Raw genomic sequence first — 49693 nt, forward strand, 5'->3', positions numbered from 1 at the left:
ATCAAAGTATAATTTTTTAATAGACTCCGTGCCAAGATCACCATACGCCATGATTTCAGCAGATTTAATGCGAGATGCATTAATAGCACTAGCACCACCTACACCAAGTAAAGATACAGCACCATATTGTTTGCAAAGATCTGCTACATACGGAGCGCGTACGCCTTTACCAAGCATAGCTGTAGCCCCTAATTTCAACATCATTTCCACATATGGGTCCATACGAACGGCAGTAGTAGGACCATTAGAATTAAAGATTTTTCCTGGAGGCGCTGGGCATGGGCCAGCGTAGTACACGAGTTGATCAGTCCAATCTACAGGGGATTCTTCACCTCGTTCAAGCGCTTCTGCAATTAATTTATGTGCTGCATCACGACAAGTGTATACATAACCAGTTAAGTATAATACATCGCCTACTTTCAACGTTTTGGCGAACTCTTTTGTGATTGGTAATTGAACTTCTATACTCATAGAAACCTCCTATAGCACTGCTGTCGCTTGACGTGCTGCATTACATTGGAAATTGATAGCTACTGGCAAGGCAGTGATGTGAACACCATAGTATTCAACATGGACATCAAGGGCTGTACTGCGGCCACCATAACCGATAGGTCCAATACCAGTATTATTAATAGCAGTTAGCAAATCTTCTTCTAATTTTGCATATCGAGGGTTGGGATTACGTTTGCCAATATCGCGAAGCAATGCTTTTTTAGCCATCCAAGCGCATTGGTCCATCGTGCCCCCTACGCCGACCCCTACGATGTATGGAGGACATGGATTACCACCTGCTTTAGCTACTGTTTCAAGAACGAATTCAATGATTCCTTCTTCGCCAGCACCAGGTAGTAATACGCGGAATGCGCCCATATTTTCACTGCCACCACCTTTTGGCATAACTGTAATTTTAACAGTATCACCAGGTACGATGGATGGATGGAATACAACAGGTGTATTGTCATTTGTATTCAAACGTTCCAATGGATCTGCTACAACAGATTTACGTAAATACCCATTTGTATATCCACGACGAATACCTTCTTCCACTTGGTCATATAAAGGTTTACCTTCCCAGCAAACCTCTTGGCCAATTTCCATAACTACAACGGCCATTCCCGTATCATGGCAACAAGGCATCATATTATCTCGTGCAAACTCGCTATTTTCAATTATAATTTCAAGAGACTCTTTACCAATAGGAGATTCTTCTTTTATTAATGCTTCTTTGAAAGCATCAATGACATTATCACTTAAACAGCAGCACGCTTGAATTGCTAATTTCTCAATAATAGGTACTATTTCATCGGTATTGATAACACGCATAACCATAACCTCTTTCACTTGAATTAACTATACGCTTTACCACTATGCGGGCACACAAGAATCACAGGCAACTTCTCTAATAGATATTGTATACTACTAAAGTATGCTGCTTATGACTATAAGCAACTATACTGAAGTTATTCCCGAACCTTATGGATTCATTATAGAAAACTCTTTACAATGCGTAAAATATAGGATATGCTTTTTGTAATAAATAGTATTTATCGCAACATGTACTAGTATGCCTCTTACTACATTGAAAACATATCGCTAATAGGTCCTATTAGTTATTGATGAAATATGTTATTACTCCATCGAGCATAGGTAATCTATATGAAGCTAAAATATTTAGAATATTTCCTCACCATTGCTAAATTAGGCAATGTGACCCATGCAGCACAACAATTATATCTTTCACAACCAAACCTAACAGTAGCTATCAAACGATTAGAAGAAGAGTTAAATATTACCTTGTTTGAACGCCATCATAAATCGGTTTCCCTTACACCGGAAGGGGAGAAATTCTACAAACAATTGTGTCCAATTATCCACGACTTACAAGCCTTATTACAAGAAACGAAATCGACTAATGCCGATGAATCAACACCTATATCCATCGGCATACCTCCAATGATTGGATCCTTTGTAATGAGACCATTATTAAACTTTTTCAAACAAACGTATCCTATGAAAGAACTGACCATTGTAGAGGACGGGTCCATTGGATTGCAGCAAAAACTTTCACAAGGAGACCTAGATATAGCCATCATCATCGCCAACGAATTGCCAAAAAATCTAGCATCAATTCCCTTACGAAGCGTGGAATACAAAGCGTGCGTCCCAAAATCGCATACCTTGGCAAATCACACTACCATCACCTACGACGAACTGCAATCAGAATCCCTCATCATGATGCAATTAGACTCATTTCATCGCCAACATATCATGAAACATTTAGCCGCATCACATGTAACACCACACATCGCCATGTCATCGAATCACATCGAACGCAATCTGGACATGACAGTCGCTAACAACCACATCTCGTTCCTACTCACACCATCTCCATTTCACCGAGAAGATATCAACCTCATCTCCTTAAAACCGCCTATTGTAGCGACTGTGGCTATTGTATATAAAAACAATAAATCTATGGATACATTGGCTAAACAAATCCTCATGGCAATAGGCTCTAATGAAAATACTTAAAAAATTTTCCGCATCAAGATATGAGGACACCCCTCATCAAGGTACTCCTCTCCTTCTGCTACATAACCAAGTGTTTCATAAAATGGACGTGCCTGTACTTGTGCAGAGAGGGAACAAGATGTAAACCCATCACGACGAATACCATTCTCAGCAGCCAACATGATTTTCGCCCCCAAGCCTTGTCCACGGTATAGTTTACGAACTGCCATACGTCCAATATGTGCATCACCAGACGACTCTCCTGGGAAATAGCGGCACGTACCAACGGCTTTACCATCTATAGACAGCAAGACGAATTTTGCCGTCTCATCTATGGCATCAAACTCATCCTTAAACCCTTGCTCATTCATAAATACGTCTTCACGAATCTGCTTAATCTCATCAATTATATGATCTAAAATTTGGATAACCATACCAGAACTCCTTCAAAAGCGGATTCAAATCCGCCAAACGATAAATATAAAATTAAATGTATGTCCATTATACCAAACCATAAAAACACCAACACAAGAATTTTTACACAACTAGAAAAAAAGTGCTTGCATAAATTTCTCAAATGGGTTTATACTGTACCTATCAAATTTTTAAGAAAGGAGTCCCCATATGAACACGCAAATTAGCACAGCAGCAAAGCAATACTTTTATTGGTTCTTTATCCAACGTACGGGTAAAGAACTATTTGAGCTACGCTAATTTAGGTAATATCTATGGTGGCTTAGAATAGTGAAAGGGCTACCCGTATTAAAATACGGGTAGCCCTTTTTTATTTGCTATCCGTATGGTTGGCCCCGCTATTCGCATTGTGTATCCGAGGAGGACTTATTATGATTATCACTTTAAAACCAAACGCACCGGAATCTAACGTAACAAAATTATGTAAAGAGTTAGAGGAAAAAGGCTTCGTTATCAATCCAAGCCAAGGGGCTCACTACAGACTCTTAGGTCTTATCGGCGATACTGCATCTCTTGATTCCAGACAAATCGAATCTCTCGACTTCGTAGATAAAGTAACTCGTATCCAAGAACCATACAAAAAAGCAAATCGTAAGTTCCATCCCGATGATTCCATTATCAACGTAGGTGGCGCTCTCATTGGTGGCGGCCACTTCGCAGTAATGGCAGGTCCTTGCTCCGTTGAAACACCAGAACAAGTATTAGCTACTGCACGTGCATGTAAAGAAGCAGGCGCTACAATCCTCCGTGGCGGTGCATTCAAACCTCGTACATCCCCTTACTCTTTCCAAGGTATGGGCCCAGAAGGTTTAGAATTATTGGAATTAGCAAAAAAAGAAACAGGCCTTCCTATCGTGTCCGAAGTTATGGATATTTCTCAATTACAATACTTCGACAACGTAGATATGCTCCAAATCGGTGCTCGTAATATGCAAAATTTCACATTATTAAAAGAAGTAGGCAAAATGAATAAACCGATATTATTAAAACGCGGTTTATGCGCTACTTACGAAGAATGGTTAATGGCTGCCGAATACATTATGTCCGAAGGTAACGAACAAATTGTATTATGCGAACGCGGTATCCGCACCTTCGAACCTAAAACACGCAACACGCTAGATGTAACTGCTATCCCTATGATGCATGAATTATCCCACTTGCCAATTATCATGGACCCTAGCCATGCTGCAGGCATGAGCCGCATGGTTCGCCCATTATCCCTTGCTTCCGTTGGTGGTGGAGCGGACGGCCTTATGATTGAGGTTCACAACGATCCATCAAAAGCATTATGCGATGGACCTCAAGCATTACGTCCAGATCAATTCACTAGCCTTATGAAAGAAGTTAATGCATTGCGTACCGCTTTAGTAGAATGCACTAAATAATTGACTTTCATAATACAATATATGCATGTATGTTTAAGCGTGTAAGAATCTGTTTATATCACATCTAGCTAATCGCTAGCATATAGTACAAATAGGCTAGTATCTGATACAATAGGTACTAGCTTATTTTATTAGGAAAGGAATATCCTATGCCCCGCATCCATATCAACGCATCTGAATCGTATGACGTAATCATAGAATCCGACGCCATTCATCGCGTCACCGACTATGTACAGCCATTGAAACCGACCTGTCAGGTCATTATCGTTACTGATACAAATGTGGCAGCTCATTATTTACCTACTGTAAAAGCCCAGTTTGAGTCCGCTGGTTACACGGTCTACGATTATGTATTCCCTGCTGGTGAAAGTTCTAAAAACGCTCATCAACTCATCGATTTAATCGAATATATGGCCTCTCAATCGTTAACGCGTAAAGATTTACTCGTCGCCCTCGGTGGCGGCGTTGTAGGCGATATGGCTGGGTTTGCAGCAGCCACCTATTTACGAGGCATCGACTATGTGCAAATTCCTACATCGTTGCTCGCTGCAGTGGACTCCTCAGTAGGTGGCAAAACAGCAGTCAATTTAGAATCTGGTAAAAATCTATGGGGTGCTTTCAAACAACCCATTCTTGTTCTCTGCGATCCAACTACACTAAATACATTGCCAGATGTAGAATGGATTAATGGATGTGGTGAAATCATAAAATATGGATTCCTCGATGTACCAGGTCTATTGACTCAATTAGAAAACAAACCGCTCATTACCCATCGTGATACTGTTGGCGATGTCATTGCTCGTTGCGTACAAGCAAAAGCGGATATCGTAGAACAAGATGAACGCGAATCCGGTGTTAGAGCCCTACTCAATTTAGGTCACACCTTTGGTCATGGTATCGAAAATGCCAGCCACTTTGAAGTACACCACGGCTACGCCGTAGCTATTGGCATGATGTTAATGGCCCAAGGGGCGGTCAAAAATGATAATCTCGACCCAGTAGTAGTAGATAAATTAAAAGCCCTCTTAGAAGCTCACAATCTACCTACATCTACAAGCATTACAAAAGAAGAGATGCTCATCGCCGCAAAACATGACAAAAAAAGCGAAGGTGCCACTATCAAAATCGTCATCCCTACTAGCTATGGTTCTAGTGCACTGAAAAAGGTAACACACGAACAATTAGCTGAGTATCTAGTATAATTACTATATTTATCTATCATCTTCACTACACATCCTATATATCATCTTCACTGCATATTTTAGCAAGTCTCAATGTATAACACTGAAGATTTGAGATTGCTCTCTATTCAATTAAGGAGTTCCCTATGCATTCCGTTACGAACGCTATTCCTACAGGTACTATTGCATCGATTCCAGCAAAGGCCCACGCTCACCGCGCTCTTATTTGTGCTGCCTTAGCTACGTCGCCATCCACTATTATATTGAGCCGTACATCAAAAGATATTGATGCTACTATGGATTCTCTCCGCTGTCTTGGTGCTACTATAAACTATGAAAACAAAATTGTTACGGTTACACCAGGCCCTGCTCCCCAAAAAGGCTCTGTTGTACCTCATGAATCTGGTACAACCTTACGTTTACTATTACCAGTGTCAGCTTCTCTATGTGACACCGTAGAAGTAGATGCAAAAGGGCGTTTACCAGAACGACCATTAGAACCGATGTTAGGAGAAATGAAGTCTCACGGTGTTACATTTTCTCAAGACAAACCACCATTTACCATAACAGGAAAATTACAAGGTGGTAATTTTGCAATGGTAGGCGATGTAAGTAGTCAATTTTTCTCTGGTCTCCTCCTTGCAGCGCCACAACTCGATACAAATACGACTATTACTTGTACTACGCCATTACAATCTAGCGATTATGTAACATTAACAACAGAAACAATGAAGGATTTCGGTGTCACTGTAGATCACAATGTACCTAGTCCTACAGAAAACGAAACATTTACAGTTCCCGCTAATGCAACTTTTACAGGCAAAAAAGAGTACCAAATCGAAGGTGATTGGTCTAATACTGCCATCTGGATGGTAGCAGCAGCTATGAGTGGTCAGCCTATAACGATTACAGGAATGAATGAGAATTCCGTTCAAGCAGATCGCCGCATCATGCAGGTTATTATTGATTCTGGTTGCCATATCACATGGGCTAATATGAATATTACCGTATCTGGACGTGCAACAAAACCGATTCATGTAGATCTTGAGCAAATGCCTGATATGCTACCTGTTATGGCGGCTCTCGCTTGCTCTGTAAATGGTGAAAGCTCTTTTATAAACGGTGCCCGCCTTCGTTTAAAAGAATCAGATCGCCTCATAGCAGTAGCCAATTTAGTACGCGATTTGGGTGGTACGGTGCGCGAAGAGGGTGATAATCTATTTATCATCGGAAACGGTACCCTTACAGGTGGCCACGGCGACTGCGTCAACGATCATCGTTTAGTTATGGCAGGTACCTTGATGGCATTGATTAGTGAACAACCAGTCACATTAAAAGACAGCGAAGCTATTACTAAGTCCTATCCAGATTTTTTTGAAGATTGGAATCAATTAGGTGGTAACGCTACAGAAATCTAAGCCTGCCTATCATCATGATAATAAGGCTATGTATTTAGTATAATAGTACTATTAATAAACACTCTCCCATTTAAAGAAATACATCTATAAGGAGTTACACCATATGGCATCTAATTTCGGTAAAACTATACAAGTATCGACCTTTGGCGCGTCTCATGGATATGCCATTGGTGGCGTTGTAGAAGGTCTACCTTGTGGTCACACCATCGATATCGACGAATTACAACAATTTTTAAAACGCCGTGCACCAGGTCAAAATCAATTACAAACACAACGCAAAGAAGCAGATGTGCCTGAATTTTTATCGGGCATTGTAGACGGCATGCTCAGCGGTTCTCCATTGGCATTTATGATTCGCAACACATCACAACATTCTAGTGATTACAATAATTTACGAGATATTCCTCGTCCTTCTCATGCGGATTTTACAGCCCGCATGCGCTACGGTGACAAAGTCGATATGCGCGGTGGCGGTCATTTCTCGGCACGCCTTACTGCTCCACTTTGCGTAGCTGGCGGTATTGCTATCCAATTATTGCGTGAGAAGGGCATTGAAATCCACGGTCATTTAAAACAAGTAGGTTCCATTCAAGACAGTCCTATCGATATGGTACATCCAGATATGAATGCCTTAGCAAGCATAGCAACAGAGCCTATAGCTATGCTCGATCATAGCAAACGCTCAGAAGTAGAAGAGTTAGTACTGCAGCTCAAAAAAGATGGTGATTCCACAGGCGGCATTGTAGAGGTAATCGCTACAGGCATCCCTGTAGGCCTTGGAAATCCAAATTTCGATGGCATTGAAAACCGTTTAGCCCGCACTATTTTTGGTGTGCCAGCCATCAAAGGCGTGTCCTTTGGGGGTGGTTTCGACATGTGTAGCGCCCTTGGTTCTGACGTAAATGATGCTTTCACCATAAAAGACGGCCATATTACGACTACCACTAATCATAGCGGCGGCATCCAAGGTGGCATCACCAATGGTTTACCGCTAATCATGCAAGTAGGTATTAAACCGACGCCATCGATTTATAAAGAACAGCATTCCGTGTCCTTATCGCAACAAGAGGATACATTGCTCGTTATCAAAGGGCGCCACGATCCATGTGTAGCACTCCGTGCCGTACCGGTTATCGAAGCCATAACCGCCCTCGTTATTCTTGATTTCCTAGGAGATATTGACCATGAACTTAGATGAAGTACGCCTTAAAATTAATTCCATAAACGACCAAATGTTGGCGCTATTTAAAGAGCGCATGGCCCTCTCCAAAGACGTGGCAGCGGCAAAAAAAGAAATGAACAAAGCCGTTTACGATCCTAAACGGGAACGAGATATTCTGGACAAAGTAACTCTCGCAGCAGGTCCAGATATGGATTTATACGCCCGTCGCTTTTTTGAAGCATTGTTCAGCTTGAGTCGCACGTACCAAGCGGAACAATTATTCCAAAATACGGAATTTACACAAAAAATGAAAAAAGCCGTTGCAGAATCTCCACAACTACCACCTCAACGCGGCAGTGTTGCTTGTGCTGGCGTATTCGGTAGCAATGCACAAATGGCATGCGACCGCCTATTGCCACTTAGCCAAATCCACTATGTTACAGGATTCCGTGCTGTATTTGATGCAGTAGAATCTGGGGAATGTGAGTTCGGTGTATTGCCTATTGAAAATAGTTCCAATGGTTCGGTCAAAGAAGTATACGATTTATTAGAAGAAAAAAAATGTTATATCGTACGCAGTACACGATTATGGGTTTCCCATGATTTACTAGTCAAAAAAGGGGCAAAATTAGAAGATATTCACACCATTATTTCCCACCCACAAGCTCTTGGTCAATGTAGCCATTACCTTGAATCATTGAAAGACGTCACATTACGTTCCTTCGACAATACAGCACGAGCAGCACAAATGGTAGCAGCCAGCGATGATCCAGGCGTAGCTGCTATTGCAGCACCACAATGTGCAGAACTATATAATTTAACACCTATTGTTCGCAATATTCAAAATAGCGACAATAACTATACCCGATTTATTTGCATTAGCAAAAACTTTCACGTTTACCCAGGAGCCAATAAAATTTCTGTAGTCACTACTGCTACCCATGCACCAGGTGGTCTTGGTACACTGCTTACTAAGTTCGCTAATATTGGAGTAAACCTTACGAAATTAGAGTCAAGGCCAATTGTAGGCCACAATTTCGAGTTCCTCTTCTACCTTGATTTAGAAGCATCCTTAGCAGATCCTAAGGTATTATCTGTCTTAGCAGAATTACACACGTCACAAGATAAATTCCGATTGTTAGGGAACTATCCAGAAAATTAATCGCCTACTAGTTGCGATGAATCCCATCTTTATAATAAATATACAGGTATATATGCGCTCCTATAGAGGATATCTCTATAGAAGCTAACACAGGAAATTAGGAGGTCCTATGAAATTTGGTTTACTAGGCAGAAAACTAGGTCATAGTTACTCACCGCGCATTCATAGCGCCTTGGGAAATACGAATTACGATTTATTTGAAAAAGAACCGAGCGAATTAGCTAACTACTTTAACGATTCTGATTTACAAGGTACTAATATCACCATTCCTTACAAAATCCACGCCATGGATTATTGTGAAGTGATAGATGACCGTGCCCGACGAATTGGCTGCGTTAACACTATGGTGCGCAAAGATGACAAATGGCATGGTTACAATACAGATTACGACGGATTCCTATTCACTTTGGAACATGCAGGTATTTCTGTAAAAGGAAAACAATGCATCATTTTAGGCGACGGGGCTTCATCTCAAACAGTTCATATCGCCCTTGAGGATTTAGAGGCAAGCGAGATCATCCACCTCTCTCGCCATAATCCACCATTCTATAACGATGTGGAACAGTATTATAATACGGCGCAGGTTATCATCAACTGTACACCAGTAGGCATGTATCCCCATGGTCCAGCAAATCTCATCAATGTAACACAGTTTACAAATCTCCAAGGCGTAGTGGACCTCATTTACAATCCACGTCGATCCGTGCTCTTATTACAGGCTGAAATGATGGATATACCTCACATGGACGGTCTCCCTTTCCTCGTTGCCCAAGGTGTTGTGGCTGCTAACCATTTCCAGAGTGAAAGTTTTGGCACTGCTGAAATCGAATCTATATTGCGAGATATTCGCGAAGAAAAGGAAAATATTATTCTTATCGGCATGCCAGGTGTTGGTAAAACAACGGTGGGCGAAGCCTTAGGTAAAAAATTAAACCGTCCATGGATTGACATTGATAAAGAACTAGAAAAAGAAATTGGCAATGTATCTGACTATATATCGGAGCACGGCGAAGCAACTTTTCGGGAAAAAGAAACGGAAATGCTCGCCAAAGTAGGAAAAGAAACAGGCCAAGTTATCTCTACGGGCGGTGGTTGTGTAACAGTACCGAAAAACTTTGTTCACCTTCGCCAAAACGGCCGTATTTACCAGCTCAAAACGTCCATTGAAAACCTCGATACCAAAGGACGCGTTCTCTCCAATGGGGGGCTTGATAGACTACGCGAACTAGAGGCTATCCGCACTCCAATGTATGAATCCTTTGCACAAACTATCTTGAACTATGAACGAAATTTACCTCAAACAATGGAGGAAATTATTACAGATTTTAAATCTAATATTCTGTGAAATTGAATATAAAAAAGTCGGCTCTTGCCGACTTTTTGGGCTCTATAATACATGTTTGGTTATTGCCTCTCATGTATTATAGAGCCCCTTTTTAATGCACTCGTTCCCGATTATGTTGTTTTTCATCAAAGACACCATCCATATCGACAGCATCTAAAATTGTTTTAAGAGTATGTACTTCGATTTGTCCTGGTGCCGATGCTTTGCCAGCAGCACCAAAGGTCATAGCATTGCCAAATACAGCGCCAGCTGCACGTGTAATAGCACCTAATGGCCCCATAGCCATAGTAATAATTGGATCCGCAGGATATAAGGATCTCACCTCTGCCGTGGCTTCTAATAATGTTAGTACATCACCACTAGTGTGTGGCATAACAGCAATTTTAGGCACATCTGCTTTGAATTCTTTCATTTGTAGCAATCGATTCACGATAACTCCCCGTTCAGGTGTACCATTAAAATCATGATTGCTCATCACAACAGTAACATTGTGCATTTTCGCAAATTCAATGGTTTTCACCATGCGTTCTTGATTGAAGAATAGCTCAATATCTATAGCATCTACAAGTCCAGTCGGAATCAATCGTTCTAACATGGTGAAATATGCATCGCTAGTGATTGATTTCTCCCCACCTTCGTTTTTTGTACGCCAAGTGAATAATAAACCGCGGCCTCTTAACTGTGGCTTAATGAGCATCAATAGTTCAAAAATAGCATCTATAGAATGAGCCCTTTCAAAATAATCAATGCGTAATTCCACTACATCACATTCCGAATGACAAGCCACTCGTGTTGCATCCAATATCTCTTTTTCAGTAGTGCCCACAATCGGCACGCAAATCTTCGTACCCTTTTCACCAAGTACGACTTGACCGATACGGATCATAATGACTCCTTTCTACCCTTTCTGAATAGATACATAAAATCGGCGTACATTCCAACCTAAATATAATAATAACGCACCAGCTAGGCCAAACACATAAGGATACCCCAACCAAGTAGACACCATGCTAGCAAACATAGGACCGACCATAGATCCAAATTGTTGCGCCGTAGTAGTCATACCAAACATACGCCCTCTAAAAGTAGGTTCCGTATTCATTGTCACCGCGGCACTCAACGATGGATTAATTCCAACGATAAAACAACCTACAAGAATTTGCAATACTCCAAACCACCATACACCAACAGGTAAACTTTGTAATAGCAAAACAACACCAGAACCTACCATACAATATGAAATGGTATTAAAATACCCTTGTTTCTCACCAATTCGTACCCAAATATTGGTAGTCAATGCACCAGCAAGTCCACCGATACTAAGAATCGTACCGGAAATAATGGCAGCCCCCTCCATAGTTCCTTGCATATGGCCTACATAAAGCGCCAGAATAGGTTGCAACATGAGGATAGCACATTGCATAAAAAAATAAATCCACAATAATCGAATGAGAACAGGATTATTACGAACTAGTTTAAAGTCATCCCATATAGATGTGTGCTCCTTATCATATTTCAACTCTTGTCGTTCTTCCTCACTAGGAACAACATGGTGATCATGCTGTGATACTGTTTGATGATTAGCATTAGCTGGTAAATCCTTAGTATATGCCTTGGTTCTATCTACACCTTCCACCGGTGCCATTTGCGGTTCTTTTACAAAAGCCCACACAGCGAGAGTAGCGACGAATACGGCAACGCCAGAAATAAGGAATACTGGACGCATGCCCACTAAACTTTCAACAGCACCTCCGAGAAAAGGTCCTATCACATTACCTAGAATAAGACCTACCTGGAAAATACCAAGGGCGCGACCTACTCGTTTTTCATCTACGCTAAGAGATACCATAGTCATCGCCGCTGGATAGAATCCATTGGCAAACCCTTGAAATGCACGGCCCAACAATAATTGCCATTGGTCGGTAACAAAAGCGATAATAATATATGATACGGCGATGGCAAATCCTGCGCGAAGGGCCATCATTTTTTTACCCCTATTATCCGCAATTTTTCCCCATATAGGTGCCATAATACCCGCAATCAAGAAGGTAATACCGAATACGAGACCAGACCATAGGGCCACCTCATCATCTTGAACACCTAATTCTAATAAATAAATTGGTAAAAACGGTACAATCATTGTATAACAGATAGCAAGCACCGTCATGCTAATGGTGATAATCCACACATTACGCATGCCTCCACGAGCTATATCGTCTAATGGTTGATTCATAAAGTCTCCCTGTGCCTATGAGTATATACAAATTGTATATAGCAAATCTATAAAATATAAGTCGCATACTGCTATGCGACTTATATTTCACTATCCTTCATGTGGAAATGTCTGTTCCATCACATCTTGCAAAGATACCCGCTCCATGACGTGACGAAACTCGTCTTGTAAATGTTTCCATAACGGCGCCGTCAAACAATCGTTAAACATAGGACATGGTTCTACATCGTCTTCTAAACAAGATACAAGAGCAATAGAATCCTCTGCTGCGTATAAAATTTCATATACATTGTATTCTGCAGGGCTCTTTACCAATCGATACCCGCCGTATTTACCACGCCCAGATTGTACAAGACCAGCCGACGACAAACGGGATACGATGCCTTCTAAATATTTATCTGAAAATCCTTGACGTGCTGCAATTTCACGGATAGGTACATTCTTATCACCGCCGTGCTCTGCAATATCCGCCAGGATGCGCAAGGCATAACGCCCTTTCGTAGAAATTTTCATATGTTAAACCCCTATTATATATCTCATATATAGTACTAGTATAACACAAATTCCTACAAAAAATACTGGAAAATATGGTACTATATACTATACAAAGACTATTTTCGTTCTTTTTTAATTTCATAAGGAGGATTATCTAATGTTAGATAAACTATTTACGCTCCGAGAACGTAATACGACGGTAAAAACAGAAATATTAGCCGGTATTACAACATTTATCACGATGGCGTATATTTTATTCTTAGCACCTAATATCCTAAGTCTCGCAGGCATGGATAAAGATGCTGTTCTCATTGCTACCGCTTTAGGTGGTGGTCTTGTAACAATTGCAATGGGGCTCTTTGTTAACTATCCCATTGCATTAGCTCCTGGTGTAGGTCTCTTAGCCTTCTATTCCTTTACTGTCGTTATGGGCATGGGCATTTCATGGCAAACGGCGCTCGGTGCGGTATTTATTTCTGGTCTTGTGTTCCTCGTACTCACCTTAACATCTATCCGTCAAATGATTGTAGAAGGCATACCAGCATCTATGAAAGTAGCTATAACTGTAGGTATTGGTTTATTCATTGCCATCATTGGTCTTAAATTATCTGGTCTTATGGCTATTTCCATTAGCTTGTCCCCTAACTCTTTAGGGCAAGTAGTACAAACCCATGGCAACATGGTGCCACCAGCATCTGAAACATTGTTGACTCTCGGCAACTTACAAGACGGTAATACATTACTCGCCTTATTCAGCCTGATGTTTACGTCACTCTTAATGGCTCGTAACGTTCAAGGCTCTCTATTAATTGGCGTTCTCGTAACAACTATCATATCCTATGCTACAGGATTATCTACATTACCAGAACATTTCCAAATCTTTGCTATTCCTGATTTTTCTAAAGCAGCATTCTTTGAACTAGACATTCCTGGTGCTTTGCATATGGGGCTCATTACAATCATTTTCTCCTTTACTTTCGTAGAATTATTTGACTCGATGGGCACACTTATTGGGACTGCTACAAAAGCCAAAATAGCTGATCCAAAAACTGGTTCTTTCCCAGGACTTGGCAAAGCAATGACAGTAGATGCTATTGGCGTGAGTGCTGGGGCCCTTCTTGGTACATCTACGATTACTGCTTTCGTTGAAAGCGCCTCCGGTGTCGGCGCTGGTGGCCGTACAGGATTAACGGCGGTAACAACAGGTGTATTATTCCTCATCTGCCTATTTGTATCTCCATTAGTATTATTAGTACCTAATGCAGCTACATCTCCTATCCTTATCTTAGTAGGTGCATTGATGCTAGGTGCTATCAAAGACATCGACTTCGATGACTGGACAGAAGGTTTCCCTGCATTCCTCGTTATCGCATTGATGCCATTCACTTATAGCATTGCTAATGGTATCTCTGCTGGACTTGTAGCATATCCGCTACTCAAAATCGTAGCAGGTCGTGCAAAAGAAATTAATTGGATTATGTATGTATTAGCTATTCTTGTGCTTATACGCTACATTTTCTTCTAACATAACACAATGCAAACTCAAAAGGACGTCCCACAATAGGGGCGTCCTTTTAATGTAGCTATAACTCTTACTATTAGAACTACTAATAATCATATTTTCATACTCTATATCGCACTTATTTGTCTACTCCAAAAATACATTTGACATTTACCAATAGATACTATAGAATATAACATATTATTAGCCTAGTACAGTATTGAAAGCTATGGTTTACCCATAGCTTTTTGTTTTTATCTTTCTATACACAACTAACATATGTTGTGTATAGAAAGATAAAAACACAGCCTCCTGTGTGATACCACGTCACTGAATGGAGCCGTACCGAACGGCAGTATAGTTGTAGAAAAGAGGTCTTACTATGTCTGACAATCATCAGTTAAAACGGGGCCTCAAGAATCGACATGTTCAATTGCTCGCTATCGGTGGCGCCATTGGGACTGGTTTATTCTTGGGCTCTGGTCGTGCTATTCACTTAGCAGGGCCATCCATTCTCTTCGCCTATTTAATTACAGGTATTATTTGCTTCTTTATTATGAGAGCATTAGGAGAATTATTATTATCTAACTTGAACCATCACTCCTTTATAGATTTCGTAGAAGAATACCTCGGCGATCGAGCAGCGTTTATCACCGGTTGGACATACTGGTTCTGTTGGCTGTCACTAGCTATGGCTGATTTAACGGCAGTTGGCCTATATATGCAATATTGGATACCATGGCTCCCCCAATGGATACCGGCCTTACTAGTCCTCGTCGCCTTACTGCTTATGAATTTAACAGCGGTTAAACATTTCGGCGAAATGGAATTCTGGTTCGCCATGATTAAGGTTGTTGCTATTGTATCCCTCATCGTTATCGGCATCATTATGATTCTTTCTGGTTTTACAACTGATGCGGGGGCGGCAGCATTTACGAATCTATGGAATTATGGCGGCTGGTTCCCGAACGGAACGATGGGCTTTATACTATCATTCCAAATGGTCGTATTTGCTTTCACAGGAATCGAGCTAGTAGGTCTCACAGCAGGTGAAACAGAAAACCCAGAAAAAGTAATCCCAATGGCTATCAACAATATTCCATTGCGCATTATTTTATTCTATATCGGTTCCCTCGCTATTATCATGAGCATTTACCCATGGACAGCCGTTAATCCTGCAGCAAGCCCATTTGTAGCGGTATTCACCGCCGTTGGCATTACAGCCGCAGCAGGTATTGTTAATTTCGTTGTTCTCACCTCTGCCGCATCGGCAACGAATTCCGGTATTTTCAGTACAGGCCGTATGATTTACGCCTTGGCAAAACGCGGTCATGCACCGCAATCTATGCGCCGTTTAACACATAGCAGTGTACCATACCAAGCAACGATTTTCTCCGCTGCCGTATTGCTCATTACTGTCGTTCTAAACTACGTAATGCCAGAAGCAGTATTCGTAATGATTACATCTATATCTACATTCTGCTTTATTTTTATTTGGGCTATGATGGTTATTTGCCATATGAAATACCGTAAACATAATCCGGAACTAGCAGCACAATCAAAATTCAAAATGCCGCTTTATCCGGTGATGAATTATCTTATCTTGGCGTTCTTCGTATTCATCCTCGTTATCCTTGCATTAAACGAAGATACACGTATCGCCCTATTGTTCACACCAATTTGGTTCATTATTCTATGGGCCTTCTACTCCATGCTTAACACCGATGATACTGACGCCTTAGGAGAAGAACTCATCGATATGGCAGGTGTGAAAGAACACTATAATAAAACTAAAAAAGAAGCCCACGATGATTATGTAATTTAATCACTTAGGTATACTGAAAGCCGCCCCGTGTTGGGGCGGCTTTTTTATATACTTATTTTAAATTAAGAGGAAACATATTCTTATTGAGATGCTTCCCATCCGTATAGGAGTAAGAGCGATTAACTCTAGTTGCTAAAATCCGTATCCACGATGGCAAACTGTGCATAGTCTGGATATCGTATTTTCATTTCTGCTTTAATTTTCTCTAATGTGCCGTATGGGTCTTCTTCATCAAAGTCAAAAATAATATCATAGTAAATTATTTTTTTATCTAATCGAACGTAGAAAGCATGAATTTGAACTACATGAGTATATAAACTAATAACTTGATCTAAGGCTTGACGAATAGCAGATACTTCTAAATTAGGGTCATTCTCTGCATATACACCAACAGTCATAGCAATGCCGAATTTTTTATACATATGCACGGCAATACCTTTTGTAAGCGGATGGATTTCACCTATTGTCAAGTTTTCTGGCAAAGAAATATGAACAGCACCAATAGTTTCGCCAGATCCATAGCTATTTAATACTAAATCGTAAACGCCACCCACTTGTGGATGTTGAGCAATGGTTTCCTTGATTTCACGAACAAGATTATCGTCAGCACGAATCCCTATGAGATGATTGTACATTTCACGAAGAATATCAAAGGCAGCTTTCAAAATAAATAGAGCAATAATAGCCCCTACATAACCTTGGATATCGAAATCAAAAAAATACACAAGCCCTGCAGAAATCAACGTAGCAAAAGTAATAACTGCATCAAATAATGCGTCTATACCAGATGCAACGAGGGCGTCGGACTTATATTTTTCACCTTGTGCTTTTACATAGCACCCCATCACAACTTTCACAACAATGGCCACAGTAATGATGATAAGCCCCGGAATATCAAACACAGATGGCTCAGGATGAATAATTTTCTCCACTGATTCCTTCAAGGACATAATGCCGGCACCAAGTATGATAAAAGCAATAGCCATAGTTGTCATATATTCAATGCGACCATGCCCAAAAGGATGCTCCTTATCAGCACTTTTAGACGCTAGTTTTGTACCTATAATAGTCAAAACAGAAGATAACACATCGGTTAAATTATTCACTGCATCAAGAATAATTGCAATAGAATTAGATGCCAATCCTACAAACATTTTAAAAGCTACTAGCAGCACATTACCAATAATTCCTTTAATACTGGTCATAGTAATACCGCGATTACGCTCTGCACTATGCTCTTCTAAAATCATATAACACCTCTTATATAGTTTTACACCAATATAAATCTATTTTATATTATAGCTTATCAATTATCATTTGTCATTGTTAAATGATAATGAATTGAATACATAAACTATAGACGGAGCTAAATATGCTAATCTTACTTAATACTTGCAAATGGTGCATACATCTATTAAACCCGCACCTCTATACGTTGACCTGTACGTATATGATTAAAAATAACCCGCACAGCCCGTAATTTAAATGGTTTCCCTGTAGGTTGCGCACCATATAAGGTATCCCCTACGAGAGGATGTCCACAGTGACTGAAAGCAACGCGAATCTGATGGGTCTTACCAGTCCATAATCGAATATCCACTGCCGTCGTTCCACTATTTACCGGTATATTCCTGTGGTTATCTTCGCAGTTATACACAGAATTATCCCCAGCAGCCGATATATTGCCCACATTAGGCTCTATATTACCCACAGAGTTATCCACATTATCCACAATTACACCATAGTTACTCACAGATTTATCCACAACTCCTGGTAAATGTCTGCTTATATCTACAGATGCGGTATCCAGCATCTCATTTTTAATAATTGCATGAGAATCATGATTAGGCACTACCACCTTATAATCTGTGCGGGTCATAACGCCATTACTATGTACCTCATAATGAATACCATCAGCAGATTTACGCATAGGAAACTCTAGGGACCCTTGCGGCTCTACTAACACACCTTCCACCGTAGCTCTATACCATTTTTCAAAGATATCATTATCCATTTGTTGCTGGTATAAACTTTGGGCTAAACCGCTTTTAGCAATGACGATACAGCCTGTCGTATCTCTATCTAGGCGATTTAAAAAACGAATTTTTCTTTTAATACCACGGTCTTTAAAATACTGTGCCACACCATTTGCCAAGGATATTTGATTCTGCGAGTTCACCGTTAAACCTGCTGGTTTATCCACAATGAGTAAGTCCTCATCTTCATAAAGAACCACCAAATCCATAGGCGCTGGAGAATAGTCGATTTTTTCCTTCGCCATTGCAATCCACACCTCATCACCGACGGTTACGACCGTATGAGGGTTCGCCTTATGATCATTAACATAAATAAGTTTTTCTTCAAAAAGCTTTGCCATCGCTTTCCGTGGATACATAGTATCTAATAAAGAACCTAATGTAACCATCGTAGCATCTGAAGCCCCAACATTTACAGATTTGACCTGCTTGATATGTTCATCCGTAATAGTCCACAGTATATCATCAGGTCGATATGTTTTACGCGCCATTAACGTCTCCTTTCTACTAATCGAGTAGCTCTTTGTATATAAGAAAGGTTAGTATTCAATTCTTAACTCCAAAAACTAATATGTAATACTTAGCTACGCCATTCTACTAATTGAGAATCCTTTGGCAAATAATTGAGGAATGCGCTTGGCTCGCTTTGTTTTCCCCGCTGTGCCTCTTGTGTATAGGTAATAACTAATTCTTGTTTTGCCCTTGTAACAGCCACATAAAACAGTCGTTTTTCTTCGTCTTCATTACCTTCTTTTAACGCCATAAGGCTTGGGAATACACCTTGGTTCATGCCTGACAGGAATACATAGTCAAACTCGCTTCCCTTCGATTGGTGTACCGTAATAATAGGGATTCGGTCTTGTCCCTGTCGTTGCGGTTCCCCTGCAGTAAGAGCAGCTAATTGTAAAATATGATTTAGCCGAGCCAATCCTGTACTTCCTTCGTACTCCTTATCTAAGGACTCCATAATGCGATACAATTGCCTAATATATTCAACCTTTGCCATTTCTCCATGAGATTTATAATATTCCAGTACACCCATTTGATTCATAATGTAGGCCAATAGCTGCGTAGGTTTTTCCGTATGCATCTTGCGACGCAATGTGGCCATTTGAGACGCAATGCTGGTGAAAGCAGATTTATACTGGTTAATAGCCACCATACGAGCAGTCGTAGTTGGCACAATATTTTCTCGCACTGCATACAACAACAGCTGACCAGTAGCGATAATATCATCCATTGCATTGTGAGTTGGCGTATGATTAATAGGGAAATAAGAAGATAAGAATCCTAACTTATGATTTTCTAAATGAGGATAGAAACGCCGAAAAATATCTAGCGTGTCATAAACAGCTTTAAACTGTGGTTCGCCTAAATTATGACGAGCTAATTCATGGCTCAAAATGCTAATATCATAATTTACATTATGACCTACAATGACGCGATTCTTAGAAAATTTCTTAAAATCTTCTAATACCGCCACAGGAGATTCCCCATGTTTTTGCAAATAATCATCACTAAATCCATGTACAGCCTGTGAATCGCCCACAGATATACTCGGATTAATAAATCGTTCAAAGGTTTCTAAAGCATTCCCCTGTTTATCCATACGAATGGCGGCGATTTGAATAATCCGATCCTGCATCGTATCTGTACCAGTACTCTCTACATCATATACGACAACTTCATCATGTTCTAAGCCTGTGACGAGTTTAGCATACGGCTCCGACTCAAATATAGGCATATCCATAAAATCCGTCAATTTCAAGCCTACTTGACGATTGTTAGAACTTTCAATATCGCGAATACGAGCCTCACCAATACCTGCTACATAGCGTTTGATAATCCGTTTCGCACTGACCGCATCATTAGGATTCATCAAAAGCTTGAAATAGGCCATAATGTCTTTAATCTCTTGGCGTCGGAAAAATTTGTATTCATCAATAATCATAAATTCACGGCGCTCAGACTCTGGCTTATCTCCATTAAAGCGATTAAATTGCTCACTTAAGCGCTGCGCTTTCCGATTATCTCGAACGAGGACACCAATGGATCTATCCTTTGGTAATGCACAAATGGCATCATATATATATTTTGCCTCATTGTACTCCGTGCGGCACGCTTTCACAAGGACTGGTTCACCATCACTAGCGGAGTGAGAGCGAGGCATTTCATCGTACACAGAACCGACTAACTCAGGGAACATAGTTGTTAATGTGTCAAAAGCCATCGTAAATAAAGTACGATTGGAACGATAGTTTTCGTAAAAAATAATTTTTAAGGGGTCGAAATCACGAGTAAAATCAGCAAGCAATCGAAATGGATCAGAACCACGCCATTCGTAAATGGTTTGAAAGTAATCACCGCATAAGAGCACATGATTGCCTGCCCAGAGCATTTCCATAACCTTGTATTCTAAGATTCCTGTATCCTGCATTTCGTCTACCGCGATATATTGATATCGACTGCGCCAGCGCTCGCGCACATCAGGTTCTTGGAATAAACGATGGACTCCGCAAATCAAATCCGTAAAATCTACACCATGCACATGCTGAAGGTTTTCATCATAAGCAGTCATCCATTCATGACCATGGACCCAAAAATCGGAGAGAGCATCACTATTCAGATTATTAAAATGATAGAACAACTTTTCTATATTACGTTCCCGATCACGGCGCAACCGTTGAATGGTATTTTCATAATCAACAAGGACATTACCAGAATAAAACCCATATATAGAACGGTGTTCCTTGACAGTGCTAATAAGGTTGGCAAAGTTCATATCCCTCATTTGAGCAGGTTTAAGCGACATATATAGTTCTTTACAATCCTCTTCATCAAATATAGTCACATCCGTATAGAGCGACTCATCACGTTTCCCCTCTTGTTGCAATATGTAAAAACAAAAGCTGTGGAACGTACTAATCTCCACAGCCTTGGCGGCGTTACCAACTAAAGTCTGAATGCGTGATTTCATCTCGTTCGCCGCCTTATTAGTAAAGGTCATACACAAGATATTCTGCGCTTCAGCACGGCCACTGTCGATGATATGGGCCACACGGTACGCCAATGTATTCGTTTTTCCCGTCCCTGCGGACGCCAACAAGAGAATATTCCGGTCCAATTCGTCAATGACGCGTTGTTGTTGACTGTTGATAACCATCGTATCCTCCCTCATAGATTAGAGCCAATAATACACAGCTGCTAAAATCATCGGAATCGGTCCAAAGAGAACTGTTAAGGCCCAAATGCCGAATCCAATATCCATAGGAATATTTAAAATATATACACATACCCAATAAGTAATAAAACCTGTTACTACGTTCATAGCCACTTTTTTAATGGTAAAAAATGCGACTTTGAAAGCAACGTAAGCAACGATAATCGACACGATGGTCGATACAATTGGTGAGGCTAATAAAAATTCCATACTATCCTTTCATTTCTTGACGGTTCACAACGGCACCACCTAATGTAAGTTCATCAGCATATTCAATATCGCCACCTACTGGTACGCCGCGGGCAATGCGAGTTACCTTAATGCCACTCGGTGCGAGAAGGCGTGCCAAATAAAGGGCTGTCGCTTCCCCTTCTACATCGGGGTCCGTAGCGATAATGACCTCTTGTACAACGCCATCGCGCAAGCGTGCGATGAGTTCCTTAATGCGAATATCCTCGGCGCCAATACCTTCCAACGGAGACAAAGCACCTTCTAATACATGATATAAACCTTTGTAATCACCACTTCGTTCAAGAGCAATAACATCGCGAGACGTTTCCACCACCATAATAGTTGTTTTATCACGGTTTGGATTAGAACAAAATTCACAAGGGTCTTGTGCTGATAGATTAAAACAGATAGAACAATGACGTGTAGCACCTTTAGCTTCCACAATAGTATCTACCAAACGATTTACCTCTTCTTGAGGCATTTCCACTAAATGATATGCCAAACGACGCGCCGATTTAGAGCCAATGCCTGGCAAACGACGCAATTGTTCCACTAATCGTTCAAGGGCGTTTGTCATTTAAAATAAACCTGGCAAGTTAAGACCACCTGTTACTTTGCTCATTTCTTGAGACAAGAGGTCATCTACTTTTTTACTTGCTTCGTTAACAGCAGCCATTATGAGATCTTCAAGCATTTCCACGTCTTCTGGGTCTACTGCAGATGGGTTAAGTTTCAAAGATTCCAATACCTTTTCCCCATTCATAACAACAGTCACAGCGCCACCCCCAACGGATGCTTCTACAGTGCGTTGTTTCAATTCTTCCTGCATTTTTTGCATATCAGCCTGCATTTTTTGAACCTTTTTCATCATGCCTGCCATATTACCCATACCTTTACCAAACATTGTATTTCCTCCTTTTCGAACTGTGAATGTTCGCTCTGAATTATTTTATATACTCTGTATACGATACAACGGTCTCAATGCCATTTTGGTGTCCACAACTGTCGCATGTATACTGGATAAACCAATTATTCTTCAATGACCTCTACATATATATCGTGGTCTTCTGAAAGTTTTTCTAAAGTTTGTGCCAAAAGAGGATTGCTTTTTTCCTCTTCCCCCATATGTGCCGGATCCCATTGATATTCTCGCTGTACAGTAACAGCATCAATAGGGGTGATTTCTACCATCTCTATTGTAGCAGCTTGCGAATGACCAGCATTATGTTGCCCTTGACTAGATTCGGCTACACCTCCATTAAGTGAGCCGCTATTCGACTTTGGGACAGCTTCTACCTCTACAGTCATGCCGCTATCCATGGGACGATTGATAATTTCCCCATCATCAGTTAACACTTGCGTACCATCGAGACTCATTACAGGCACACCGCCATCATCCTGAGATGTAACAGATTTACTCTGTGTCAGCGGTTTCCCATCAAAGCCTGTAATCGACACATCATCACTAGTACTACTAGACGTTTGATGTTGAACACCGGAACTAGAACTCTTCGGCGTCTGTATACCTCGCGCCGCTAATGCTGCAAGAGCAGCATTCTTAGCACTTTCACGAGCATCAGGACTAATCGAACGATTGTCATCTAACAAATCATCCTCTGTAGGTGGCGGCACATGTTCCGATACAACGGGTGGCAAAACATCTCGTTTAGGCGGCACCGCCTTATTTACTTTGGCGCCACTTGCTTTTTTATAGTCTTGATACACCGTTGTCAGTGCATCCACAACCTCCATATACACGGGGTACCCTAATGCATATTGGAAAGCTGCTGCCATTTCTTTACGGTTTTCATCATTGGTAGCCAAGTTGAGATGTAGTTTATTTTTAAATGCCATAACGGCCTTTTCTCTATCTACATATACGAGTTGACCTTTACCAAGAATAGTGGAATGCATAGAGCGATTACTATCCTTCAAATATTTTATCACAGTCCCTTGAATCGTTCTATATTCCGATGCAGCTACCATAGTGGCTCCAATAGTGGCTACTTGAGCAACACCATTCACTTTTTGTAATGTCCGTCTTGGCCCCGCTTGCACAGGATTAGATGGTGGTGTAAAGCCTCCATTCAACGGTGGAGGTGTCGTGCCAGTACTACTCATCGGCGGTGGCGTAGCACCTCTATTCATTGACGGCGGTATCATGCCATTCCCACTCATCGGCAATGGCATAGTTCCTCTATTCATTGGCATTGGTGTCATACTATCGTCATTCATAGACGGTGTTATTTGGCTTATTGGAGGCACATATTGTGTAGGTACCTCATGAATTGTAACAGATTCATACTCATCCATTGGCGGTGGTACATAATCATCAGCTACGCTATTACTGCGCTGTTGCAACTGATAATTTGGTGAACTTACATGAGGAGGGCCATTTTGTTCCAGCTGTGCCAAGCGAGTTAACACCCCGTCTCGCTCTTTCCGTTCTGCTAATTCTAACGCCGTCAGCCGTTCCTCCACATCGTCGCTGAATTTTGTCATACCTGCACACATTACGAGCAGTCCCATTTCTATGATAGTACGAGGATTATCGACTTGTTTTGCATCGTTCATAATAGACTGCAATCGTTTGATGTACTGATTAATATCACTAAATTCAACACTATCCGCTTGACTTAGGAATTCATGGCGGAAAGAATCATAAATCTTCAGTTCTTCTGCGTCTGGTGCCACTTTAGCAATCAAAAGAGCTCGTAAGTGTTGGATTAAAGCATCCATGATTTGAGCGCCATCCCGACCTTCCCTCAGAGCATCGTGAATATATTTCAATACCGCTGGACCATCGCCATTATGAAGAACTGTTAAAAATTTTATAATCCAATCCTTACTAACTAGACCTATAAGCGCTTCTACTACATCTGATGTAATAGTACCAGTAGCCATACCTACACATTGGTCTAAAATGCTCAATGCATCACGCAAACCTCCATCAGCGTGAACAGCGATGAGGCGAGCTGCATTTTCGTCTATAATAAAACCTTCTTGAGATGCTACATATTGTAAACGTTGGGCAATATCGTCGGATGTAATGCGACGGAATGTATATCGCTGACAACGGGATACAATAGTAACTGGCAATTTCTCAATTTCTGTAGTAGCGAAGATAAACATCACATGCGCTGGCGGTTCTTCAATGGTTTTTAACAATGCATTCCACGCTTCATTAGTAAGCATGTGAGCTTCATCAATGATGAATACCTTTTTACGCCCCTCTACAGGCATGAATTTGACACTTTCACGGAGGGAACGAATTTCATCGATACCGCGGTTTGATGCGGCGTCGATTTCAAGAACATCCATAGATTGCCCGCTCAAAATAGATTTACAAGCAGTACATTCATTGCAAGGATGGTCCGTAGGGCCCTGTTCACAATTAATGGCCCGTGCAAAAATCTTGGCCATACTCGTTTTACCAGTACCTCGAGGACCGGCAAATAAATAGGCATGCGCCACCTTATCCTCCCGAACAGCTCGCATCAATGTATGGCTGACCTGATGCTGTCCCACCACATCGGTAAAGGTTTGGGGCCGATACTTCCGATACAATGCAATATACGCCATGTGAACACCCCCTTTATTATAAAAATGATAATACTTTATTATACCACAAAAGCGGTCACCAGGACCGCTAGAGAATATATGATATTCAATATTTTCAAATCAATTATAAGCCACAAATAAGCTATCGCTATATAAGAAACGAAAAAAATAACACTAGCAAAGCCAGAATATAAGCAATAAAAAAAGCGACCGCTCGGTCGCCTATGCAATACTCGATCACGACAGCCCCCGGGTTCCCCGTGGCACATGAAGGTTACCGCTTAGTGCTGCTACCTCTCAGTCCTGACACGATTCACAGGCCCCCATTGCACGGGCCCGAGAACTGCCATGATCCAATATTGCAATATAATTATTATAGCTAATTTTAAGCATAACGTCTAGTAGAAATATATAGAGTTGCCCTCTATACAAAGTACTCCATATTAGACTAACTACTATAAAGGGCCCTAGTTTCTATATACTACTATTACACAAAAAATATAACATAAAGCCCATCATATACTTTCATCAATTAATAGTGATCTCTAAATGATAAAAAACATACTGTTCCATCAATGACCTCATAAATGAGTCGATGTTCACTAGTAATACGACGAGACCACATGCCTGATAATTCAAACTTTAATGGTTCTGGCTTCCCAATCCCCTCAAAAGGGCTCCTAGATATATCTTTAATCAACAAATTGATACGTTTTAATATTTTCTTATCTTCTTGCTGCCAGGAAATATAATCTTCCCAAGCTTTTTCCGAAAATGTAAACATATCACACCTCAATTAGCTCTCGCTGTAGAGATTTTCCTTCTGCGATTTCTTTACGACTAGCGATAAGTTTTTCTCGTAAATATTGATTATTTAATATGCGTAGAGTCTCTTGAGTACTCTCCCATTCAGCTCGAGATACAACAACGATATCTTCATCTGGGTTTTTATTTACTACCATTAAAGTAGTAAACTCATCATTTACTTTCTTCATATAATCTTTTAAATTACTTCTAAAATTAGAATATACTACGGCTTCCATATCATCACCTCACAATACTAATATAATGCTTAACTATATTATAATGCAGAAAAGGTAATTGTACAATATATTGTACAATTACCTTTTCTGCACAGTAACAAAGCCCATATAGACTGCTATGTGAGCAGCCTACATGGGCTTTTGTGATTTACTTTCTATTTTGCATATTTTTCTTTAAATGCTGCCAATTGCGCCTCTTCTAAGGATAGTCCTTGACCGAGGAATCGTTCTATAGCATTGTGCATTTCTTCATATGCTACTGGTACGACTTTAGTGAATCGGTTCACAAAGTTATTCCAGTTTTCAAGGATGTGACGGCCTTTAGCAGAATTAGTATGTAACACATGTTGTTCAACTAATGCTTTAATTCTAGCAAGGTCATCGTTGTTAGCAGGACGCAATTCTACGAGACCTGTATTGACGTATCTTTCATCACAGTCGAGGATATACGCATAACCACCAGACATACCTGCGCCAAAGTTACGGCCAATTCTGCCCAATACAAGAACTTCGCCACCAGTCATGTATTCACAACCGTGATCGCCAACGCCTTCCACAACAGCAGTAATACCGCTATTACGAACGGCAAAACGTTCACCTGCTACACCATTGATATAGGATTTGCCAGACGTAGCACCGTAGAATGCAACATTGCCAATAAGGATGTTTTCGTCAGCTTCAAAAATAGATTGACGAGGAGGGTACACAGTGATAGTACCACCGGACAAACCTTTACCGAGGTAGTCATTAGCATCCCCTTCTAGTTCTAATGTCATGCCTTTTGGAATGAAAGCACCGAAGGATTGACCTGCCGAACCTTCAAAATTCAATTTAATAGTATTATCTGGAAGTCCGCTTTCACCATATTTACGAGTCACCTCGGAACCTACCAAAGTACCTACAACACGATTAATATTAGTAATAGCCAATTTAGCACGAATCGGTTTTTGTTCTTCAATAGCAGGACGACACATACGCAACAATTTGGACATATCTAATGTGCGTTCTAATTCATGATCTTGCTCGATTTCGTGCATATGACCTACAGAAGCATCCACATATGGATGGAACAATACCCGTTTCAAATCGACACGAGATAGTTTGAAATTATCATCTTGAGATTTTTGACGTACTAAATCGATACGACCTACTAATTCACGAACGGAACGGATACCAAGGCGAGCCATGATTTCACGCAATTCGCGAGCAATGAAAATCATGAGATTTTCTACATATTCAGGTTTACCTGTGAAACGAGCACGCAATTTTTCATCTTGTGTAGCCACACCGTAAGGACAGGTGTTCAAATTACATACACGAGCCATTTTACAACCTACTGCAACGAGTGGCAATGTACCAAAACCAAAGAGTTCAGCACCAAGCATAGCTGCTACAGCAACGTCAAAACCAGTCATCAATTTAGAATCTACTTCTAATTGAACACGGTCACGCAATCTGTTGAGCATCAAGGTTTGATGTGTTTCAGACAACCCCAATTCCCAAGGCACCCCAGCATGTTTTACAGAAGTACGACCTGCCGCACCAGTACCGCCATCATAACCAGAAATCAAAATATTGTCCGCTTTTGCTTTCGCTACACCAGCAGCAATAGTGCCAACACCAGCTTCAGAAGTCAGTTTAACGGAAATACGCGCATCTTTATTGACGCATTTCAAATCGTAAATCAATTCTGCCAAATCTTCGATGGAATAAATATCGTGATGTGGTGGTGGAGAAACGAGTTCTACACCTGGTGTGGAGTGACGAGCCTTACCAATTTCAGGATATACCTTTTTACCTGGTAGTTGTCCACCTTCACCTGGTTTTGCACCTTGCGCACATTTGATTTGCAATTCTTTAGCATGAATGAGATAGTTTGCAGTTACACCGAAACGACCAGATGCAATTTGTTTCACCTCTGAATTCATACTATCCCCATTAGGCAATGGTTTAAAGCGAGCTACGTCCTCGCCACCTTCACCAGAATTCGATGTAGTACCTAACCGATTCATAGCAATAGCAATAGTTTCATGTGCTTCTTTGCTAATAGCACCATAACTCATGGCCCCAGCTTTAAAACGTTTTACGATGGACATTTCGTCTTCTACTTCTTCGATAGGAATACCGCCGCCTACAGGGTAGTTAAGTTCCATTAATGAGCGCAATGTAACATGGTAATCATTGCGAATCATTTTAGAATATTCTTTATATTTTGCGTAATCCCCTTCGATAACGGACTCCTGTAACAAATCGATAGTTTTAGGGTTGAATAAATGTTCTTCCCCATCTTTCACAGGACCATACCAACCACCTGGTTCGAGTACAGTTTCATCAGATTTGAAAGCGCGGTTAAAACGAGCTAACGCTTCTTGTGCTACACCGCCGAGACCAATACCACCAATACGAGTTGGTGTGTTCACAAAGAATTTATTGATAAAGTCAGAATTTAAACCGAGGGCTTCAAAAATCTGAGCCCCATGATAAGAGCGAACAGTGGAAATACCCATTTTGGACATAACCTTCATGATGCCTCCTACAGAAGCTTTAATGTAGTTTTCTTCTGCTTTTTCTGGAGAAATATCGCCAAGTCGTTTGCGGGCTTGTAAATCTTTTACTGTTTCTAATGCCAAATATGGGTTAATAGCTGTTACGCCATAACCAATTAGTGTACAGAAATGATGTACTTCACGAGGCTCACCGGATTCGAGAATCAAGCCGATTTCTGTACGCAATACTTTGCGGATTAAGTGATTATGTACCGCAGCTACTGCCAATAATGCAGGAATTGGCGCATGATTTTCATCTACTCCACGGTCAGATAAAATTAACACATTTTGCTCTGTGCGCGCCGCTTCTTCTGCTTTTTCACACAATTCAGCTAAAGCATCGCGCATACCTTCCGCCCCTTTAGATGGGTCGAAGAGAATCGACAAAGTAACAGATTTCATGCGACGGCAATCTAAAGCTTTGATAGATGCCAATTCTTGATTAGTAAGGATTGGAGTACGCATGGACAACGCATAAGTACCTGCTTTATTAGGATCTGTTAAATTACCAGAATTACCAAGCATTACACGAGTTGATGTAACCATCGATTCGCGAATAGAGTCGATTGGAGGATTCGTTACTTGTGCAAACATTTGCTTAAAGTAGTTATATAACAATTGTGGCTTTTCCGACAAAATTGCCAATGGAGCATCCGCTCCCATAGCACCAACAGGATCTTTGCCGTCTTTTGCCATCGGTACAATCATACGTACCAAATCTTCTTGAGTATAACCAAAAGCTTGTTGTTCTTTAAGTAAATCTTCTACAACTGGTACATCGCTTTCATCAGCCTGAGAAATCTCGGACAAATGGATAACGTGTTCTTTCACCCATTCAGAGTAAGGCAATTCGGTAGCAACCCGTTGTTTAATTTCTTCGTCGGAAATAATGCGCTGCTCTGCTGTATCGATGAGAAGCATTTTGCCTGGTTCCAAACGTCCTTTTGCGCGGATATGTTCTGCATCTTCGTTTACAACACCTACCTCAGATGCCATGATGACACGGTCATCAGTAGTCACATAATAACGAGCAGGACGCAAGCCATTTCTATCGAGCACACCACCGATAACAGTACCGTCAGTGAACCCCATTGCTGCAGGACCATCCCAAGGTTCCATCATAAAACTGTTAAACTCATAGAAATCGTGTTTTTCTTTGCTCATCAAATTATTGCGTTCCCAAGGTTCAGGAATCATCATCATAATTGCATGAGGCAAAGAACGACCTGTCATATGCAAAAATTCCAATGTATTATCAAACATAGCCGAGTCAGAACCGCTGTCATCAACTACAGGGAATACTTTTTTAATATCTGGGAACAATGGAGATTCTGCTTTACCTTCACGAGCATTAATCCAGTTTACATTACCGCGAATAGTATTGATTTCACCATTGTGTACGAGGAATCGGTTAGGATGCGCCCGAGCCCAGCTTGGGAATGTATTTGTACTGAAACGAGAGTGCACCATCGCCAAAGCAGAAGTAAAATCAAGATCACTTAAATCGAGATAAAAATCGCGTAATTGACCTGGTGTCAACATCCCTTTGTAAACGATAGTTTTAGAAGATAAGGAAGCAATATAGAAATCGCTAGATAATTCTTTGCTCAATGGGACAATGCGTTTTTCTGCTAGTTTACGGATGATGTATAATTTGCGCTCAAACTCTTTGTTATTCGTAACATCTGGACCTTTGCCAATGAGAATTTGAATCATCCAAGGGCGGATTGCAGCCGCTTCGTGGCCCACTTTCGTGCCATCTACTGGCACTTCACGCCAACCGAGAACAACTTGACCTTCTTCGCGTACCACTTCTTCAAAAATGCGTTTTTGTTCATTACGAAGGCTTTCATATTTGTGCGCAAAAATCATACCTACCCCATATTCACCAGCAGGTGGTAAATTAATGCCCAATACTTCGCATTCTCGTTTGAAAAATTCATGTGGAATTTGCACCAAAATACCAGCACCGTCACCAGTATCTTTATCGGCACCAGCACCACCACGGTGCTCTAAACGTTCTAAAATGCGCAAGCCATCATCGATAATGTCATGGGATTTTTTACCTTTAATATTTACTACAAACCCCATACCGCAGGCATCTTTTTCAAATTGGCTACTATACATGCCATTCGCTTCGAGTCTCGCCTGATCTAAACGCTGCTGTTCAATAACGCTCTGTTTCGTCTCCATAGCTCTTGCACTCCTTATCATATCACTTGATGTTCCACAAAACGCGGCGGCATCGTTCCGTACTGGTTTTGTGAAAGCTCATTATACTTGTAAGTTCATAGAATTCTAAGATTAATTTCTCATAAATATTAAAATTCTATAGAATTTTGTCTATACACAGTATACCAAAGTCCACTGTAAAATGATAATATAAAAACCGCAACCTAAATTGCGTTCAAAGCATAACGCCATGCGTATTTTGTATACATAAATATATTTCCCTTAAAACTAAGTCTTTTAATTTCTTATAATCCGTACCTTATGCCCTATAAACTGCACCTTAGGGCAAAAAAAACTACAAAAAAGAAGACCTGTTTTCACAAGTCTTCTTTTATAAATTTCACAGATTATCCGAAGATTTCCGCCAATTTAGCATCATCAATAATGGTGCCTACATAGAAATCACTGAAGATACCAAATCGTGCACTGGCTTCTTCAAAACGCATATCGTAAACGATCTTTTTAAATTGAATATCATCATTACTAAAAATGGTAACACCCCATTCCCAATCATCTAAGCCAACACCGCCCGTAGTGTACTCAGATAACACTTCAAGATATGGTCGGCCCGTCATACCATGAGCACGCATAAAGGCACCACGTTCCTCTTGAGACAACATGAACCAATTATCATTGCCTTCCCGTTTTTTGCTCATATTATAGAAGCAAATATATTTATCTTTAGGCACCGATGGATAGAGTTTTGCCTCTACCTCTGGGGTATCTAATTTTGCTTTTACATAGGCACTCACTTCTGTTACAGATGTATACGAATAAGTTTGTACCAACACAGATGCAATAGCAAGACGGCGGAATTTGCGCTCCCAATTTGCCAACTCCTCTAAAGATGGCACCAAAATCCACAGCAATAAATCACCTTTATAACCATTTACATCATAGAATGCATAGCTACCCTTTTTAGCTTGATGCATCGACTCTAATTCTGCAAGATAGGATTTCAACTCATTACGAGCTGCTTCCTTTTCATCATTACTAAAACAATTCCATGCACTAAAATCCATAGAAAATACCATATGTTGACTATGCCAACCTTCTACTGTAGGGATTGCTTTACCCATTTGTATCACTCCTTATCTATATATAAAACATCAAATAACTATCTAAATAAGTAACTAATTAGCCAATCAACCAACTAATTGACTAAATAACTAATCAATTAACTGTAGAACAATACAGCGCATCATGCCCCTACAACACTATCAATTATTTTCAACCAATTGTGCTACTAGCGCTTTTGCTTGTTTTACACCATCAGGAATACCGATACCATCGAAAGGTGTACCGATAAGATATAGGTTTGGATAGTTCTCCTTTACATGATCTCGCACTTTTTTTATAGCACTGCGATGTCCCACATTATACTGCGGCATACAGTGAATAAGGCGATTGATTTTCACCCACTCTGGATTAGCAGAAAACTTCATAATTCGCTGAATTTCTGTAACAGCCAATTGTGAAAGTTCCTCATCACTATATCGTTCCACTACATCATTACCAGGTTTACCAATAAAGACTCGCAATACAATTTTATCACTCGGTGTTGTTTGTGGCCACTTTTGATTTAATATAGTGCACGCCGTCAACGGTGTATCTGTCTTGCGTGTAATCAAAAGACCAGAGCCTTGTAATTCGCCATCAAAAGTAGATTTATCAAAACACATGATAGCAATGGCGCAGCTCGATTGTTCCATGTTGCGCAAGTTGTCGAATACCGCATCATGACAGAACCAATCCACATAAGTTGCAGGTGGTGTAGTGATAATGAGTTTGTCAGTTTTTTCTACCCTGCCTTGCACTATCAATTCATACTGTTCATCGCTGTAATTGATGTGAGAAACCAATGCATTTGTATGAATCGCCACATTACTCGGCATTTGGGCAACAATAGCATCAATGACGCTTTCAAGTCCACCTGTTAATTGGCGGAACATACCGGATTGAGCTGCTGTACCTTTCCGTTCAAACTCTTTATCTTTAACAGCATCTTTCCCAGCTCGCGGCATGTCACCTTCGTTAGCTATCCCTTGGGCCCCTTGGTTAACGCCAGCTTTTTTATGACTCTTTTTAGCAGCCATCATGCCTTTCACCATATTACCATATTTTTGTTCTACTTGAATGAAATGAGGGAATGTGGATAGCAAACTAATCTTATATATATCGCCACCATAAATGCCTGCTAATAGTGGTTCAATCAATTTATCCATCATTTCTTGACCCAAATGGTATGTAAAAAAATGACCGATAGACACATCACCATTTACATCTAAAGGGTATGGTTTCTTAAAATAATCTAATCCAGCACGCAATTTGCCCGCAACAGAAATAAGCGTAGCTTTCACAAAGGGCATCATTTCTGTAGGAACACCCATGATAGACCCGCCCGGAATTGGATGAATAGTACCACGGTCATACACATAGGCCTGTCCTGTTTCATTGGATACCAGTGTATCACCAAGGCCAAGGTCCATAATAAGATCCGTCATTTCAATTTTACGACCCAAATAGGAATCTGGACCTAATTCTACGACGAATTCGCCAACTCGTTGAGTCTGAATTTTACCACCACAACGAGGCGCTTGTTCGTACACATGGATATGCCAATCTGGTTTAGCACGACCTAAATAATAAGCAGCTGAAAGTCCTGTTAGGCCTCCGCCAACAATTGTTACCTTCACATTTCTAACCTTTCCGTTATGGCACTCGCCATAGCTTGCATAAATATTAGATTTCCATTCGGCATCGGTGCGCGATTATACACAGCGCCACCGGCCTCAACGAGTTTACGACATTCTACATCATTATCATACAGCACTTCTACATGATCGCTAACAAATCCAAAAGGCACAAAAATAATACGTTTAGTACCTTCTCGGAGGGATTCATTAATCATAGATTCTACAGAGGGACCTAACCAACCATCGCGAGGTGGAGCACTTTGAAATGCTAGTTTCCAATTTCCAATCCCCGCTTTGCCTGAAATACGATGAGCAGCTTCTATAATTGAGTTTTTATAATTTCCCATCCTATGTTCCGGAACACTGTGTGCAGAATATACAAATAAACCATCACCTTCGCCTATATAAGGGGCTACAGCATCACACCAATACGAAAGAAAAGATGGTTGTTCCCACCACTCCTTAATATATTCTACTGTTATCTTTGGGTAGTTGGCTAGCAGACTATCTAATTTACGTTCATAAGCGCCCGTACCTGCGGTGGAATAAAATGGAGATGTAACAATTCCTATGATATGTGTATAACCTTGTTCAGATATGATTTTCAACGCTGTTTCCATACTATTAGAAATATGTAAATAAGCTGCATATACAGGTATGTTTAACAAATCTTGTAACACAAATTTTTGATGTTCCACCATAGTTTGTAGTGTTAGACTATCCCACTGGTGTATAGCATCATATCTTTGCCTAAGCACTGCTACATCTCGCTCCGTCGGTATTCGTCCACCACGAATGCTAGTCATATAAGACACCAAATCCTCCGGTGTTCTAGGAGTGCCAAAGGACAAGAGTAATACTGCTGTATTATTCATCAGCAGTCCCTTCTCGAGCCCATAACTGACGACTCTTATCATGAACATAATCCGTTAACCAATGCAATTTTTCTGGATCTACTTCTGGGAATACACCATGACCTAGGTTAAATATATGTTTTCCGTGATGTACACCATCCATTAAAATTGTATCTACTTGAGCGGATATAGTTTTCGTATCTGCTAATAGGTACGCCGGGTCAAGATTACCTTGCACCGTTTGAGTAACGCCACGAGAGGCTGCGTCTCTTAAAGAGCTTCGCCAATCGAGAGCTACTACATCGAGGGGCAGTTTTGCCCAGGAAGTTACTAAATGATCAGTACCTACACCATTCATAGCTAATGGCACTGTTGGAAATCTTGCTTTCACAGTGGAAATGATACGTTCCATGTGAGGGAAAATAAATATATCATATTGATTACGATTCACAGCGCCCACCCAAGAATCAAAAATCTGCAATGCGTTAGCACCAGATTCAGCCTGCATGGATAAATATTCGATAGACATGGTCGCCAGCTTTTCCATCAAAGCATGCCATACATGAGGTTCACTGACCATAAGACCTCGCGTTTTATTGTAATTTTTCGTTGGTCCCCCTTCAATAAGATACGATGCGACAGTAAAAGGAGCACCACAGAAGCCGATAAGAGGTACCTTGAGAACCTCAGTGGTGAGCAATTGAATCGTCTTAGCAATGTATTCCACCTTAGTAGGGTCAAACGCATGTAATCGTTCTACATCTGATAAACGCTGAATTGGCGTGTCAAATACAGGTCCTACACCAGGTTTAATGTCTACATTAACACCGATAGACACCATAGGACTCATAATATCCTTGTACAAAATAGCCGCATCAACACCATATTCCTTAACAGGCAATTCTGTCACCTGCGCACACAATTCCGGTTGCTTCGTAATTTCAAACAAGGTGTATTTTTCTTTGATTTTTCTATATGCTGCTTGGCTACGACCTGCTTGTCGCATATACCACACAGGGGTTACGCCAGGCTGTTTGCCTCGAATCATATCTAAATAAGCAGTATTCATGATGCCACCCCTTTCTTATTGTTTATTTATCATATGTATGTTGAAAGTTCCTACATACACAAGACTTATTGAATAATGAACATTAGACCTATGATAATACATGGGTATCAACGCCATTAATAGCTTGTGCCATATAATATACTTGTTGCTGACATGTAAATAGCCAAATTTGTTGGTTATTACCTAATTCAGCTAAAAGTTCTAATGCGCTCTTTTGACGATCTTCGTCAAATCTAACCAAAATGTCGTCTAAAATAATTGGTATCGCATCAACTTGATGAGAAAACACTGTGGCTAATGCTAATCTCAATGCAAGGTACACTTGATCTGCTAAACCGCTAGACCAACGATTCATTTCTAGTCGCCCACCTTTTGTGTCTAGCAAAGCTAAACCCGCGTCAAGCCCCCACATATCAAGTGTATAGGCCCCATTGGTAAGACGTTGAATATAATTAGAAGACAATTCTAACATTTTAGGCTGCGACTCTGCCTCATAGGATTGCTGAGCTTTGTCCATACAATGACCAATCAACGCTTGTGTAGCCCAGTCTTCTAAAGCCTCTTCTAGTTCTGTTTCCAGCTCTTGACGTTCTTGAATCGCTAAACGCTGTTCCTCATCAGAACCGAGAGCGCGCATAGCCTCAACAGTTTGACCTCGTTTCTCATATAATGTTGCCAATAACTCTTGACGAGATGCAATTTCTCGTTCTCCGTGAGCTTGTTCTTCTATCCACTGTTCTTTATTGCCTTCTCGCAAACGTCGGTAAAACAAATCGCGATTTTCCCCATCGGGAGCGAGCAAATCAAGCTGTACTTGGCTTTGTTTGTAAATAGTTTCCCATTGTTTGTACTGGTTTTCATCGATAAGACGCTGACGATATTCATTGGCACCGCCAATACCAGCCTGCTCTAACAATGCTTTTTGTTCTAAAAGAAGTTCTTTTTCCTTCCTATGCCAATTATCATACTCTAACCGACAACTCTTACGCTGTGATTCTTTTTGCTCCCAACGAATAAATTGTTGTTGAAAGTTCTTATATTGATTATATACCCGTTTCAACTCTGTAGGCGATACAGGATTATCTATCCCCAAGTTATGCCACAATGTTACCGCTTGATCTTCAATGAGTCGCAATGATTCTCGATGAACATCTAATCGTTTTTCATACCCTTCAATGATGCGCAATTGTTCATAATACTGATCATATTCCTGCTTCATGCTAAAGAAATCATCATCACCAAGACTCTTAGCAGCCCCTTTCGGAAGCCACTCTTGCCATTCAGCTAGGGCTGCATCGTAATTGGATTGTAACACCTTGCCTTCATCATTATATTGTTGCAATCGAGCAACTTGTTCAATATTAGGAATATCCGTAGGTACCAATGGTGCATCTTGGCGATTCACAAGTTGTGCATGACGTTGTTCAAGTCGGCTCAATTCTTTTTCTAACCGCGCCGTATCAGTGCGACCTTGATGGCGCACATGCCAGCCATACCAAAACAAAATGAGCCCAGTAATGAGCAGTATAATACCACCCATACTATATAAAGAAGACTCAAATATGATGAGCCCACTGAGCATCATTAGCACCGCTACAACGGCGCCGACACCACCTATACGCTGAACCCATATAGGCCACACAGCTGGTGTAGTACTTTCTTCTAAAGCAATTTGTATATCTTCAATATCTGACAAAACAGCAGCGATTTCATTATCCAACCACTCACTACGAGATTCTGTACCACCCTCGTTAACAATAGTAGTCGATGACAAATCAGGGGTATGCTCCTGCCAATACAACAATTGTTCCTTCGCAGTGCGTAATTTTTTTGATAAACGCTCTCCTTCAAACCAATTTACATCATCTGGAACATCCTCATCACTGCGCCACGCCGATTGTAAACTTTTAGAAAAATCTAGCTGTTCTCGCACTTTATCGATATAAGCCTGTCCTTCTTCACATTCACGACGCAATTGTTCCCACTGCGTCACTTGTTGCATGAATGTTTCTAAATCTTGACCATAGATTGTAAACGGACTTTGGGGATCAAAATTCTCTGGTTTTAATGCTTCTTCTTTATCCAGCCACAACTGCATATGTTGGCGCGCTTCTTTTAACCCTTCATCAATGCCTAAAAAGGCTTCTTTATTAAGTGTGTTATGAGCCATAAATTGTTGCATATGTTTTCGCGCTTCTTCACCACGACAGAATGTATCCCAAGCGCGCAGCACCATATGGACGCTATCACGATAATCTTGCCATTCACGAATTTGATCTTGCAACTCTTGTTCAGTCTGCTCAGAGCTATGATAAGCTTGCTGTAATTCTACATATTGGGCTTCATGTTCTACCAAGTGGCTGAGTCGCTGTTTATTATCTGCTAGTTTTTCTAGCAACACATTGATGCGCCGTTTACCAGTAGCAGAACCGACTAATAAATCATTAGCATTTTTTTCTACATTTTTAACGATGGAACCTAGCTGTTCACCACCTTCGGCGCCAAAGAAACGAGACCTCACATCTACCTCGTTGAGCACATCTACACCTTGTAAATCTTCCAAAGTTAATGCAAAGATGCGGTTGTACGTTTTTTTATCTAGCCCATGCCACCACAATTGACTTGGTTCTTCTGAAATGCGCGGTTCTCCATAAGTATAAAAATCTAATTGCTTTTGGTGGCGTCCTAAATAATAAACTTTGCCATCTTTCTCTACATTCATAGCACCATCTACAGTGCCGTATTTTTTATGTTTACCACCAAACAAAATAGAACGCATACCTTCCAGTAAAGAGGTTTTGCCGCTTTCATTAGCACCATACACAACCTGTACACCTTGCGCTCCTGCAGTAAATGTCCAATTTTTATAGGGACCGTACTCATTAAATCGTATATCTTTAATGTTCATCATGAGCCCCCATCAACATCGTAACACCTTCCATTTCACTGCGTTCCATAACGCGAAGTAACAGTTCATCGGTAAGCAAATCTGCATATGCCCCTAATCGTTTTGCCTCTGGCCTATCCAGTAAAATTTGACGTACCGTAGATACATCGGTAATAGCACTATCATAAGCACGCAAATAATCGCCTACCATATCGGATAATAATCGTCGCTCTCCTAAATTCACAGAAGGTCGTGTTTTATCGATGATTTTATAAGGCATGACAAACACAGATTTACTCTTTTCTTCATCTTGTAATGATTTCAACCATAAATTACGTACTCCTTCATCCATTGCCAATGCATGCATAGGCCCAGTGCCAATCAGTTGAACAGATAATAATATAGGTTTTTTATATTGCTTACGTAAGATATTCTTTTTAATACTCAACACTTCTAACAGTTCAGATTCTTTTTGAATCCCTGTAATATCTAACTTGATTTCTTCAAATCGAATAGCGCTAGTTTCAACAAACTCTAATTCACAATGGCCATTATGAGATACTTTCACCATATAACAGCCCTTAGATCCACACTCCTTGCGATGTAATCCCTGCGGATTCCCTGCATAGACAATCATAGGATCATTACCGAGCACCTGTGATTTATGAATATGCCCTAATGCCCAATAGTCCATAGCGCCTTGTATCATATCCGATACATTACAAGGTCCCGTCACATTATCTACATCCGCATCTTGGCTAGAACCGACTGTGCCATGCATAACTGCAATGGAAAACTCATCTCGTTCAAAGGCTTTGTATTGAACGGCAAAATTCGTATGTTCATTGCCATGACCACAACTAATGCCATAAACGCCACCAATTTCAATATTGTTAACCATCAATGGGAACCGCTGTACTTGAGCATGAGTAAACACATGCACATTACTAGGCATATCGAGCTGTGCGCGCCAACTTTCAGCAGGATCGTGATTGCCTTGCACCATGTACACAGGAATGCGGGCCTCTTGCAATTGATACATAGCACGCACAAAACGAACCTGTGCCTCTAAATTATGATCTTCACTATTATAAACGTCACCACTAATAATGAAAGCTTGAACGCGCTCGCGAACAGCCATATCTACAATACGTTGAAATGCCACATACGTAGACTCCGCTACAGTGCGATCCACAGTGCGACTCATTCCCATAACATATTGAAAAGGAGCTCCTAAATGGAGATCTCCACAATGTATAAAACGAAAAGGTTGCATCATGTCTCCTTTCGTAGTTAATAAAATTCTAATACTTAATTATACTATACAATTCTAGTATTAATACAGAATGTAGCCATCTTTCTATTATTTTCTATCCAATTTTATCTTATACGCACATTTTGTTAACTGTATGCATTTTTAAGTTGACAATCATCCCACAGTGGTCTACAATGACATTGTCAAATATTATTATTTCATTAGTTAACAATACAGGGGGCTATGATGGCACTTCCTCAAGAACAACGCGAAACTCATGTGGGTTCCTATGAAAAGATTTTAACAATTGCAAATCGTATTTTACAAGGCGGTTCTATTACTAAAGAAGAAGCAATAGAATTAATTCATACATCTGATGAAGATACTATGATTTTGCTAGCAATGGCAGATAAAATCAAACAACACTATAACGATAACACCGTAGACGTTTGCGCCATTGTAAATGCCCGTTCTGGTAAATGCCCAGAAAACTGTAAATTCTGTGCTCAATCGGCACATCACAACACAGGTGTCCAAGAATATCCTTTCATGGAAGACGAAGAAATATTAAATGCTGCGCGCAAAGCAAAAGAAGCAGGCGCCATTCGTTTCTCCATCGTCACTAGCGGTCGCAATACCACAAATCCAAACGAATTCGAACAAATTTTACGCGTCCTCAAGCGCATCCATGATGAAGTAGGTCTCGAAATTTGTTGTTCTCTTGGTCTCCTCACCTATGACCAAGCCATCAAATTAAAAGAAGTAGGCGTTACAAGATATCATTCCAATATCGAAACAGCACCGAGCCACTTCCCAGACATTTGCTCCACCCACTCTTATGAGGATAAAATGAGCACCATCGGCAATGCGAAAAAAGCAGGTATTCGCGTATGTTCTGGCGGAATTTTAGGCCTTAACGAAACATTGGAACAACGCGTAGAAATGGCATTTGAATTAAAACGTCTTAACATTGATTCTGTACCTCTCAACATTTTAAATCCTATTAAAGGTACTCCATTTGAAGATAACAAAGCATTGAAACCATTAGAAATTTTGCGCACTTTCGCTGTGTTCCGCTTTATTTTACCTAATGCGTTAATTCGTACCGCTGGCGGTCGCGAAGTCAATTTACGAGATCTCCAAGCGTATGCGTTAACAGGTGGACTCAATGGTATCATGGTAGGTGGTTACCTCACTACCGGTGGTCGTTCCCCATTAGATGATTTACAAATGATCGATGATCTATCCTTAACACTCAACACTGTGCAACTGTAAAAAATTTTATAAATTTTATGTAGATTGATAAATTATAATGATAAAATAATGATATATCAATTTCTAAACTGACTGTAACCCATTTTATGAGGTTTACATATATTTACACATATAAAAGGAACAAGCCCTATCTACTAATTATCTAGATAGGGCTTATCCCCTTTATAGCTCATTCAGAATTAATTAATAAATAACGAATCAACTTATTACTTCACATTATATTCACACCTAATTCTTATAATGACACTATCAGATGATATATAGAGATAACAATTCCCTAGTTATCTGCATGTATTTATCTCCCGACAAGTAATACTAACCCCAAACCTACTACTTGTTTAAATACATAGGTCATTTGATGTTAATACTAACACTCCCCTTACATAAAAAAGGACTCGAATCGAGTCCTTTTTTTCATTATTGTACTAAAGAGTATCTAGGATTAATACTTTTGTCCTATCAGCCAACATCTACGATTTCTTTTCCAAACCGAAATCAGATGGCACATTAGAAACTACCGTAATCTCCTCATTACCATTGTATGGCACAAATTGCAGCGCGTAGGCGTGCAAAGCTTGTCTTGTATATGGTTTTTCTCGTTTTCCATACATAGCATCACCTATGATAGGGTGATCTATGTGCGCCATATGAACTCGAATTTGATGAGTTCGACCGGTGAGCAATCGAAATTCTAGCTCCGTATATGATTGATTAGTACCCATGTTCGGAGCAACCACATCGCCATCATCACTAATTCCATCTACAGTATAATCTGTCATATGACCTGCAGAAGCATTATGGCTGACCATATTAGTAGGCTTATGACCATGATGAACAACATGATATTCTGTAATCGCTTCTTGTCCAAATTCATCAATACAGCGGCGATTATCGAATACAGGATCTACGCCGATAGGTGTATGTATAACACCATCATCAGTAATCGTTCCATCTACATAGCCACGATAAATTCGATGAATGAGCCCTGCTTGTAATTGTTCAGAATAATATTGTTGTGCTTCACGGGTTTTACCAAATAAAACACAGCCCGATGTATCCCGATCAAGTCGGTGCACAGGACGAATTTTATGAACTTCACCACGTTTAGCATAATGACCTGCTACAAGATTACTCAATGTATGTTTCATCGTTTGCCCTGTAGGATGTACCAGCATAAATGGTGGCTTCTCTACTACCAGCGTATACTTATCTTCGTAAAGGACCGTTAGCGGTCCTTTTTCTACGTCTACCCCATATTCCTTATCTTGAGGCAGTTGAACAGTAATGACATCCCCTTTTTTGAGTACTCTCTTAGAATGCGCTACACGACTGTTTACTTTCACCCTTTTCTTTCGAAATAGCAATTGTAAATTACGTGATGACAGGGAAAATCGCTCTTTTACATAAGCCGACACAGTGAGTTCCGTAGGCTCTTTTACAGTATATGTTTTCCAGCTCATATTACCACCACTCGTTAATATATGTGTTCTGTTTAGGATACACCATATCTAAATACGTAATCCAATCTTGCTCGCCTTGTAATTTACCTTCAAAAGCTAAATCACTAGCACACATAGCGCCCATAAGTAATATACTAAGGCCTCCAATATCGATAGTGAGTTCTACGATTTCATCGGTACTTTCACCAAGATAAGAAACAGATGGCGTTACACCGCCACCAATAGTAACGGCAAACACACCATGATTCCACGAGCAGAGTTTGTCAATAACACGGATATTAATAGTTATGGGCATCATCGCTGCATCAGGATTAATAGGAATCGCTTCAATAGCAGTTTTCACATCTACTACGCGAGCCATCATATACGGCATGGTAGCATGTCCAGCTTTACCATCTGGATGGAATCGGTAGCCCGTATCATGCAAACCTTCGTTCCATCGGATACTTGCCCCTTGAGAGCGGTGATTATAGAAATAGTTGAGCAATGCTTGTTGAGCTCGACGCGTAGTATACACCATTTCTGTAACAGGAATTTCAGGTGCCCCTAAGCGGTACACAGCGTACCCTTCGATGATATTATCATCATTTTTAACAGTTGCCACATGAACACCTTCAGCGAAGAAACTGCTAAGCAATCGTTTCCAATCCTTTTCACCGCGCTCTGCATAGCCACAAAGATTCTTAGTATATGCTCGGTATACAGGATCTAATAGAGTCCATTGTTCTACATCATTCACCAATCCGAAAGACAATGTTTTATCGGCAAGAGGCCGCAAGTCTTCTAAACTCATAGTCTGTACCCATTGATGAGCATACAAATCCCAACCGTATTGCTGATAAAAGCCTGCTTTAGAAGGCATCAAAATAGTGATGGCTTGACCTCGATGACGCAATTCTTCTAATGACGATGTTAACAACGCACCACCAACACCACCACGACGGGCTGCGGGATGAGTAGCAACGCCTACCATGTAACTTGTAGGCAATACAGCGCCACGAACGTTAAGATTATATTGTCGCAAATGAACAGTAGATAGCAATTGACCTTCTTGAATACCTACTACTGTATTGTCTGGTTCATAACAGTTGCTAAAATAATATTGAAAAAATGGATCTTCCTTTGGTTCAAAACAGTACGCCCATAATGCTTCTACTTGTGGCGTATCCTGTGGTGTAGCAATTCTAAATTCCATAATATCTCCTCTTTGGTAACATGTAGTTTCAATTTATAAATAGTAATTCTAATATAGTAGAGCCATAATTCTAGTATAGTAGAACATCAACTCCGATATAGCGAAGTAATAGCTAATTCGGCAAGAAGAGTAGTTCTATTTAGAAAAAAAGAGCAGTGCTCATGCACTACTCTTTGACAACTTATTTACCGCCTGTAGCATTATCTGCTTCATTGGCGTACACAGCGTCGTATTTTTCCGCAAAATGATCTGGATTGTATGATTCTTTGGCTTGACGCAATCCAGGAAGCCCCATGTCTTCTTCACGATTGATAAACAAGGTATCAGCAAATTCATGGCGTATAAATTCATTGTTAATAGCTTGGTACAAACCGCGAATATCGGGATTTGCTTTTTCGATGTGAATGAGGGCGGTTTTTTCGTTTAATAATTCTCCAATACTAAACGCCTCAACGCGACCAAATAATTTAATAGCACCGCCTTTGAGGCCTAACGCATCCCAATTATCAAATAATAAATTGATAGCTACCAATTCATCTTCAATGCCCTCTTCATGATGTGTTTCCACCCAAGATGCAGCGGTTTCACGGCACAATGGGATGATATCATCTGTAATTGGCACATATTCATAATTAGAATATTGCATGCGGAATTGATTGAGATGATTTTTCTTTTGACGGAATTTTTTACCTGACAAATTGATTAAATCTTCTGTTTTATAAATGTACTCGTAATTGTCACGATCTGTGGTGAAAGTATAGCGACCAGGACACAATTCTTCCATCCGGTCTTTCACGATAGCACTAATACCTTTGAAGCGAAACGGTAAATTATTCTCTACGAACCATTCCTTAGCACGCAACAAACCATCTAAGAACTTTGCATCTTTCCCCGCAAATGGAGGCAACAAAAAAGGTTCACGTTTGCCGCCACCTTGAATGTACAATACGCCTTTTTCCTCAGCCCAACGAATTCCATATGGATCTTGCCACATAAACAATGTTGTAAAGCAGTTATCCGATGCTTCGTAGTGATGTTGACTGAAATATTTATCGATTAATGGTTTATCTTCTAATTCAAAACGTTTAAATTCTAAAATAGGAATCTCCTCCTTTATTGTACTGTTACGGATTGACCTAACTCAAAAGTCCCTTTTGTGGTAATTACTTTTTCCCCTTCATTGAGACCATTCATAATGGAAATAACGCCATCTTGAGTATCACCAGTTTCTACAACCCGTACATCGACGGTATTATTACTAGTCAATACATACACAAATTTGCCGTCAGCATTTTCACGCACCGCCTCACTAGGAATAACGAGCATCTTTGCTTGAGCACTAGATTCAATGGTCAATCCATAAAACTCACCAGCCTTGATAAGATTCTTCTCATTATTAAAAGTAGCTTTTACAAGCACACTAGGCACCGTATCCGGTTGAGTCGTATCTACATAGGTAAGCTCGCCAGGTATGTCTGTATCGTTCACATGTAACAATACCTTAATAGTCGGCTTAGCCTCAGGCGTAGCCAATTTCATCGCCGCGTCACGAGGGATACTAAGGGACGCCACCATCGGTGTATGTTGTTGAATAAGCATAAATGGTCGTTCTGCAATAGCCATTTGGCGATCTTCGTTATAAATCGCCGTTACCACACCATTCATAGGCGCCGTAATAGTGGATGCTGCAATTTGTGCACTTACCTGTGCAATCTGTGCCTCAATGGTTGCCACTGCAGCACCATTATATCCACCACCGCCACCAGAGGTCACCACTTGTGGACGGGATCTCTCCAATATGCGATTATATTCTTTTTCTGTAATATTACCAGCTTCGCGCATTTGACGAGCTCTTTCAAGCTGTGCACTGTCTACCACCGCTGGGGTCGTGGATGTCACCTCTGGCGTATAGCTTTGTGCTTGGCTCAACTGACCTTGCAAAGATGCTAATTGCTGTTGCAATGCTGACGTATCAATAGTGGCCACCACTTGACCTTGCGATACCGTATCGCCTACTTTCACAGCATATACAACAGGACCTGTTACCGTGGTAGTAATAGTTGCCTTATTAAGAGCTGTTACATTGGCATCATTATGAATCTGCAACGGCATATCCTTATAGGTTACATCTACCACCGATACCGTAGACGTACCACACCCAGCAACAATCCCTATAACAAGGATCAGAATCGCCACCACAGAACAGAGTCGTAGTTTTTTCATACTTTCACCCTAACTTTTATTAATCATATTGATTTTTATCAATACCTTAGTATATCACAAATACCATTAGTTTTCGATGATTTCTGTGAAAGAGTGTAAAGTTTGCTATAATAAATGATATATAATTCAAGATATACTCAATAATCAGGAGGTTCATATGGAAGAACGTATGGATTTTAGAATCTTAAATAATGGCAGTTTTATCCCATCTATCGGTTTTGGTACATACAAAGCCGGCACCGATACAGAAACAGAACAAGTCGTGGTAAACGCGCTGCAATCAGGGTATCGTTTACTCGACACAGCAAGGATGTATAATAACGAAGAAGCCATTGGGCGCGGCATGGCACAATCAGGTATACATCGTGCAGATATTATTTTAACCACCAAAATTTGGCACACCGATGCCGGCTACGATAACACCATGCGCGCTGTAGAAAGTTCCCTAAAAAAATTAAATACTAACTATATCGATATTCTGCTCGTCCACCAACCTATTGGAGACTATTATGGTTCTTGGCGTGCTATGGAAGAATTATACGACCAAAACGTATTACGCGCCATAGGCACATCTAATTTCTACGAAGATCGATTGGTCGATTTAATCCACCACGCTCGTGTAAAACCGGCGGTAAATCAAGTAGAATGTCACCCATTTAACCAACGAAAAACATTGTGGCAAGTAATGCGCCAATACCAAGTGGTAGGCATGGCGTGGTCTCCATTTACAAGAGACCGCCAACCTGTATTTGACCATCCAATCATCAAGAGCCTCGCCGAAAAATACGGCAAAACAAAACACCAAATCATCTTGCGCTGGCATATCCAACGAGGATTTATTCCGTTGCCAAAAGCAAGTACATTAGAACATATGCAATCGAATTTTGACGTATTTGATTTTAAATTAACAAACATAGACATGGATGTAATGGAGCTTCTCGATGAACGGTCATTTTTAGAAAACCACCATACCGCAGCAGGTATCGAACGACTGTTGTCCATCAAATAAATCGTACACCTAGTGTGTTTATATTATATATTCTGAACGATAATCATATATATAATAGTCCCTGCAGCAATGGATACCAGCATATTTCGTTTCCATAGATGGAGGCCTACGGTAACGAGGAATGCTATCAATTCTGGTATGCCATAAGGATAGGTAAGGACAGTAGTTTCTTTAAAAGTATAGACCACTAACATTCCCATAACGGATGCAGGTAAAGCCTTGCCTAAAAATAAAACAAAAGGCGGTGCCGTTTTCCCTGGTGGAAATATGAGGAATGATACAAATCGTGTAAATAATGTACCAATCGCCACGATAGCAACGGTAATAACCATCTCCCAATTACTCAAGGTGCACACCTCCCCATTTATAAGCAATATAACATGCCACAAGCATAAATGTCATAGACAGTAGCATAAACGTAGATTTACCGAAGATGATAAGCATAAAAATAGCAACTATAGCGCCTACCACACCAAAGATACGAATCGTATGACTCCTAGCATTTAGCAGCATGTCTAAAAATATAACGATAAACAATCCAGGCAAAACGAAGTCGATGCCACGCAAATCATAATTAGCTAATAAATTACCAAATAAACCACCCATAAACGTGCTAAATGCCCAAAATGCATAATTTAACCAAGCTACGTGAAAATAGAACCATTTTTCATCTACATCATCGGGCAATTTCGTAGTCGCATTGATGGCGAAGCTTTCATCACACATCCAAGCAACTGTAGGATACCATTTCCATCCCATATTCACGTATTTTGAAAGCATGGACAAGCCATAGAAAACATGGCGCCCGTTCACAAACAACGTCAACATCAACGCCGTTATAGGATCAAACCCAGCCAGCAACATGCCAATAGTAACAAATTCCATAGATCCTGCAAAAATAGTCATCGCCATCACCGGCGGTACCCACCACGAAAACCCTTGACTAGTGGCGTACAGACCAAACCCGAGACCTATGAAAAAGAAACTGACTCCTACTGGAAGCATGATAGGGAATGCATAACTGAACGCATGACGTCCTTTATGTGATTGTTCTGATATGACTGATGAGTTAGACATAGCGCACCTCTCTTTGGTTTAGACACCCATACTCCATAACTTCAAGCTATGGAAAAGCTATCTATTTTTGTAATATACAACAACCTACCATTATGATAGGATATATTCCATAGTAATTAGTTGTTATTAAAATATAATGTATAGATAACACGTGGTGGTGTAGCTTTCACAATCATACCCATCAGTTTGGAATATCCATCGGCAACCCACATAGCGTGTTATAGAAAGGGAGATACTATGAAATTAAGAAAATTAATTGCCCCATTATTAGTTGGCGTTTTGGCATTTGCCATTGCTGGTTGTGGCAGCGATAGTAAGACAGCGACGGATACACCGACGGAGATTAAAATTGGTGCTACTGCAGGTCCTCATGCACAGGTAGCAGAAGCAGTTGCCAAGGAGGCGCAAAAACAGGGTATCAATTTAAAAGTAGTTGAGTTTTCCGATTATGTAACGCCCGATAAAGCGTTAGCAGATGAAGATATTCAATTAAATGCGTATCAACATGTACCATTTATGGAGAATTTCAACAAACAAAACGGTTCTAATCTCGTAGCTATCGGTAAAACAATTCTAATGCCAATGGGTTTATACAGCAATGCTGTACATAGTGCTCAAGATGTACCAGAAGGTGCTATTGTCGCTATTCCTAATGATCCAACAAATGGCGGTCGCGGTTTAGCATTGCTTGCTAAAGCAGGCCTCATCACATTGCGTGATGGTGTAGGTTTTAAAGCGACCATAGCAGACATTACATCAAATCCGAAAAACCTTCAAATTCAAGAGTTAGAAGCTGCCCAATTACCACGTAGTCTAGACGATGTAGCTGTAGCAGTCATTCCTATGAACTACGTACAAAGTGCCGGTCTCAATGTAGAAAAACAAGGTTTCTTCTTAGAACCTAAAGACGAGCCATTAGCAGTGATGATTCTAGCTGTACGAGAACAAGATAAAGACAACGAAACATACAAAAAAATCGCTCAAATTTACCAATCTGAAGCAATTAAAAAATTTATTGACGAAACATTCAAAGGCACTATTACATCTGCCAATTAATAGAAGGGGCTGTAACAAAATGAACATTTTTGTTCATTTTGTTCTCAGTCCCTTTTCACTGCATAAAACCTAGCCC

General features: G+C 40.5%; 40 protein-coding genes and 1 other RNA gene (1 of these 41 running past the window's edge). 12 read left to right on the forward strand and 29 right to left on the reverse strand.

Annotated features, from left to right (window positions below; translation table 11 throughout):
• Both EO120_RS03010 and EO120_RS03015 read right to left on the reverse strand, forming a co-directional pair.
• A protein-coding gene (locus EO120_RS03010) for a FumA C-terminus/TtdB family hydratase beta subunit (protein WP_127134025.1) crosses the window boundary here: on the reverse strand, positions 1 to 471 show its 5' portion. The gene continues 78 nt to the left of window position 1, outside the view; 471 of the gene's 549 nt are visible here — the first part of the coding sequence; its start codon is at positions 469 to 471; the stop codon falls past the left edge of the window.
• Between the two features lie 9 nt (positions 472 to 480).
• Positions 481 to 1323: a fumarate hydratase gene (locus EO120_RS03015; protein WP_127134026.1), complete on the reverse strand. Its 843-nt coding sequence runs from the start codon at positions 1321 to 1323 to the stop codon at positions 481 to 483.
• 333 nt (positions 1324 to 1656) lie between these two features.
• Here EO120_RS03015 and EO120_RS03020 point away from each other — a divergent pair, with 333 nt between their 5' ends.
• Entirely contained in the window at positions 1657 to 2532 is an 876-nt protein-coding gene (locus EO120_RS03020; RefSeq protein WP_127134027.1) for a LysR family transcriptional regulator, read from the forward strand.
• On the opposite strand, the gene EO120_RS03025 is transcribed toward EO120_RS03020, so the two are convergent.
• Entirely contained in the window at positions 2529 to 2945 is a 417-nt protein-coding gene (locus EO120_RS03025) for a GNAT family N-acetyltransferase (RefSeq protein ID WP_127134028.1), read from the reverse strand. The two genes, EO120_RS03020 and EO120_RS03025, sit on opposite strands and share 4 nt — an antisense overlap.
• Before the next feature lie 411 nt (positions 2946 to 3356).
• On the opposite strand from EO120_RS03025, the gene aroF reads away from it, so the two are divergent.
• The 6 genes from aroF (at position 3357) to EO120_RS03055 (ending at position 10638) form a co-directional block, all read left to right on the forward strand.
• Positions 3357 to 4370: a 3-deoxy-7-phosphoheptulonate synthase gene (gene aroF, locus EO120_RS03030; protein ID WP_127134029.1), complete on the forward strand. Its 1014-nt coding sequence runs from the start codon at positions 3357 to 3359 to the stop codon at positions 4368 to 4370.
• Positions 4371 to 4519: 149 nt separating this feature from the next.
• Positions 4520 to 5572, forward strand: coding sequence for a 3-dehydroquinate synthase (gene aroB / locus EO120_RS03035; protein WP_127134030.1), 1053 nt, complete (start codon positions 4520 to 4522; stop codon positions 5570 to 5572).
• A gap of 125 nt (positions 5573 to 5697) precedes the next feature.
• On the forward strand, positions 5698 to 6969 hold the full coding sequence (aroA, locus tag EO120_RS03040) for a 3-phosphoshikimate 1-carboxyvinyltransferase (RefSeq protein ID WP_127134031.1): 1272 nt from the start codon (positions 5698 to 5700) through the stop codon (positions 6967 to 6969).
• A 103-nt stretch (positions 6970 to 7072) separates the two neighbouring features.
• Positions 7073 to 8167 (forward strand): chorismate synthase, encoded by a 1095-nt coding sequence (gene aroC, locus EO120_RS03045; RefSeq protein ID WP_127134032.1) that lies wholly within the window; start codon positions 7073 to 7075, stop codon positions 8165 to 8167.
• On the forward strand, positions 8154 to 9293 hold the full coding sequence (locus EO120_RS03050) for a bifunctional chorismate mutase/prephenate dehydratase (RefSeq protein WP_127134033.1): 1140 nt from the start codon (positions 8154 to 8156) through the stop codon (positions 9291 to 9293). Before aroC ends, EO120_RS03050 begins: the two co-directional genes overlap by 14 nt.
• 109 nt (positions 9294 to 9402) lie before the next feature.
• The gene (locus EO120_RS03055) at positions 9403 to 10638 is read left to right on the forward strand and encodes a shikimate kinase (protein WP_127134034.1); all 1236 of its coding nucleotides are present in this window, start codon (positions 9403 to 9405) and stop codon (positions 10636 to 10638) included.
• Between the two features lie 91 nt (positions 10639 to 10729).
• Here the strand turns inward: EO120_RS03055 and aroD are convergent, their stop codons facing one another.
• The 3 genes from aroD to EO120_RS03070 form a co-directional block, all read right to left on the reverse strand.
• On the reverse strand, positions 10730 to 11524 hold the full coding sequence (gene aroD, locus EO120_RS03060) for a type I 3-dehydroquinate dehydratase (RefSeq protein WP_127134035.1): 795 nt from the start codon (positions 11522 to 11524) through the stop codon (positions 10730 to 10732).
• 12 nt (positions 11525 to 11536) lie between these two features.
• On the reverse strand, positions 11537 to 12871 hold the full coding sequence (locus EO120_RS03065; protein WP_164725717.1) for an MFS transporter: 1335 nt from the start codon (positions 12869 to 12871) through the stop codon (positions 11537 to 11539).
• Between the two features lie 90 nt (positions 12872 to 12961).
• Positions 12962 to 13384, reverse strand: a complete 423-nt coding sequence (locus EO120_RS03070; RefSeq protein WP_127134036.1) for an RrF2 family transcriptional regulator — start codon at positions 13382 to 13384, stop codon at positions 12962 to 12964.
• 139 nt (positions 13385 to 13523) lie between these two features.
• On the opposite strand from EO120_RS03070, the gene EO120_RS03075 reads away from it, so the two are divergent.
• Positions 13524 to 14891: an NCS2 family permease gene (locus EO120_RS03075; RefSeq protein WP_127134037.1), complete on the forward strand. Its 1368-nt coding sequence runs from the start codon at positions 13524 to 13526 to the stop codon at positions 14889 to 14891.
• Between the two features lie 358 nt (positions 14892 to 15249).
• Positions 15250 to 16692 carry an amino acid permease gene (locus EO120_RS03080; RefSeq protein ID WP_127134038.1) on the forward strand — a complete coding sequence of 481 codons (1443 nt, stop codon included), beginning with the start codon at positions 15250 to 15252 and terminating at the stop codon, positions 16690 to 16692.
• 125 nt (positions 16693 to 16817) lie between these two features.
• On the opposite strand, the gene EO120_RS03085 is transcribed toward EO120_RS03080, so the two are convergent.
• From EO120_RS03085 to EO120_RS03165, 17 genes are all read right to left on the reverse strand, one after another.
• On the reverse strand, positions 16818 to 17942 hold the full coding sequence (locus EO120_RS03085) for a cation diffusion facilitator family transporter (RefSeq protein WP_127134039.1): 1125 nt from the start codon (positions 17940 to 17942) through the stop codon (positions 16818 to 16820).
• Between the two features lie 164 nt (positions 17943 to 18106).
• Positions 18107 to 19219 (reverse strand): RluA family pseudouridine synthase, encoded by a 1113-nt coding sequence (locus EO120_RS03090; protein ID WP_127134040.1) that lies wholly within the window; start codon positions 19217 to 19219, stop codon positions 18107 to 18109.
• An 89-nt stretch (positions 19220 to 19308) separates the two neighbouring features.
• Positions 19309 to 21891, reverse strand: a complete 2583-nt coding sequence (locus EO120_RS03095) for a 3'-5' exonuclease (RefSeq protein ID WP_127134041.1) — start codon at positions 21889 to 21891, stop codon at positions 19309 to 19311.
• Between the two features lie 18 nt (positions 21892 to 21909).
• Positions 21910 to 22158: a hypothetical protein gene (locus tag EO120_RS03100; RefSeq protein ID WP_127134042.1), complete on the reverse strand. Its 249-nt coding sequence runs from the start codon at positions 22156 to 22158 to the stop codon at positions 21910 to 21912.
• Between the two features lies 1 nt (position 22159).
• Entirely contained in the window at positions 22160 to 22756 is a 597-nt protein-coding gene (gene recR, locus EO120_RS03105; protein ID WP_127134043.1) for a recombination mediator RecR, read from the reverse strand.
• A complete protein-coding gene (locus tag EO120_RS03110; protein WP_127134044.1) occupies positions 22757 to 23083 on the reverse strand; it encodes a YbaB/EbfC family nucleoid-associated protein in 327 nt (108 codons plus the stop codon).
• A 125-nt stretch (positions 23084 to 23208) separates the two neighbouring features.
• Complete coding sequence (dnaX, locus tag EO120_RS03115) at positions 23209 to 25761, reverse strand: DNA polymerase III subunit gamma/tau (RefSeq protein ID WP_127134045.1); 2553 nt, start codon at positions 25759 to 25761, stop codon at positions 23209 to 23211.
• A 222-nt stretch (positions 25762 to 25983) separates the two neighbouring features.
• Positions 25984 to 26083: signal recognition particle sRNA small type (ffs, locus tag EO120_RS03120), an RNA gene on the reverse strand.
• A gap of 189 nt (positions 26084 to 26272) precedes the next feature.
• Positions 26273 to 26524, reverse strand: coding sequence for a Txe/YoeB family addiction module toxin (locus tag EO120_RS03125; RefSeq protein ID WP_127134046.1), 252 nt, complete (start codon positions 26522 to 26524; stop codon positions 26273 to 26275).
• 1 nt (position 26525) lies between these two features.
• A complete protein-coding gene (locus EO120_RS03130) occupies positions 26526 to 26783 on the reverse strand; it encodes a type II toxin-antitoxin system Phd/YefM family antitoxin (protein ID WP_127134047.1) in 258 nt (85 codons plus the stop codon).
• Between the two features lie 155 nt (positions 26784 to 26938).
• Positions 26939 to 31522: a glutamate synthase large subunit gene (gene gltB / locus EO120_RS03135; protein WP_127134048.1), complete on the reverse strand. Its 4584-nt coding sequence runs from the start codon at positions 31520 to 31522 to the stop codon at positions 26939 to 26941.
• Positions 31523 to 31908: 386 nt separating this feature from the next.
• Complete coding sequence (gene hemQ, locus EO120_RS03140; RefSeq protein ID WP_127134049.1) at positions 31909 to 32640, reverse strand: hydrogen peroxide-dependent heme synthase; 732 nt, start codon at positions 32638 to 32640, stop codon at positions 31909 to 31911.
• Between the two features lie 141 nt (positions 32641 to 32781).
• Entirely contained in the window at positions 32782 to 34257 is a 1476-nt protein-coding gene (gene hemG / locus EO120_RS03145) for a protoporphyrinogen oxidase (protein ID WP_127134050.1), read from the reverse strand.
• On the reverse strand, positions 34254 to 35132 hold the full coding sequence (gene hemH, locus EO120_RS03150; RefSeq protein WP_241234863.1) for a ferrochelatase: 879 nt from the start codon (positions 35130 to 35132) through the stop codon (positions 34254 to 34256). The genes hemG and hemH overlap by 4 nt, the downstream gene beginning before the upstream one ends.
• The gene (gene hemE, locus EO120_RS03155) at positions 35125 to 36180 is read right to left on the reverse strand and encodes a uroporphyrinogen decarboxylase (protein ID WP_127134052.1); all 1056 of its coding nucleotides are present in this window, start codon (positions 36178 to 36180) and stop codon (positions 35125 to 35127) included. Before hemE ends, hemH begins: the two co-directional genes overlap by 8 nt.
• Before the next feature lie 88 nt (positions 36181 to 36268).
• Entirely contained in the window at positions 36269 to 39088 is a 2820-nt protein-coding gene (locus tag EO120_RS03160) for an AAA family ATPase (protein WP_127134067.1), read from the reverse strand.
• On the reverse strand, positions 39078 to 40346 hold the full coding sequence (locus tag EO120_RS03165; protein ID WP_241234865.1) for a metallophosphoesterase family protein: 1269 nt from the start codon (positions 40344 to 40346) through the stop codon (positions 39078 to 39080). The genes EO120_RS03160 and EO120_RS03165 overlap by 11 nt, the downstream gene beginning before the upstream one ends.
• 222 nt (positions 40347 to 40568) lie before the next feature.
• On the opposite strand from EO120_RS03165, the gene bioB reads away from it, so the two are divergent.
• Complete coding sequence (bioB, locus tag EO120_RS03170; RefSeq protein WP_127134053.1) at positions 40569 to 41597, forward strand: biotin synthase BioB; 1029 nt, start codon at positions 40569 to 40571, stop codon at positions 41595 to 41597.
• Positions 41598 to 42067: 470 nt separating this feature from the next.
• Here the strand turns inward: bioB and EO120_RS03175 are convergent, their stop codons facing one another.
• From EO120_RS03175 to EO120_RS03190, 4 genes are all read right to left on the reverse strand, one after another.
• Positions 42068 to 43057 (reverse strand): RluA family pseudouridine synthase, encoded by a 990-nt coding sequence (locus tag EO120_RS03175; protein ID WP_127134054.1) that lies wholly within the window; start codon positions 43055 to 43057, stop codon positions 42068 to 42070.
• Position 43058: 1 nt separating this feature from the next.
• Positions 43059 to 44252, reverse strand: coding sequence for a GNAT family N-acetyltransferase (locus EO120_RS03180; RefSeq protein WP_127134055.1), 1194 nt, complete (start codon positions 44250 to 44252; stop codon positions 43059 to 43061).
• A 181-nt stretch (positions 44253 to 44433) separates the two neighbouring features.
• On the reverse strand, positions 44434 to 45351 hold the full coding sequence (locus EO120_RS03185; RefSeq protein ID WP_206512465.1) for a DUF2156 domain-containing protein: 918 nt from the start codon (positions 45349 to 45351) through the stop codon (positions 44434 to 44436).
• 14 nt (positions 45352 to 45365) lie between these two features.
• A complete protein-coding gene (locus EO120_RS03190) occupies positions 45366 to 46475 on the reverse strand; it encodes an efflux RND transporter periplasmic adaptor subunit (protein ID WP_127134057.1) in 1110 nt (369 codons plus the stop codon).
• Between the two features lie 157 nt (positions 46476 to 46632).
• On the opposite strand from EO120_RS03190, the gene EO120_RS03195 reads away from it, so the two are divergent.
• The gene (locus EO120_RS03195; RefSeq protein WP_127134058.1) at positions 46633 to 47484 is read left to right on the forward strand and encodes an aldo/keto reductase; all 852 of its coding nucleotides are present in this window, start codon (positions 46633 to 46635) and stop codon (positions 47482 to 47484) included.
• A gap of 23 nt (positions 47485 to 47507) precedes the next feature.
• Here EO120_RS03195 and EO120_RS03200 read toward each other — a convergent pair whose 3' ends face one another.
• Positions 47508 to 47831 (reverse strand): branched-chain amino acid transporter permease, encoded by a 324-nt coding sequence (locus EO120_RS03200; RefSeq protein WP_127134059.1) that lies wholly within the window; start codon positions 47829 to 47831, stop codon positions 47508 to 47510.
• Entirely contained in the window at positions 47824 to 48489 is a 666-nt protein-coding gene (locus EO120_RS03205; RefSeq protein ID WP_127134068.1) for an AzlC family ABC transporter permease, read from the reverse strand. Before EO120_RS03205 ends, EO120_RS03200 begins: the two co-directional genes overlap by 8 nt.
• A gap of 309 nt (positions 48490 to 48798) precedes the next feature.
• On the opposite strand from EO120_RS03205, the gene EO120_RS03210 reads away from it, so the two are divergent.
• A complete protein-coding gene (locus EO120_RS03210; protein ID WP_127134060.1) occupies positions 48799 to 49617 on the forward strand; it encodes a MetQ/NlpA family ABC transporter substrate-binding protein in 819 nt (272 codons plus the stop codon).
• Positions 49618 to 49693: the final 76 nt, after the last annotated feature.

Origin of the sequence: Veillonella caviae (assembly GCF_003992125.1) — a bacterium.
In the GTDB taxonomy this organism is placed as follows: Bacteria; Bacillota; Negativicutes; order Veillonellales; family Veillonellaceae; genus Veillonella; species Veillonella caviae.

What these genes read in the sequence shown, in the direction of transcription:
- gltB (WP_127134048.1), bottom strand. Translation starts at nt 31,522, where the DNA reads ATGGAGACGAAACAGAGCGTTATTGAACAGCAGCGTTTAGATCAGGCG.
- hemQ (WP_127134049.1), bottom strand. Translation starts at nt 32,640, where the DNA reads ATGGGTAAAGCAATCCCTACAGTAGAAGGTTGGCATAGTCAACATATG.
- EO120_RS03110 (WP_127134044.1), bottom strand. Translation starts at nt 23,083, where the DNA reads ATGTTTGGTAAAGGTATGGGTAATATGGCAGGCATGATGAAAAAGGTT.
- EO120_RS03080 (WP_127134038.1), top strand. Translation starts at nt 15,250, where the DNA reads ATGTCTGACAATCATCAGTTAAAACGGGGCCTCAAGAATCGACATGTT.
- EO120_RS03050 (WP_127134033.1), top strand. Translation starts at nt 8,154, where the DNA reads ATGAACTTAGATGAAGTACGCCTTAAAATTAATTCCATAAACGACCAA.
- aroC (WP_127134032.1), top strand. Translation starts at nt 7,073, where the DNA reads ATGGCATCTAATTTCGGTAAAACTATACAAGTATCGACCTTTGGCGCG.
- dnaX (WP_127134045.1), bottom strand. Translation starts at nt 25,761, where the DNA reads ATGGCGTATATTGCATTGTATCGGAAGTATCGGCCCCAAACCTTTACC.
- EO120_RS03095 (WP_127134041.1), bottom strand. Translation starts at nt 21,891, where the DNA reads ATGGTTATCAACAGTCAACAACAACGCGTCATTGACGAATTGGACCGG.
- EO120_RS03085 (WP_127134039.1), bottom strand. Translation starts at nt 17,942, where the DNA reads ATGATTTTAGAAGAGCATAGTGCAGAGCGTAATCGCGGTATTACTATG.
- aroF (WP_127134029.1), top strand. Translation starts at nt 3,357, where the DNA reads ATGATTATCACTTTAAAACCAAACGCACCGGAATCTAACGTAACAAAA.
- aroB (WP_127134030.1), top strand. Translation starts at nt 4,520, where the DNA reads ATGCCCCGCATCCATATCAACGCATCTGAATCGTATGACGTAATCATA.
- EO120_RS03025 (WP_127134028.1), bottom strand. Translation starts at nt 2,945, where the DNA reads ATGGTTATCCAAATTTTAGATCATATAATTGATGAGATTAAGCAGATT.
- EO120_RS03125 (WP_127134046.1), bottom strand. Translation starts at nt 26,524, where the DNA reads ATGTTTACATTTTCGGAAAAAGCTTGGGAAGATTATATTTCCTGGCAG.
- aroA (WP_127134031.1), top strand. Translation starts at nt 5,698, where the DNA reads ATGCATTCCGTTACGAACGCTATTCCTACAGGTACTATTGCATCGATT.
- EO120_RS03205 (WP_127134068.1), bottom strand. Translation starts at nt 48,489, where the DNA reads ATGCTTCCAGTAGGAGTCAGTTTCTTTTTCATAGGTCTCGGGTTTGGT.
- hemE (WP_127134052.1), bottom strand. Translation starts at nt 36,180, where the DNA reads ATGAATACTGCTTATTTAGATATGATTCGAGGCAAACAGCCTGGCGTA.
- EO120_RS03210 (WP_127134060.1), top strand. Translation starts at nt 48,799, where the DNA reads ATGAAATTAAGAAAATTAATTGCCCCATTATTAGTTGGCGTTTTGGCA.
- EO120_RS03075 (WP_127134037.1), top strand. Translation starts at nt 13,524, where the DNA reads ATGTTAGATAAACTATTTACGCTCCGAGAACGTAATACGACGGTAAAA.
- EO120_RS03020 (WP_127134027.1), top strand. Translation starts at nt 1,657, where the DNA reads ATGAAGCTAAAATATTTAGAATATTTCCTCACCATTGCTAAATTAGGC.
- aroD (WP_127134035.1), bottom strand. Translation starts at nt 11,524, where the DNA reads ATGATCCGTATCGGTCAAGTCGTACTTGGTGAAAAGGGTACGAAGATT.
- recR (WP_127134043.1), bottom strand. Translation starts at nt 22,756, where the DNA reads ATGACAAACGCCCTTGAACGATTAGTGGAACAATTGCGTCGTTTGCCA.
- EO120_RS03055 (WP_127134034.1), top strand. Translation starts at nt 9,403, where the DNA reads ATGAAATTTGGTTTACTAGGCAGAAAACTAGGTCATAGTTACTCACCG.
- EO120_RS03070 (WP_127134036.1), bottom strand. Translation starts at nt 13,384, where the DNA reads ATGAAAATTTCTACGAAAGGGCGTTATGCCTTGCGCATCCTGGCGGAT.
- EO120_RS03165 (WP_241234865.1), bottom strand. Translation starts at nt 40,346, where the DNA reads ATGATGCAACCTTTTCGTTTTATACATTGTGGAGATCTCCATTTAGGA.
- EO120_RS03160 (WP_127134067.1), bottom strand. Translation starts at nt 39,088, where the DNA reads ATGAACATTAAAGATATACGATTTAATGAGTACGGTCCCTATAAAAAT.
- EO120_RS03190 (WP_127134057.1), bottom strand. Translation starts at nt 46,475, where the DNA reads ATGAAAAAACTACGACTCTGTTCTGTGGTGGCGATTCTGATCCTTGTT.
- bioB (WP_127134053.1), top strand. Translation starts at nt 40,569, where the DNA reads ATGGCACTTCCTCAAGAACAACGCGAAACTCATGTGGGTTCCTATGAA.
- EO120_RS03130 (WP_127134047.1), bottom strand. Translation starts at nt 26,783, where the DNA reads ATGGAAGCCGTAGTATATTCTAATTTTAGAAGTAATTTAAAAGATTAT.
- EO120_RS03195 (WP_127134058.1), top strand. Translation starts at nt 46,633, where the DNA reads ATGGAAGAACGTATGGATTTTAGAATCTTAAATAATGGCAGTTTTATC.
- EO120_RS03180 (WP_127134055.1), bottom strand. Translation starts at nt 44,252, where the DNA reads ATGGAATTTAGAATTGCTACACCACAGGATACGCCACAAGTAGAAGCA.
- EO120_RS03090 (WP_127134040.1), bottom strand. Translation starts at nt 19,219, where the DNA reads ATGGCGCGTAAAACATATCGACCTGATGATATACTGTGGACTATTACG.
- hemH (WP_241234863.1), bottom strand. Translation starts at nt 35,132, where the DNA reads ATGAATAATACAGCAGTATTACTCTTGTCCTTTGGCACTCCTAGAACA.
- EO120_RS03065 (WP_164725717.1), bottom strand. Translation starts at nt 12,871, where the DNA reads ATGAATCAACCATTAGACGATATAGCTCGTGGAGGCATGCGTAATGTG.
- EO120_RS03100 (WP_127134042.1), bottom strand. Translation starts at nt 22,158, where the DNA reads ATGGAATTTTTATTAGCCTCACCAATTGTATCGACCATCGTGTCGATT.
- EO120_RS03175 (WP_127134054.1), bottom strand. Translation starts at nt 43,057, where the DNA reads ATGAGCTGGAAAACATATACTGTAAAAGAGCCTACGGAACTCACTGTG.
- EO120_RS03015 (WP_127134026.1), bottom strand. Translation starts at nt 1,323, where the DNA reads ATGCGTGTTATCAATACCGATGAAATAGTACCTATTATTGAGAAATTA.